General features: G+C 33.5%; 50 protein-coding genes (2 of these 50 cut by a window edge). 19 read left to right on the top strand and 31 right to left on the bottom strand.

What is annotated here, in order from left to right; translation table 11 throughout:
* The 14 genes from G5V56_RS06585 to G5V56_RS06520 all read right to left on the bottom strand — a co-directional run.
* Positions 1-383, bottom strand: partial view of an N-acetylornithine carbamoyltransferase gene (locus tag G5V56_RS06585; RefSeq protein ID WP_166963081.1) — the 5' portion only. Its footprint begins 559 nt before the window's first position; only the first 383 of its 942 coding nucleotides appear in the window; it begins with the start codon at positions 381-383; the stop codon falls past the left edge of the window.
* Positions 384-389: 6 nt separating this feature from the next.
* Positions 390-1,154 carry a glutamate 5-kinase gene (proB, locus tag G5V56_RS06580; protein WP_166963079.1) on the bottom strand — a complete coding sequence of 255 codons (765 nt, stop codon included), beginning with the start codon at positions 1,152-1,154 and terminating at the stop codon, positions 390-392.
* A gap of 1 nt (position 1,155) precedes the next feature.
* Positions 1,156-2,352 (bottom strand): glutamate-5-semialdehyde dehydrogenase, encoded by a 1,197-nt coding sequence (locus tag G5V56_RS06575; protein WP_166963077.1) that lies wholly within the window; start codon positions 2,350-2,352, stop codon positions 1,156-1,158.
* Between the two features lie 11 nt (positions 2,353-2,363).
* Positions 2,364-3,488, bottom strand: a complete 1,125-nt coding sequence (locus G5V56_RS06570; RefSeq protein ID WP_166963075.1) for an aspartate aminotransferase family protein — start codon at positions 3,486-3,488, stop codon at positions 2,364-2,366.
* A 1-nt stretch (position 3,489) separates the two neighbouring features.
* A complete protein-coding gene (gene proC / locus G5V56_RS06565) occupies positions 3,490-4,284 on the bottom strand; it encodes a pyrroline-5-carboxylate reductase (protein WP_166963072.1) in 795 nt (264 codons plus the stop codon).
* Between the two features lie 10 nt (positions 4,285-4,294).
* The gene (argC, locus tag G5V56_RS06560; RefSeq protein ID WP_166963070.1) at positions 4,295-5,272 is read right to left on the bottom strand and encodes an N-acetyl-gamma-glutamyl-phosphate reductase; all 978 of its coding nucleotides are present in this window, start codon (positions 5,270-5,272) and stop codon (positions 4,295-4,297) included.
* Positions 5,273-5,274: 2 nt separating this feature from the next.
* Entirely contained in the window at positions 5,275-6,462 is a 1,188-nt protein-coding gene (locus tag G5V56_RS06555; protein ID WP_166963068.1) for an argininosuccinate synthase, read from the bottom strand.
* Positions 6,459-7,076 carry a GNAT family N-acetyltransferase gene (locus G5V56_RS06550; protein WP_166963066.1) on the bottom strand — a complete coding sequence of 206 codons (618 nt, stop codon included), beginning with the start codon at positions 7,074-7,076 and terminating at the stop codon, positions 6,459-6,461. The genes G5V56_RS06555 and G5V56_RS06550 overlap by 4 nt, the downstream gene beginning before the upstream one ends.
* Before the next feature lie 493 nt (positions 7,077-7,569).
* Complete coding sequence (locus G5V56_RS06545; RefSeq protein ID WP_166963063.1) at positions 7,570-8,301, bottom strand: 3-keto-disaccharide hydrolase; 732 nt, start codon at positions 8,299-8,301, stop codon at positions 7,570-7,572.
* A gap of 13 nt (positions 8,302-8,314) precedes the next feature.
* Positions 8,315-9,370 carry a sugar phosphate isomerase/epimerase family protein gene (locus tag G5V56_RS06540; protein ID WP_166963061.1) on the bottom strand — a complete coding sequence of 352 codons (1,056 nt, stop codon included), beginning with the start codon at positions 9,368-9,370 and terminating at the stop codon, positions 8,315-8,317.
* Positions 9,370-10,515 (bottom strand): Gfo/Idh/MocA family protein, encoded by a 1,146-nt coding sequence (locus G5V56_RS06535; protein WP_166963058.1) that lies wholly within the window; start codon positions 10,513-10,515, stop codon positions 9,370-9,372. Before G5V56_RS06535 ends, G5V56_RS06540 begins: the two co-directional genes overlap by 1 nt.
* A gap of 10 nt (positions 10,516-10,525) precedes the next feature.
* Positions 10,526-11,752: a nucleoside permease gene (locus G5V56_RS06530; protein WP_166963056.1), complete on the bottom strand. Its 1,227-nt coding sequence runs from the start codon at positions 11,750-11,752 to the stop codon at positions 10,526-10,528.
* A 26-nt stretch (positions 11,753-11,778) separates the two neighbouring features.
* The gene (locus tag G5V56_RS06525) at positions 11,779-12,765 is read right to left on the bottom strand and encodes a sugar phosphate isomerase/epimerase family protein (protein WP_166963327.1); all 987 of its coding nucleotides are present in this window, start codon (positions 12,763-12,765) and stop codon (positions 11,779-11,781) included.
* Between the two features lie 102 nt (positions 12,766-12,867).
* Positions 12,868-13,890, bottom strand: a complete 1,023-nt coding sequence (locus G5V56_RS06520) for a helix-turn-helix domain-containing protein (RefSeq protein WP_166963054.1) — start codon at positions 13,888-13,890, stop codon at positions 12,868-12,870.
* Positions 13,891-13,994: 104 nt separating this feature from the next.
* Between G5V56_RS06520 and G5V56_RS06515 the strand changes: the two genes are divergently transcribed.
* From G5V56_RS06515 to G5V56_RS06500, 4 genes are read left to right on the top strand one after another with little or no spacing between them, the layout of a single operon-like run.
* Positions 13,995-15,719 carry a GMC oxidoreductase gene (locus G5V56_RS06515; protein ID WP_166963052.1) on the top strand — a complete coding sequence of 575 codons (1,725 nt, stop codon included), beginning with the start codon at positions 13,995-13,997 and terminating at the stop codon, positions 15,717-15,719.
* Positions 15,720-15,723: 4 nt separating this feature from the next.
* Positions 15,724-16,326, top strand: coding sequence for a gluconate 2-dehydrogenase subunit 3 family protein (locus tag G5V56_RS06510; protein WP_166963049.1), 603 nt, complete (start codon positions 15,724-15,726; stop codon positions 16,324-16,326).
* A gap of 20 nt (positions 16,327-16,346) precedes the next feature.
* Positions 16,347-17,135, top strand: a complete 789-nt coding sequence (locus G5V56_RS06505) for a 3-keto-disaccharide hydrolase (protein WP_240911236.1) — start codon at positions 16,347-16,349, stop codon at positions 17,133-17,135.
* 21 nt (positions 17,136-17,156) lie between these two features.
* Positions 17,157-18,608, top strand: a complete 1,452-nt coding sequence (locus G5V56_RS06500) for a Gfo/Idh/MocA family protein (RefSeq protein ID WP_166963047.1) — start codon at positions 17,157-17,159, stop codon at positions 18,606-18,608.
* 15 nt (positions 18,609-18,623) lie between these two features.
* Here G5V56_RS06500 and azu read toward each other — a convergent pair whose 3' ends face one another.
* The 7 genes from azu to ilvD all read right to left on the bottom strand — a co-directional run bounded on the left by azu (position 18,624) and on the right by ilvD (position 27,946).
* Complete coding sequence (gene azu, locus G5V56_RS06495; RefSeq protein ID WP_166963045.1) at positions 18,624-19,145, bottom strand: azurin; 522 nt, start codon at positions 19,143-19,145, stop codon at positions 18,624-18,626.
* 74 nt (positions 19,146-19,219) lie between these two features.
* The gene (locus G5V56_RS06490) at positions 19,220-20,812 is read right to left on the bottom strand and encodes an NADP-dependent glyceraldehyde-3-phosphate dehydrogenase (RefSeq protein WP_166963043.1); all 1,593 of its coding nucleotides are present in this window, start codon (positions 20,810-20,812) and stop codon (positions 19,220-19,222) included.
* A gap of 186 nt (positions 20,813-20,998) precedes the next feature.
* Positions 20,999-22,264: a threonine ammonia-lyase gene (gene ilvA / locus G5V56_RS06485; RefSeq protein WP_166963041.1), complete on the bottom strand. Its 1,266-nt coding sequence runs from the start codon at positions 22,262-22,264 to the stop codon at positions 20,999-21,001.
* A gap of 118 nt (positions 22,265-22,382) precedes the next feature.
* Complete coding sequence (gene ilvC / locus G5V56_RS06480) at positions 22,383-23,858, bottom strand: ketol-acid reductoisomerase (protein ID WP_166963039.1); 1,476 nt, start codon at positions 23,856-23,858, stop codon at positions 22,383-22,385.
* 9 nt (positions 23,859-23,867) lie between these two features.
* Complete coding sequence (gene ilvN, locus G5V56_RS06475) at positions 23,868-24,401, bottom strand: acetolactate synthase small subunit (protein ID WP_166963037.1); 534 nt, start codon at positions 24,399-24,401, stop codon at positions 23,868-23,870.
* A 116-nt stretch (positions 24,402-24,517) separates the two neighbouring features.
* The gene (gene ilvB / locus G5V56_RS06470; RefSeq protein ID WP_166963035.1) at positions 24,518-26,251 is read right to left on the bottom strand and encodes a biosynthetic-type acetolactate synthase large subunit; all 1,734 of its coding nucleotides are present in this window, start codon (positions 26,249-26,251) and stop codon (positions 24,518-24,520) included.
* A 9-nt stretch (positions 26,252-26,260) separates the two neighbouring features.
* The gene (gene ilvD, locus G5V56_RS06465) at positions 26,261-27,946 is read right to left on the bottom strand and encodes a dihydroxy-acid dehydratase (protein WP_166963033.1); all 1,686 of its coding nucleotides are present in this window, start codon (positions 27,944-27,946) and stop codon (positions 26,261-26,263) included.
* A 556-nt stretch (positions 27,947-28,502) separates the two neighbouring features.
* On the opposite strand from ilvD, the gene metK reads away from it, so the two are divergent.
* Positions 28,503-29,759, top strand: a complete 1,257-nt coding sequence (gene metK / locus G5V56_RS06460) for a methionine adenosyltransferase (protein WP_166963031.1) — start codon at positions 28,503-28,505, stop codon at positions 29,757-29,759.
* Positions 29,760-29,769: 10 nt separating this feature from the next.
* Here the strand turns inward: metK and G5V56_RS06455 are convergent, their stop codons facing one another.
* Positions 29,770-30,798, bottom strand: coding sequence for a glycosyltransferase family protein (locus G5V56_RS06455; RefSeq protein WP_166963029.1), 1,029 nt, complete (start codon positions 30,796-30,798; stop codon positions 29,770-29,772).
* Positions 30,799-30,808: 10 nt separating this feature from the next.
* Complete coding sequence (locus tag G5V56_RS06450) at positions 30,809-31,672, bottom strand: UDP-2,3-diacylglucosamine diphosphatase (RefSeq protein WP_166963027.1); 864 nt, start codon at positions 31,670-31,672, stop codon at positions 30,809-30,811.
* Between the two features lie 280 nt (positions 31,673-31,952).
* On the opposite strand from G5V56_RS06450, the gene G5V56_RS06445 reads away from it, so the two are divergent.
* Complete coding sequence (locus tag G5V56_RS06445) at positions 31,953-33,197, top strand: serine hydrolase domain-containing protein (RefSeq protein WP_166963025.1); 1,245 nt, start codon at positions 31,953-31,955, stop codon at positions 33,195-33,197.
* 26 nt (positions 33,198-33,223) lie between these two features.
* Positions 33,224-33,661, top strand: coding sequence for a VOC family protein (locus G5V56_RS06440; RefSeq protein WP_166963023.1), 438 nt, complete (start codon positions 33,224-33,226; stop codon positions 33,659-33,661).
* Between the two features lie 63 nt (positions 33,662-33,724).
* Here the strand turns inward: G5V56_RS06440 and G5V56_RS06435 are convergent, their stop codons facing one another.
* The 3 genes from G5V56_RS06435 to G5V56_RS06425 all read right to left on the bottom strand — a co-directional run bounded on the left by G5V56_RS06435 (position 33,725) and on the right by G5V56_RS06425 (position 38,274).
* Positions 33,725-36,436: a TonB-dependent receptor gene (locus tag G5V56_RS06435; RefSeq protein WP_166963021.1), complete on the bottom strand. Its 2,712-nt coding sequence runs from the start codon at positions 36,434-36,436 to the stop codon at positions 33,725-33,727.
* 31 nt (positions 36,437-36,467) lie between these two features.
* A complete protein-coding gene (locus G5V56_RS06430) occupies positions 36,468-37,328 on the bottom strand; it encodes a GLPGLI family protein (protein ID WP_166963019.1) in 861 nt (286 codons plus the stop codon).
* An 88-nt stretch (positions 37,329-37,416) separates the two neighbouring features.
* Positions 37,417-38,274, bottom strand: a complete 858-nt coding sequence (locus G5V56_RS06425) for a GLPGLI family protein (RefSeq protein WP_166963017.1) — start codon at positions 38,272-38,274, stop codon at positions 37,417-37,419.
* 124 nt (positions 38,275-38,398) lie between these two features.
* Between G5V56_RS06425 and G5V56_RS06420 the strand changes: the two genes are divergently transcribed.
* The 4 genes from G5V56_RS06420 to G5V56_RS06405 are packed head-to-tail and all read left to right on the top strand — an operon-like array spanning position 38,399 to position 41,982.
* Positions 38,399-39,874 (top strand): sensor histidine kinase, encoded by a 1,476-nt coding sequence (locus tag G5V56_RS06420; protein WP_166963015.1) that lies wholly within the window; start codon positions 38,399-38,401, stop codon positions 39,872-39,874.
* Positions 39,867-40,550 carry a response regulator transcription factor gene (locus G5V56_RS06415; RefSeq protein ID WP_166963013.1) on the top strand — a complete coding sequence of 228 codons (684 nt, stop codon included), beginning with the start codon at positions 39,867-39,869 and terminating at the stop codon, positions 40,548-40,550. Before G5V56_RS06420 ends, G5V56_RS06415 begins: the two co-directional genes overlap by 8 nt.
* Positions 40,551-40,583: 33 nt before the next feature.
* Positions 40,584-41,363 (top strand): hypothetical protein, encoded by a 780-nt coding sequence (locus tag G5V56_RS06410; protein WP_166963011.1) that lies wholly within the window; start codon positions 40,584-40,586, stop codon positions 41,361-41,363.
* Between the two features lie 4 nt (positions 41,364-41,367).
* The gene (locus G5V56_RS06405; protein ID WP_166963009.1) at positions 41,368-41,982 is read left to right on the top strand and encodes a deoxynucleoside kinase; all 615 of its coding nucleotides are present in this window, start codon (positions 41,368-41,370) and stop codon (positions 41,980-41,982) included.
* Between the two features lie 79 nt (positions 41,983-42,061).
* On the opposite strand, the gene G5V56_RS06400 is transcribed toward G5V56_RS06405, so the two are convergent.
* Complete coding sequence (locus tag G5V56_RS06400; RefSeq protein ID WP_166963007.1) at positions 42,062-44,449, bottom strand: sodium-translocating pyrophosphatase; 2,388 nt, start codon at positions 44,447-44,449, stop codon at positions 42,062-42,064.
* 131 nt (positions 44,450-44,580) lie between these two features.
* Entirely contained in the window at positions 44,581-45,108 is a 528-nt protein-coding gene (locus G5V56_RS06395) for an inorganic diphosphatase (RefSeq protein WP_166963005.1), read from the bottom strand.
* A 246-nt stretch (positions 45,109-45,354) separates the two neighbouring features.
* Between G5V56_RS06395 and G5V56_RS06390 the strand changes: the two genes are divergently transcribed.
* Positions 45,355-47,004 (top strand): SulP family inorganic anion transporter, encoded by a 1,650-nt coding sequence (locus G5V56_RS06390; protein WP_166963003.1) that lies wholly within the window; start codon positions 45,355-45,357, stop codon positions 47,002-47,004.
* A gap of 35 nt (positions 47,005-47,039) precedes the next feature.
* On the opposite strand, the gene G5V56_RS06385 is transcribed toward G5V56_RS06390, so the two are convergent.
* Together G5V56_RS06385 and G5V56_RS06380 are read right to left on the bottom strand one after the other, a co-directional pair.
* Positions 47,040-49,544: a DUF5686 and carboxypeptidase-like regulatory domain-containing protein gene (locus tag G5V56_RS06385; protein ID WP_166963001.1), complete on the bottom strand. Its 2,505-nt coding sequence runs from the start codon at positions 49,542-49,544 to the stop codon at positions 47,040-47,042.
* 145 nt (positions 49,545-49,689) lie between these two features.
* Entirely contained in the window at positions 49,690-50,667 is a 978-nt protein-coding gene (locus G5V56_RS06380) for a pyruvate dehydrogenase complex E1 component subunit beta (protein ID WP_166962999.1), read from the bottom strand.
* Between the two features lie 215 nt (positions 50,668-50,882).
* Here G5V56_RS06380 and G5V56_RS06375 point away from each other — a divergent pair, with 215 nt between their 5' ends.
* The 5 genes from G5V56_RS06375 (at position 50,883) to G5V56_RS06355 (ending at position 55,588) form a co-directional block, all read left to right on the top strand.
* Positions 50,883-51,629, top strand: coding sequence for an electron transfer flavoprotein subunit beta/FixA family protein (locus tag G5V56_RS06375; protein ID WP_166962997.1), 747 nt, complete (start codon positions 50,883-50,885; stop codon positions 51,627-51,629).
* Positions 51,630-51,656: 27 nt separating this feature from the next.
* Entirely contained in the window at positions 51,657-52,616 is a 960-nt protein-coding gene (locus G5V56_RS06370; protein ID WP_166962995.1) for an electron transfer flavoprotein subunit alpha/FixB family protein, read from the top strand.
* A 117-nt stretch (positions 52,617-52,733) separates the two neighbouring features.
* A complete protein-coding gene (locus G5V56_RS06365) occupies positions 52,734-53,348 on the top strand; it encodes a bifunctional nuclease family protein (protein WP_166962993.1) in 615 nt (204 codons plus the stop codon).
* A gap of 24 nt (positions 53,349-53,372) precedes the next feature.
* Positions 53,373-54,629, top strand: a complete 1,257-nt coding sequence (locus tag G5V56_RS06360; protein WP_166962991.1) for a nucleoside permease — start codon at positions 53,373-53,375, stop codon at positions 54,627-54,629.
* Positions 54,630-54,763: 134 nt separating this feature from the next.
* The gene (locus G5V56_RS06355; protein WP_166962989.1) at positions 54,764-55,588 is read left to right on the top strand and encodes a thymidylate synthase; all 825 of its coding nucleotides are present in this window, start codon (positions 54,764-54,766) and stop codon (positions 55,586-55,588) included.
* 49 nt (positions 55,589-55,637) lie between these two features.
* On the opposite strand, the gene G5V56_RS06350 is transcribed toward G5V56_RS06355, so the two are convergent.
* Entirely contained in the window at positions 55,638-55,934 is a 297-nt protein-coding gene (locus G5V56_RS06350; protein ID WP_166962987.1) for an isoamylase early set domain-containing protein, read from the bottom strand.
* A gap of 302 nt (positions 55,935-56,236) precedes the next feature.
* Here G5V56_RS06350 and G5V56_RS06345 point away from each other — a divergent pair, with 302 nt between their 5' ends.
* A complete protein-coding gene (locus G5V56_RS06345; protein ID WP_166962985.1) occupies positions 56,237-57,145 on the top strand; it encodes a dihydrofolate reductase in 909 nt (302 codons plus the stop codon).
* 144 nt (positions 57,146-57,289) lie between these two features.
* Positions 57,290-57,671, top strand: partial view of an SDR family oxidoreductase gene (locus G5V56_RS06340; RefSeq protein ID WP_166962983.1) — the 5' portion only. The gene runs 380 nt beyond the window's last position; the window shows 382 of its 762 coding nt (coding positions 1-382); the start codon lies at positions 57,290-57,292; its stop codon lies off the right edge, out of view.

Genomic DNA, 57,671 nt, shown 5'->3' with positions numbered 1-57,671 from the left:
TTCATAACGTGTTCGCTTTCGTCTTTTGCCTTATCGGTTAATGTTGGAAACGCTCTTACCGCGATAATATCGCAATACTGTGATACTACTGCTGCAGCTTCTTTAATGTGTTCGGCAGTATTTCCATTCATAATGGTTCCATCTCCAAACTCAATCCCCCAAGCATCACCAGACACATTCATCACAATAGGATTCATTCCTAAATTTAAAGCAGCTTTTTGAGTGCTTAATCGAGTTCGTAAACTGGAATTAAAAAACAGTAACCCTAACGTTTTGTTTTTACCCAATTCAATATGCTTTAATGGGTTTAGCTTTAACTCTTTCGCTTCCTCAATCCATGAATGGAGATTATCTATATCGTGTATAGAGGTGTAATGTTTCATGTACTCTTATTTTATTTTAGTAAACGGCACTTTGTTTTCAAAAGCATTCGTTATAAAATTATCTTCTATTCCGTTTACAATCCATGTTTCTATATTAGATTCCCTTGCAAGTGAGGCCGCCTCAATTTTTGATTGCATTCCTCCACTGCCGTGAGTTGACTTTGAATTGACAACTTGTTTTAACAACTCATCAAAATCTTCGACCAATTCTATGGTTCTTGGAGCTTCATTTTCAATAGATTCTTTCGTATAAACTCCATTGGTATTAGTTGCTATTATAAATAAATCCGCCTTTAAAAGAGACGCTGTTAAAGCGCCTAGTTTATCGTTATCACCAAACTTAATCTCATCGGTTGCCACCGTATCGTTTTCATTGATAATAGGAATGTAATTATTATTCACCAATACATTAATTGTGTTAACAATATTGGTTCTGCTTTGTTCCTTTTCAAAATCAGAATAAGACAATAAACATTGCGATGTTAATAACCCATATTCTCTAAAAATTTCTTGATAAATTCTGATAAGATGTGGCTGACCAATAGAAGCCAAAGCTTGTTTTACAAACACACCTTTTTGTTTACTCTCCAGTTTAACAAATTGTTTTGCCACGGCAATAGCCCCAGAACTCACAATAATAAACTCACACGTGTCTTGAAGTTTCGCTATTTGATTTGCAATATCTTCAATTTTACCTCTTGAAATATTATCGGTTTCTTTAGTAAGCGTGTTCGAGCCAACTTTTAGCAATATGCGTTTCTTTTTTTGCATGTTATCTTATTTGCCCACTACCGTGAATATACCATTTATTAGTTACCAAATGTTGCAACCCTATTGGTCCACGTTGGTGTAATTTATCAGTACTAATAGCTAATTCACCACCCAAACCTAACTGACTTCCATCTGTGAATCGTGTAGATGCATTATGATAAACGGCCGCATTATCTACATTTTTCATAAATATTTCAGCTACAGCATCGTTTTTAGTTATGATTGATGATGAATGGCCTCCAGAATATTTGTTAATCATAGCGATCGTGTCTTCATTAGAACCAATTTCGGCTATAACAATTTTAAAATCCAAAAACTCTTGATACCAAATATCATCTGATTCAATTGGTGCAACGCCTTCATATTTTGAAAGTGCTTCATCTCCTAAAATCTCAACATCAAATTCTTTTAGTTTTGAAATTAATGTTTTGATGAATGCGTCTTTATTCGGAAGATTTTTATCAATTAACACCTTATCCAAAGCATTACACGCTGAAATTTTAGCTGTTTTAGCATTGATGATAACATCTAACGCAATTTGAGTGTCGGCTTCCTTTTCAACAAACACAAAATTATTACCGCGTCCACTAATAATTACGGGACACGTTGCATGTTCTTTCACAAAAGCAATCAAACGTTCTCCTCCTCTAGGTACAATTAAATCAACTTTTTGTGTTGGATTTTCCAAAAACGCTTGGGTTTCCGTTCTGTTGAATTGTAAATATTCTACCCAGTCTGTTGATACACCATTATTTTTTAATGCTTGATGCCACAACTCAACAATTTTTAAATTTGATGTTGTTGATTCTTTTCCGCCTTTAAGCAATATTTTATTTCCTGATTTAAAAGCAATACCAGCAGCTTCAACTGTTACATCTGGTCGCGATTCATAAATAATCAATACCGTTCCAAACGATGCTGTTTTGTTATAGACTTGCATTCCGTTGTCATGTTTAAAACTAAACCGTTCCACACCAACTGGGTCATCTTGCGAAGCCAAATGGGTTACAGATTTTATCATTTCGTCTACTTTAGAATCGTCCACTTTTAAACGGTCGTACATCGAAATGTCTTCACCTTTGTAATTCTCTAAATCTTTTTTATTGATACTTATTATCGCATCCCTTTCTTGTTCTAACAGTGTTGCCATATTAAGCAATACTTTATTCCTCTTTTCAATCGATAGTAATGTATTCATTTTTTAAATTTTTATAATGCCTGTCTTAGCGCTTCAAAAAACTGGTCAACATGTGTTTTTTGAATACTAAGTGGTGGCAATATTCGTATTAATTTTTTGTTTGATGCACCACCCGTGAATATGTGATGCTCATAAATTAGTTTTTTTCTGAGTTCTGCTATTTCAAAATCAAATTCCAAACCAAGCATTAAGCCTTTACCCTTAATGTTTTTTATTTCTGGAATTGTTGACGCTTTTGAAATGAAATAGTCTGAAATCTCATTCACGTTTTTCATTAAATGCTCTTCTTCTAAGGTATTTAGAACTGCCAAGCCAGCAGCACACGCCAAATGATTGCCACCAAAGGTGGTTCCCAACATACCATATTTAGCTTCTATGCTTGGATGAATTAAAATTCCTCCAATTGGAAACCCGTTACCCATACCTTTTGCAATAGAAATCACATCGGGTGTTACATTGTAATATTGAAAGGCAAAGAACTTTCCTGAACGCCCATAACCTGCTTGTACCTCATCAGCGATGAAATACGTATTATTTGCTTTACACAATGCATCGACTTCCTCAAAAAACTTAGCAGTTCCTTGATCTAAACCTCCAACACCTTGAATAAACTCAACGATAACGGCACAGACATCCCCTTTTTCTAATTCTCTTTTAACACCTTCAATATCATTTAAAGCTAAAAAAGCAACCTGTTGTTGTGCATTTATTGGCGCAACAATCCCTGGATTATCAGTGGCTGCAACAGCCGCCGATGTACGACCATGAAATCCATTATTAAAAGCAATAACGCGCGATTTCCCTGTTTTAAACGAGGCTAATTTTAAAGCATTTTCATTAGCTTCTGCCCCTGAATTACACAAAAACAGTTGATAGCCTTTACAACCAGACAAAGTTTCAATTTTATTGGCAAGTTCAACTTGCAGCGGATTTTGAATTGCATTGGAGTAAAATCCCAGTGTTGCAACCTGATTAGTAATGGCCTTAACATAATTAGGATGTGAATGCCCAATGGAAATCACCGCATGACCTCCGTAAAGGTCTAAATATTCAACTCCCTTGTCGTCATATACAAACATATCCTTGCCTGAAACAGGCGTTACATTGTATAGTGGATAAACATCAAATAATGGCATTTTAATTCGTTTTAATTTGATTAATTTTTTCAAAGGACGCTACAATACCTTGTATTAAGGCTGAACTTAGTCCCTGATGTTCCATGGCATTTAAACCTTCAATAGTACAGCCACTTGGCGTGGTTACACGGTCTATTTCTTGTTCCGGATGTCTCCCAGATTCAATTAACAGACTCGCAGCACCAAAACATGTTTGCGTTGCTAATTCATGGGCTTGTTCAGCTTCAAAACCTAATTGAATAGCACCTTGCGTCGTGGCACGAACTAGTCGCATCCAAAAGGCAATACCACTAGCACAAATTACGGTTGCTGCTTGAACTAAATCTTCAGGAATTACCATCGTAGTTCCTAATTGGTTAAAAATAGTTTGAGCCATATTCACCTTATCCTGAGCTTTTACATTCGCTGCAATACAAGTCATTGATTTTCCTATGGAAATAGCCGTATTTGGCATCACTCTAATAATGTTTTTATCGCTTCCGATAATGCCTTCAATTCGAGCAATGTCAACACCTGCAGCTACAGAAATAACTACATGTTCCTGAGTTATTTTAGAGGCAACACTTTCTAAAACCCCATTAATATGTTTGGGTTGCAAAGCAAAAATAACCATGTCTGATTTCTCAACGGCTACAAGATTATCATTGGTAACCGTAACATTAGAATGTTCCTCAAAACTCTTAACAGCCGTTGTGTTTTTATCACTTAAAAACAACGATGTAAACGTATTATTTTTAATCAGTCCTTTTGCAATTGAACTTCCTAAATTTCCTGTTCCTATAATGGCTATTTTCATAGTTTTATTTTTAAAAATAGGTTGCTTTTAATTGTAATCCTTCTGTCTCTTCAAATCCAACAATCAAATTCATATTCTGAACTGCTTGACCTGACGCTCCTTTTAATAAATTATCTATAATACTTGTTACCAATAATTTATTTTCATGTTTATGCAAATGAATCAAACATTTATTAGTGTTTACCACTTGCTTTAAATGTAAAACTTCATCTGAAACAAACGTAAATTCTGCATCTTGATAAAACGATTTATACATATTTTTTGCTTCATCAAGAGTTCCTTCAAAATCTGTATATGCTGTTGCAAAAATTCCTCTAGAAAAATCGCCTCTATTAGGCATAAAAAGAATTTCTGAAGAAAAACTGTTTTGCAATTGCTTAACCGATTGATTGATTTCACCTAAGTGCTGATGTGTAAAAGGCTTATAATACGAAAAATTATTGTCTCTCCAAGTAAAATGCGTAGTTTCTGATAAAGACGTGCCCGCTCCTGTTGCTCCTGTAACCGCATTTACGTGTACATCATTGCCTACTAAATGATGTTTCGCTAGTGGCAATAAAGCTAATTGAATAGCAGTTGCGAAGCATCCTGGATTTGCAATATAACTAGCATCTTTAATAGCGTCCCTTTGCAATTCTGGCAGACCATAAACAAAGGTTTTACCTTCAAAAACCTTATCTTTTTCTAATCTAAAATCATTGCCTAAATCAATAATATTGGTGTACTTTGAAAACCTGTTGTTTGATAAAAACTTAACAGAATTACCATGACCTAAACACAAAAATAATACGTCAACATCGGGATTAATAGTATCTGTAAATTTCAAACTTAAACTACCTTCTAAATCTTGATGCACTTTACTAATATCGTTACCAGCATTTGATGTACTGTAAACAAAATTAATGTCTGCTTCAGAATGAAACATTAACAGTCTAATTAATTCTCCAGCTGTATAACCTGCGCCTCCTATAATGCCAACTTGTATCATGTTTAAGAATTATTTACTTGTTGATAGATTTTATTTTGATTACCTAAAATCTTGATAAACCCTTTAGCGTCATCAGGTGTCCAACCTTTACTTTCTTCACCATAACTTGCAAACTTAGAACTCATTAAATCATGTTTAGACACAATACCATCTAACGAGAAATGATACGGTTTTAAACTTACCGTAACATCGCCGCTCACTTTGTCTTGACTACTCTGTAAGAAGGCTTCCATATCTCGCATTACCGGATCTAAATACTGACCCTCGTGTAAATGCATGCCGTAGAAACTTGCTATATAGTCTTTATGTTGCAACTGCCATTTAGTAAGCGTATGCTTTTCTAATAAATGATGCGCTTTTATAATAATTAAAGCTGCTGCAGCTTCAAAACCTACACGTCCTTTGATACCAACAATCGTATCGCCTACATGAATATCTCTGCCAATTGCATACGCTGATGCTAAATTATTTAACACCTCAATATTCATTTCAGGATCATTTTTAACACCGTTTACGGCCACCAACTCACCTTTTTCAAAAGTTAGTTTAACTTTCTCTTCTTCTGTATGCTTTAATTGAGATGGATACGCTTCACTAGGTAATGGTTTTTCAGACGTTAATGTTTCTTGTCCGCCAACACTCGTTCCCCAAAGTCCTTTATTGATAGAATATTTAGCTTTCTCCCAAGACATATCAATTCCATTAGCCTTTAAATAATCTATTTCCTGTTGTCTGGTTAACTTTTCATCTCGAATAGGTGTGATGATTTGAATTTCTGGAGCAAGCGTTTGGAAAATCATATCAAAACGTACTTGATCATTTCCTGCGCCTGTACTTCCGTGAGCTATGTAATCGGCTCCGATACTTTTAGCATATTCCACAATTTCAATAGCCTGAATAATACGTTCTGCACTTACAGATAATGGATAGGTGTTGTTTTTTAATACATTACCAAACACCAAAAACTTAATAACTTTTTGATAAAATGAAGGTACTGCATTAATATTTTTGTAGGTTGAAACACCCATTTTATATGCATTGGCCTCAATATTATCTATCTCTGTTTGAGTAAATCCTCCTGTGTTGACACTTACGGCGTGAACATCATAGTCTTTAGATAAACTTACAGCACAGTAAGATGTATCTAAACCGCCACTATAGGCTATTACTAATTTTTTTGTTGAACTCATTTTTTATCTTTTTTTAAAAACATGGTTTCTTTGATATGCTTTAATCGTTGAAACACTTTTGTTTGTATTGGTTTGTTTTTACTATTCTTTTTCGCTTTTGGATCATAAAGCATCCCTGTACACAAACACATTTTTCTATTGGTTCGTGTTAACACATCGTAATTTTTACAAGTTTGACAACCATCCCAAAACGTTGGGTCATCGGTTAATTCTGAAAATGGTACTGGCCGATATCCTAAATCGGTATTCATTTTCATAACCGCAAATCCCGTAGTAATACTAAATACTTTGGCATCAGGAAATTTATTTCTGGAATGCTGAAACACCTTGTGTTTTATTTTCTTTGCTAAGCCAGCATTTCTGTAATCTGGATGCACAATTAAACCTGAATTAGCCACAAATTTGCCATGTCCCCATTTTTCTATATAACAAAAACCAGCAAACTTATCACCGTCTAAAGCAATTACGGCATTACCATTTTCCATTTTAGTGGTAATATATTCTGGTGTGCGCCTTGCGATACCCGTCCCTCGTACAGCAGCAGACTCCGCAATAGTCTCACAAATAATTTCAGCATATTTGCTATGTGATTTATCAGCAATTACAATGTTCATGTATTGTATTGATTTTTTATTAAAAATTAATGTTTTTCGTTTAAAATGCAGAACCGGACTCACCTAGTTCTAAAAAAATAGAAGTCACCCTTACGGGCGGCGTGGAAAAATATGACACATAAAGTAGTGGTTTATTGACCGACTAATTATATTTTGAAATGCTATGAATGAGTATTTGTACACTATATGAAAATTAAAATTACGTTTTGGTTTTACTTCTAAATCAAATTAGAAACGGCGGCGATTGCGCGTGGGCAAACCTTGTGTAGAACAACGTATTTTATTTTTTAATGTTTTCATAATGTAAAACTATAATTTTATTTAATAGGTCCTGTAAAAACACCTAACTTTTTTTTAAAAATTATCAATACGTATTCAAAAGTAAAAATTTGTTATGAATAATGTATTTATATGGAAAACAAGCGAATAATATATAAAAAAAAGGAATTCAAATTGAATTCCTTTTCGCTATTAATCATCTCTAAAAAGCTGCTTAAAGTTTCCTAATCTTAATATTTTTAAAACTTACTTTATTGCCATGGTCTTGCAATCCGATGTGCCCTGTTCGATGCTTACCAAAACCTTCCCATCCTTTAAATTTTGAGTTTTCTACCAAACTATCCCATTCTTCGCCATGAACAGGAAATTTAACAATCTCTGTTCCGTTTAAAGTAACGCTTCCTTGATTGGTTTCATGATTCACTTTTAAAACACATACATTCCATTCGTTAGCAGGTTTGCAAACGTCATACATAGGTTGCACCATATCATACAAAGCGCCTGCTTGATGATATTTAGGATTGGCCAAAGCATCTGGGTGACGCTCGTTATCTAACACTTGAATTTCTGGACCAGTCTGATAAGCTTCACTATATTTTGGATCTTCAAAAACACCCCAAAAAATACCGCTATTACCTCCTTCTGATATTTTCCATTCCAGTGATAATTCAAAATTTGTAAAGGTGTCTTTAGTAATTATATTTTTACCACCTTTTTCACCAGGTGTAAAAACCATAACACCATCTTCAATGGTCCATTCTGGATACATAGACTCACTTAAATACCCTCTCCATTTATCAAATGATGTGCCGTCAAAAAGCGAAACCCATTCTGATTCCTTCTTTACTTCACTTTGGTCTGGTTCTACATCAGTTGATTCTTTTTTAACTTGTTTACATGATGTAATAGTAATTACAAGCATTGTAAGAAATAATATTTTTTTCATTGTTGCTTATTTATTATTGTATACCTAGTATTTTTCTTAATTGTTCTTTATTTGTTTCACCGCCGGCAAAATCATCAAAAGATTTTGTTGTTGCTTCAATTATATGATTTGATATAAACGCAACACCTTCTTTAGCACCTTGCTCTGGACTTTTAACAACACATTCCCATTCTAAAACAGCCCAAACATCGCAACCATATTCTGTTAATTTTGAAAATACCTTTTTAAAATCTACTTGTCCATCACCGGGTGAGCGATAGCGCCCTGCACGATCTTTCCAATCGTTATAACCACCAAAAGTTCCCTTTTTACCCGTTGGATTAAACTCTGAATCTTTTACATGAAACGCTTTAATGAATTGATGATAATGATCTATATATGAAATATAATCTAACTGCTGCAACACGAAATGTGACGGGTCATACAAAATATTAACGCGTTTATGATTTCCTGTAGCTGCTAAAAATCGTTCAAAAGTATCGCCATCATGAATGTCTTCAACGGGATGCACTTCGTAGCATACATCAACACCATTTTCATCAAATGTATTTAAAATTGGCAACCATCTATCGGCAAGTTCTTTAAATCCCATTTGAATCAAACCTTTAGGCTGCTGAGGCCACGGATGCATCATTGGCCATAATAAAGACCCTGAAAACGTTGCATGTGCTTTTAATTTTAATCGTTTACTCGCTACCGCTGCGTTTTTCATTTCTTGAACTGCCCAAGCCGTTCTTTCCTTTGGTTTTCCTTTTAATTGATTAGGAACAAATACATCAAACATAATATCATGTGCTGGATGAACAGCCACTAACTGCCCCTGAATATGTGTAGAAAGCTCTGTTAATTCTAAACCATAAGAATTAATTTTTCCAAGTAACTCATCACAATAAGTTTGACTTTCGGCCGCCTTTTTTAAATCTATTAAACGAGGATCTAAAGTTGGCATTTGTATGCCTTTATAACCTAAATCACTTGCCCATTTACATAAACCATCTAACGAATTAAATGGCGCTTTTTCATCCATAAATTGCGCTAAAAATACGGCAGGTCCTTTAATAGTTTTCATTAGCTTCCATTTTCAATAGTTACCCAAATATTTCCTTTTTGGTGAGATTCTACTGCTTTTTCAATAAAACTCATCCCTCGAAGACCATCGATCATGGTTGGAAATTCTCCGTGATTATAAGACTCTTTATTAATGGCCTTTGCTACACCTTTATAAATATTTCCCATAGAATCAAAAATACCTTCTGGATGCCCAGGTGGTAATTTTGTGCCATCGAGAGACAATTCAGAATTATAAGAATGTCCTGGTTTTAAAACACGTAGTGGTTTACCATCTTTCATGAGATATAAATAATTTGGGTTTTCTTGTTCCCATTTTAATCCTGCTTTATCACCGTATACTTTTACGATAAAATTATTCTCTTCTCCTGTAGCAATCTGACTGGTACAGATAACTCCTTTTACATTGTTACTGCATCGCAACAGTACAGTTCCATCTATATCCATTTTATTATCTTCATATAAATAATTTAAATCTGCCAAAATAGATTCAACTTTTAAACCAGAAACATACTCGAGCATGTCGAAAGCATGTGTACCAATATCGCCAATACAACAACTAATCCCTGATTTTTCAGGATTTAAGCGCCATGTTGATGAACGCTTCTCTTTATCGTGAATAATGGGATTAATCCAACCTTGATAATATTGGGCATCCACTTTTTGAATAGCTCCTAATTCACCGTTCAAAATCATTTCTCGCATTTGCCTTATCATTGGATAGCCCGTATAGGTATAGGTTACCGCAAAAACTGTTTTAGCCTTTTTAAGAGTTTCATTTAGAACTTTAGCTTCTTCATAAGTTGTTGTCATTGGTTTTTCACAAATAACATTGAAACCGTTTTCTAATAACTTCTTAGCCATTGGAAAATGAAGAAAATTAGGCGTTAAAATAGATACAACCTGCATTCTTTCCTCTTTTGGAAGCTTTAATTCCTCATGTACCAGTGTATCAAAATCTTGATAAATTCGGTTTGTTGGCAATCCTATTCTTTCAGCAAACCCAATATTTTCGTCCCAATCAGGATTAAAAACACCACCAACAATTTGATATTTATCATACATCGCGGAAGCAATTCTATGAAGCACCCCTATAAGAGAATCTCCACCACCACCTAAAATCCCTAATCTTATTTTTGAACTCATTGAATATTATTTAAGCTTTATATTCTACTTTTTCGTTTTTAAATAAAATCGCAAAAAATACAAAAACACCAATTGCAAAAAGTGCTGGAAATAGCCATACGTCTTGCCAACTATGAGCGCCGTCTACAATAACATTTTTATCTACAATTTTACCAGCAACCCAAAACCCAACTAACATACCAACGCCGTAAGTCGCCAAGGTTATTAAGCCTTGAGCAGCACTTTTAACCTTATCACCAGCCTTAGAATCTGTATATATTTGACCAGATACAAAGAAAAAATCATAACAAATTCCATGCAGAGCTATACCCATAACAAGCATAAAAAACAAATCTCCCGCATCGCCAAAAGCAAAAAGTAGATATCGTATAGCCCAAGCTAACATCCCAAAAAGAATTGTTTTTTTAAACCCGTACTTTTTAAAGAAAAAAGGTAAAAGTAACATAAATCCAACTTCAGACATTTGTCCAATAGAAGCCCACGCCGTTGAATTTTCTACTTGATATTCAGTTAAAAATGGACTAATATTTTGATAATAAAAGGCTAAAGGAATGCAGATTAAAACAGAGGACAAAAAGAATACTAAAAAGTTTCTGTCCTTTAATAATTTGAGTGCATCTAACCCTAAGATATCTGAAATACTGGTTTTTTCTCCTTTGCCTTGTGGCGGTGTTTTAGGTAATAAAAAACTAAAAATGCCCAACATAGCTGAGGCAATTGCCACCATAATAAATGTATTCGATAACATCCCGTTACCAATATTTTCAATGGAATCCCATTTAAAAACAAAGCTTATAATTAAACCCGCTAAAATCCAACCTATGGTTCCAAAAACTCTAACGACCGGAAATTGTTTTGCTGGATCATTCATTTGATTAAACGACACTGAATTTACTAAAGCTAATGTGGGCATATAAGCAATCATATAACCTAACACATATGGATAGAACAACGCAAATTCAGATGCTTGCGACATTTGGTACATTAAAACAGCTCCTATAAGATGTAAAATTCCCAAAATTCTTTCTGCATTAAAAAACTTATCTGCAATCAATCCAATAACAAAAGGCGCAATAATCGCTCCCCATGATTGGGTTGAAAATGCCATAGCTGTTTCTGCACCGGTAGCATTTAAATTATTTCCTAAAAAAGACCCAAGTGTTACAAACCATCCGCCCCAAATAAAAAATTCGAGAAACATCATAAATGACAACTGAAATTGAACTGATTTTTTCATTTATAAAAAGTTAAGTTTTTATAGAGTTATTTTAACGTAGCTACTGAATTTAACAAAAGCTCTTTGGTTGCTAAAAGCCCTTCTTTTTCTGATAATCTGGCTCCTTCATATTCCACACCTATAAAATTTTTATATCCAGAGTCTTTTACTAATTGTAATATTCTTGGATAATCCAAAGTTGTTTCATTCCCGTTTTCATCAAAATCATATGATTTTGCACTCACTGCTTTTGCTGCATCCAAAAGCATTTCTATACCCTGATACTTGTCTGGATACTCTTCCTCACATTCTCCCCATTGTGCTCCATCTTTTCTTTTAACACACCAATTTCCAAAATCAGGTAAGGTTCCACAATTAGGCATATTAACAGCATGTATAGCCTCCATTAATTTTGGCGCGTCTGATGATAACCATCCATGATTTTCACATAATACATCGATGTTTTTTGTTGCAGCATAAGTAGCTAATTTTCTTAATCCATCAACAACGGTTTCTTTCCAAAGCTCAGGATCATTGGTTCCAAATGTATTTACACGAATAGAATGACAGCCTAATTTTTGAGCAGCATCTACCCACTTTTTATGGTTTTCCACAGCTTCATTTCGTTTTGTTTCATCTGGATCAGCAAGATTTCCTTCACCATCAACCATAATAAGTACATTTTGCATTTTGTTTAATTCACTTAATGTTTTTAAAGAATCAATTACCACGTCAAATCCAAACTCCTGAACTTGTGAATTGTAAAGCTGACTTACATATTCTAAACCTTCAAAACCCAAGTCTTTAGACATTTTAGCAAATTCGAAAGGACTCACGCCATCATCATTAAACGTTCTATGCAACGACCATTGTGCTAAAGATAATTTAAAGAAAGGTTTAGATTCGGTTTTTGCATTCTCCACAGTTGTTTCTGCATTATCCTTTTTTTTAGTGTTTATACAACTAAAAAAAACAACTATCAAAACATAAAATACAACTTGATAAATTTTTCCTGAAGGAATAAAGGTTTTCATGATGTCCTTATTAATTAGTTTAGTTTTTGAAAAATATAAAAACCATTCTCGATTCTTGTTTACATTCATTCAGTGAAAGAATTTAAACAAAACCATAGTGCTTTACAAAACGACTTTTATTTTTTTATATCTGTACTCTAATGGTGTACACTTTTCTTGCTTTTTAAAAACGGTTGAAAAGTATTGACTTGTTGAAAAGCCGCAGACAAAAGCGACTTCTGAAACGGTAAGAAATTCATTTTCTGCTAAAATTTCTTTTGAAAGTTCAATACGCTTCATCATTAAATAACGCATGGGCGTAAGATTTGTTAACTGCTTACAATGATGCGTAAATCTTGTTAAACCTACGCCGGCAGATTTAGCCATTTTTTCAATGGTCCATGCTTCTGATAGGTTATTCTCCAGCTCGCTCAAAAACAATCTTACACTTCTAGAACTATCCGTAAGATGTTCATTGAGTTCAACATCATCCTTCTCAATTAATTCAAGCATCAACAATAATAAATAGTTAATTAGTAATCTGATTTTTGAAGAATTATTACCATCTATATCAGAATCAACAGCTTTGCCAATTCGCTGAAAACAATCGCGCACACGCTTATCCGCTTTCCAAAGAACCTTTTCATTTTGCCTTAAAATAGTCGTGAGTTTTTCCAAATCATTTGGAGCTAACATCACCCAATCTGGCCATATCCAGTTTTGATGTGGTCGTCTTACTTGTAAATCTAAAATCACCCAATAAAATTTTCCCATACCTATGGTAGGATTACCTACTTTATGAGCTTCCCAAGGCCGTGTTATAGTAAGATAGTTTGGCAACAATTCCATCTCTTTATTTTGTTGGGCATAAGGCATCGTTCCAGATTCTAAAAAATGTATTTCAATACCTTCATTACGATGCCAATCTAAACCCCAATCTTGTGGCTCGTTCGCATCCCAATACCCAATACTATTAAGTCCTAACGTATCGTCAGTTAAACGTTCGCCTGGATAAGTATATCTAGCCAGGGCTCTAAATTTTAACTTTTTCCTTTTTACAGCGTCTATCAATGGCAAACAGGTATCGGCTTGGTAAACAATACCATCAGCTTCAAAAGGTGTTATTTTTTGTACATTAATCTTCACTGAAAAAATTTAAACAAATTACAAATGCAAAATACTTAATTTGTCGAGATATCTATAATTTTCCATACATTTAATTATCAATTTGATAAAAAATTCACATTTTAATGAGTAATACTAAAATTAAGATTTCAGAGGAACGTTTTGACGCTATTGTTGTAGGAACAGGTATTTCTGGAGGATGGGCTGCCAAAGAACTTTGTGAAAACGGTTTAAAAACTTTAGTTCTTGAACGTGGCAGAATGGTAAAGCATATTGAAGATTATCCTACTGCACATCTAGATCCTTGGGATTTACCTAATGGCGATCAACCTACCCAAGAAACCATTGCACGCATGCCAAAGCAGCACAGAACAGGTTTTGTTACAAAAGAATCACGTAAACACTTTTTTGTAGATGACCTAAAGCATCCTTACAATGAAGACAGACGCTTTGACTGGATAAGAGGATATCATGTAGGGGGACGATCTTTAACATGGGGAAGACAAAGTTACAGATTAAGTGATATTGATTTTGAAGCCAATAAAAAAGACGGTATTGCAGTAGATTGGCCAGTAAGATATAAAGACATTGAACCCTGGTATGATAAGGTAGAAGAGTTTATTGGTGTTAGCGGAGAAAATTTAGGTTTAAAACAACTACCAGATCAAAAACTGTTAAAACCAATGAATCTTAATTGTGTTGAAGAACATTTAAAAAACAAAATATCGGAATCATTTGATGATGACCGACTTTTAACTATTGGAAGAACCGCACATATTACTGAAGGAACTAAACCAGGACTTGGACGCAGTACTTGCCAGTACAGAAATAGATGCATGAGAGGATGCCCATTTGGTGCTTATTTTAGTAGCAATTCGTCTACGCTTCCAACAGCTGAAGCAACTGGCAATATGACTTTAAGACCAAATTCCGTTGTTCATGAAGTTATATATGACGATGCTACAAAAAAAGCGACTGGTGTTAAAGTTATTGATGCAGAGACCAAAGAAATTATAGTTTATCAAGCCAAAATTATTTTCTTATGTGCTTCGGCAATTGCCTCAGCTGCCATTTTACTACAATCAAAATCTGAACGCTTTCCAAATGGATTAGGAAATGATAGTGGAGAATTAGGTCATAATATCATGGACCATCATTTTAAAGTTGGAGCAAGTGCAAGAGCTGAAGGTTTTGAAGATAAATATGTGAAAGGAAGACGAGCAAATGGCGTTTACATTCCGCGGTTTAGAAATTTAGGAGGCAAAACAAATACGAAAGATTTTATTAGAGGCTACGGTTATCAAGGCGGAGCAACTAGATCAGGTATTTCAGAATTAGTTGCCGAATTAAAATATGGTCCAGAACTAAAAGAAGCCATTTTAAAACCTGGTGAATGGCGTATTGGCCTTACTGCTTTTGGAGAAACACTTCCTGACCATAGTAACCGTATGTACTTAGATTACGACAAGTTAGATGAATGGGGTTTACCGACGGTAACTTTTGATGCTGACTTTGGGGAGAACGAACTTGCTATGCGCAAAGACATGCGTGAGCAAGCTGTGAAAATGTTAGAAGCTGCTGGTTTCAAAGATGTTGAAGGTTATGATGATATAGAAGGCAGAGCTATGGGATTAGGTATTCATGAAATGGGAACTGCGAGAATGGGAAGAGACCCAAAAACATCTGTTTTAAATGAATTCAACCAAATTCATTCTTGTACAAATGTTTATGTCACTGATGGCTCATTTATGACATCAGCAGGCTGCCAAAATCCATCATTAACATACATGGCTTTTACAGCAAGAGCCGCAAACCATGCTGCTGAACAATTGAAAAATAATAACCTATAACACTATGAAAAGAAGAGAAGCCTTAAAAAATATTGGTTTTGCTACAAGTTTTTTCGTTGCAACGCCAACAGTATTGAGTTTGTTGCAAAGTTGCACTAGTGATGCTAAAACTTGGGTTCCAGAGTTTTTTAACCAAGAACAAGGTGTTGTTTTAACCAAGTTTGTAGATATTATTTTACCTAAAACGGAATTGCCATCGGCTACCGAATTAAATGTGCCACAGTTTATTGATAAATATGTAAATGAAGTTTTAGAAACAAAACAACAGGAACAGATTAAAAGTAGTTTTAATGTCATTATTGGAGAATTAAAAACTAATCCTGATGACACTATTGAAAAGTTATCAGAAAACAATTATAAATCTGTGCTTGATACATACATGTTGGTTAAAGGTGACATTGACGAGGAGAGAAAATCAAATCCCGAATCTGAAAGCATGACAAAATCAGAATTTTTAAATGGATTGAAAAGTATGTGTATCATGGCTTATCTTAATACGGAAGAAATTGGCGAACAGGTTTTAAAATACGACCCGATTCCTTCTCAATACTATTGTGGAAATCTACAGGAAATGACAGGAGGTTTATCGTACTCACCAAGCAGCTAATCAAATAATCCTATTAAATTTTGAAAAAACAAACCTCTAAACTATTATTAGTCGTTTTAATTTTTACACTTTCAATAGGTTGTAAAAATGAGCAAAAGGAGACTGAACATTGGATTAAACTTTTTAACGGTGAAAATTTAGATGGTTGGTTAGTAAAAATTAATGGATACGAATTAAACGATAATTATAATAACACGTTTAGAGTTGAAAATGGTACTATAAAAGTATCATATGACGAATACGAAAATTTCACAGATCAATTCGGACATTTGTTCTACAAAACACCATTTACCAATTACCGACTAAGATTAGAATATAGATTTATTGGAAAACAAGCACCCGGCGGACAATCTTGGGCGACAAAAAATAGTGGCATAATGATACATTCTCAATCGCCAGAAAGCATGTTAATTAAACAAAGTTTTCCGCTTTCTCTAGAGTTTCAACTTCTTGGTGGTGTCAATAAAAATGAGCAACGCCCATCAGGAAATTTATGTACACCCGCAACCAATGTGGTTATGGATGGAAAATTAATTACCGAACATTGTATTACAGCAAATTGTAAAACTTACTATGGTGAAGAATGGATAAAAGCCGAGGTTGTAGTTAATAACGATTCTTTTACCCATTATATTGACGGCAAACCCGTCATTTCATATTCAAATCCAACCATTGGCGGAGAGTTTTTAGATGCTACAGCAGAAGAAATACAAGCTAAAAACGGGCAATCATTAACCAGTGGTTATATTTCATTGCAAAGTGAAAGTCACCCCATTGAATTTAAAAATATAGAATTACTAAAATTATAGTTGCTAATATCGCTTAAACTCATGAAAAAAAAACATCCAACTAGTAGGCGCACATTTTTAAAAAAATCAGCATTATCTGCTGTAGGAATTTCAATTATTCCGAGGCATGTTTTAGGTAAAGGCTATATTCCTCCTAGCGATAAATTGAATATTGCTATTGTTGGTGGTGGTGGAAAAGGGTTCAGTGATGCTATTAATGTGTATAATAATGGCGCATCAAATATTGCTGCTATTTGCGATGTAGACTGGAACAGTGCTGCAAAAGCTTTTGAAAAATTCCCAACCGCACAAAAATTTAAAGACTATAGAAAACTTTTAGATAGTGTAAAAGATATAGATGCTATCACTGTTTCAACTCCTGACCACACGCATGCTGTTATTACATTAGCAGCCATGCAGTTAAACAAACATGTTTATGTGCAAAAACCTTTAACTCATAATATTTATGAAGCACGTGTACTAACCGAAGCAGCAAACAAATACCAAATAGTTTCACAAATGGGTAATCAAGGAGCTTCTGGAAATGGTGTGAAAACAATGGCAGAATGGTTTGATTCTGGAATGATTGGAACCGTAAACCAAGTACATGTTTGGACCAATCGTCCCGTTTGGCCGCAAGGTATTAAATCGCCTACCGATAAGCCGGCTCTTTTAGATGGTCTAGATTGGGACACGTGGATTGGTCCAGCAGAATATGTGGACTATCATCCACTATATCATCCTTTCAAGTGGCGTGGTTGGTGGAATTTTGGTACGGGAGCCTTAGGAGATATGGGTTGTCATTTAATGGATCCGCCTTATCGTGTTTTAGGACTTGGTTATCCATTAGAGGTTGAGAGTAGTGTAGGATCTATTTTCACTCAAGATTGGACACCTGATTATTATCCTGAATCCTGTCCACCTTCATCAAGGACACAATTAAAATTTGCTGAAAGTGAGAAAAATCCATCTGAAATAAAGTTAAATTGGACAGATGGTGGTTTACGTCCTTTTCATCCAGAATTAATTCCGGCAGACCATCCAATTGGTGACGAAAACAGTGCTAATGGTGTTATGATGATTGGTGAAAAAGGTATTATGACCTGTGGAACCTATGGTAGAAATGTAAAAGTTTATTTAAATACTGGTGAACTTATTACGCCTCAAAATAAAGATGAAGATGAAAGTGCTGTTTTATTACCTGAAAACGGTCATCATTCGCAATGGGTTGAAGCCTGCAAGGCAGGTTACGGAAGTAAAAAACATAAAGCTTTAACCTCTTCGTTTGATTTTGCAGGACCTTTAACAGAATCTATTTTAATGGGTAACTTGGCTATTAGAAGTTATAACTACCGAGAAAAAGTTGGAAATGATTTTGAATATCCTGGAAGAAAAAAATTACTTTGGGATGGGACTAATATGAAAATAACCAATTTCGAGCCTGCCAATCAATTCGTAAAACGAACTTACAGAGCAGGCTGGAAATTGGAATAATTTTCGAATAGTTATTTATTCTACAATAAATTTACCTCGCATCATCGCATAATGAGCTGGAAAGCTACATAAAAAGTCATAAGTACCTACTTCAGGAGCATCAAACTCAATTGCAGCTGTTTGTCCGCCACCAATCATATCTGTATGAGCAATAATATCTTGTGTATCTTCAGGAATGTATTTATTGTCTTTTTGAGTAGATGCTGCATTGGCAAACGCCACTAAATCTGTACCCTTTTTCAATAATACAAAATTATGCCCCATAACATTGACATCCATCTTTCCAACATGTCTTAAAGTTAATCGAACTTTTTGCCCAGCTTTCACTTTAATTTCGTTAGTGTTATACTTCATCATGTCGTTTGCAGTTAACACAACATTAGCAACATTGCTATCTGCCTTTTTTGTGTCTACTTTTTCTGTTGTAACAGATTTTTCATAACTAAACCCTTCCTTCTTTTTTTCTTCTTTACCACCACAATTGAGTAATAGTAGAGCTGAAAAAACGACTAATAATTGAATTTTAATAATTTTCATAACATGTAATTTTTTATTTACTTCAAAAATAAGAAATTGACGAGGGTTCTAATAATACCACTACTATAAAATTGTCACAAAATATAGTCCGTACTAATAAAATTAGACGTCTTTTTATCTAATAACTCCTCTAAAATAGCATTATTATATTCATTATCCTTTGAAGCGACAAACGTTCTTATAGAAAAAGATCTTAAAGCATCATGAACACTTAAGGTGCTAAATGCAGAATCTTTTCTTCCTGTAAATGGATACACATCTGGACCACGTTGACAAGAACTATTTAAATTAACACGACAAACTAAGTTAACCAATGTATCAATTAACGGCGCTAATGTATTTACATTTTTACCAAAAATACTTACTTGCTGACCGTAGTTAGATTCTGCCATATCATCTAAAGGTTCTTCAATATGTGTGAAAGGCAATACCGGAATTACAGGTCCAAATTGCTCTTCTTTAAACACGCGCATCTCTTTAGTTACAGGATATAAAACAGCAGGATAAATATAATTTTCAGTAATTACACCGCCTTTTTCATTTATAATTTTCGCACCCAATTCTTTGGCGTCATCAATTAATTCTTTAATGTAAGCTGGTTTTCCTTTTTCAGGAAGTGGTGTTAATTTTACTCCTGGCTCCCATGGGTTGCCAAACTTAAGCGCATCTACGCGTTGTGCAAATCGCTTGTTAAATTCATCGACAATATCTTTATGAACATACAGTACTTTTAAAGCGGTACAACGCTGACCATTAAATGATAAGGTTCCTGCAATGCATTCGTCAATCGCCAAATCTAAATCGGCATCCGGCAATACAATAGCTGGATTTTTAGCTTCCAAACCTAAAACTAAACGCAATCTGTTTTTCTTAGGATGAATGGTTTGCAATGCATTTGCAGACGTGCTATTTCCTATTAAAGCCAACACATCTACTTTACCTGTTTCCATAATTGGTGATGCTACTGCGCGTCCTCTTCCGAATATGATATTCACGACTCCCTTTGGAAAACTTTTTTGAAAAGCTTCCATTAACGGCGCAATAAGTAATACACCATGTTTGGCTGGTTTAAATATGGCTGTGTTCCCCATAATTAAAGCCGGAATAAGTAAACAAAACGTTTCGTTAAGCGGATAGTTGTAAGGCCCTAAACATAAAACAACGCCAAGTGGTCCCCGTCTTATATGTGCATAAATACCATCACTTTTGTTAAACTTGGCACTATCACGATCCATTTGTTTATAATCTTCAATCGTATCGTAGATATAATCAACCGTTCTATCAAATTCCTTTTGTGAATCTGGTAAATTTTTACCAATTTCCCACATTAACAATTTAACAACCTCCTCCCGCTTAGTTTTCATCATTTCAACAAAGGTTTCCATACACTTAATTCGGTCTGAAACTTTCATAGTTGGCCATAAACCTTGACCTCTATCATAGGCTGCCATAGCGGAATCCAAAACTTCCAAAGCTTCTTGTTTCCCTTGGTTTGGAATGCTCCCTAATAGGGTTGGTTTATAATCTTTTGTTGAAGAAATTGTTGAGTAAATATTTGAAGTTTCTCCCTGCCATTTTTTTAATTCGCCAGACACTAAATACGTATTTTGGTGTAAAAGAGAATCAATTTTATAGGCTTCTGGGATTTCTGTAAATGATGTATTCATAAATTAAATTATATATTTTAAAGTAAATGCTAATATACTCATATTTCTTTTCAGATATTTGCTATAGGAAGTTTAATATTGAAAAAATAACGTATTTTCAACGTATTAATTACTTGAAAACAAATTACTTACAACGAAAACGTTTTCGACTAATAATTTAAAAGAGTAAAAATAGAAATTAGATAATTATACCAAAAACTGAAATAAATCTGGTTTGTTATTTAGGTAATCACCATAAAAATTATGGTGTTTCATTCGCCTTATTAAAGGCTCTAAATCATCAGAAGATTTTAATACGATTCCAACAACGGCCGAACCATTTTCTCTATTTGTTTTTTTGGCATATTGAAAATAGGTAATATCGTCATTTTTGCCTAAAATTTCCACTACAAATTCTTTTAGTGCACCTGCTCTTTGCGGGAACTTGACAATGAAATAATGTTTTAAATTGGCATATAAAAGGGCTCGTTCTTTAATTTCAGGTGTTCTAATAATATCATTATTACTGCCACTAACCACACAAACGACATGCTTATTTTTAATTTCTTCTGCATATAAATCTAATGCAGATATACTTAAAGCCCCAGCTGGTTCAACTACAATAGCATCTTTGTTATAAAGCTCTAAAATGGTTTCACACACTTTTCCTTCTGGAACCGTAATCATAGCATGCAAATGCTTTTTACAAATATTAAATGTTAAATCACCAACACGTTTGACGGCTGCACCATCCACAAATTTTTCAATATGGTCTAGTTCAGTATTTTTATTGTTTTTTATGGAAACCGTCATAGAAGGTGCCCCTTCTGGCTCGACGCCAATAATTTTAGTTTTTGGGGATAATTGACTAAAAACAGCCGATAATCCTGCAGCTAGTCCTCCACCGCCAACAGGAATAAAAATATAATCAATGGGTGTATTAGATTGTTCTAATAATTCTAACCCAATGGTTGCCTGCCCTTCAATAACCTTTTCATCATTAAACGGATGAATAAACGTTTTCTTTAATTGCTCACATTCTTTCATAGCGGCGTGATAAGCATCATCAAACGTATCTCCATGAAGAACAATATCAATATAATCTTCGCCAAACATTTTTACCTGTTCCAATTTTTGATTGGGCGTAGGTGCAGGCATAAAAATAGAGCCCTTAATTTTTAATAATTTACAGGATAGCGCAACCCCTTGGGCATGATTTCCAGCGCTTGCACAAACAACACCATTGGCAGATTCCTCTTTTGTTAAGGAACTTATCTTATTATAAGCACCTCTAATTTTATAAGAACGAACTTGCTGAAGGTCTTCTCGTTTAAAATTAATATTGGAATTAAATAGCTTAGAAAGCCTAACATTAGGCATTAAAGGCGTGACTGCCGATACTTTTTTAATGGTATTTGCAGCTGCATTAATATTCTCTATACTTGGAAAATAAACTTCCTGCTCTTTACTCATTTAATTAAAATTTAAACATTTAACTGAAACATAATTGAATAAAATAAAACCTGTCTAGCAAAACGGCAAGACAGGTTTGTGCACAAATGTGCTATCTAGTTTAGTTAGTGGCTCTCTTTTAAACTATGGGCTTCATAGCCTTCATTGATGCTCTTAAAAATGATCCTATTTTTTCAACAGGATGCTCTCTTAATGCCTTATTTACTTGAATTAATTTAGCATTATCTACACCTTTACCGTTGTCTTTCGCGTATGCTTTACCAATAACATCAGTATCGATTTTCTTCATGAAATCTGCCAATAATGGCTTACATGCGTGATCGAATAAATAACAACCGTATTCTGCTGTATCAGAAATAACGCTATTCATTTCATACAACTTACGTCTTGCAATAGTATTTGCAATAAGTGGTGTTTCGTGTAATGATTCGTAATACGCCGATTCGTCGATAATTCCAGAATCTGTCATGGCTTCAAAAGCTAATTCAACACCAGCTCTTACCATGGCTACCATTAACACACCATTGTCATAATACTCTTGCTCTGAAATTTCCACATCGCCAGCAGGCGTTTTTTCAAAGGCTGTTTCAGCTGTAGCTGCTCTCCATGTTAAAAGTTTTTTATCATCATCAGCCCAATCTGCCATCATTCCGCTTGAAAAGTTTCCTTCCATAATATCATCCATATGCTTTTGAAATAAAGGACGCATGATGTCTTTTAATTCTTCAGATAATTCAAACGCTTTAATTTTTGCAGGATTAGAAAGTCTGTCCATCATATTGGTGATTCCACCATATTTTAAACCCTCAGTCACAGTTTCCCATCCATATTGAATTAATTTTGAAGCATATCCTGGCTCAATACCCTTTTCAATCATCTTATCAAAACAAAGAATAGAACCTGTTTGTAACAATCCACAAAGAATGGTTTGTTCTCCCATTAAATCAGATTTCACCTCGGCAACAAAAGACGATGCTAATACACCAGCTCTATCACCACCAGTAGCAGCTGCATAGGCTTTTGCTTGTGCCCAACCTTTTCCTTCTGGATCATTTTCTTCGTGAACCGCAATTAATGTAGGAACACCAAAACCTCTTTTATATTCTTCTCTTACTTCTGTACCAGGACATTTTGGCGCCACCATAATTACGGTAAGGTCTTTACGGATTTGAGTACCTTCTTCAACAATATTGAATCCATGAGAATACGATAAGGTTGCTCCTTGTTTCATTAAAGGCATTATCGCTTTAATTACACTTGTATGTTGTTTGTCTGGAGTTAAGTTTAATACTAAATCTGCCGTTGGAATTAACTCTTCATACGTTCCTACTTTAAAACCATTTTCTGTTGCATTTATAAAAGATTTACGCTTTTCTGCAATGGCTTCAGCACGTAAAGTATAAGAAATATCCAAACCGGAATCTCTCATATTTAACCCTTGGTTTAACCCTTGTGCACCACACCCTACAATAACAATCTTTTTTCCTTTTAAAGCTTTAACGCCATCTTCAAATTCTGAAGATTCCATAAATCTACACTTCGATAATTGACTTAATTTATCTCTTAATGATAGTGTATTAAAGTAATTTCCCATTTTTTGTTTTTATTGATTATTGAATGCTATAAGCATTTCTGTTATTTTCATTTCGTCTTTAGTGACCGCGATTCTTCCTGAACGCACAAACTGCATAATACCAAATACATTTAAATCTCTTCTAAGTGCTTCAATTTCGTGTCGCCTACCTGATTTCTCCAACACAAAAAACTCTTTGTTTACGGTTACTATACGCGTATCGCTCTCTTTTATAATGTTTTGAATTTGAGGCTCTTCAAATAATAAAGCGGACTTAATTTTGAACATACAAGACTCCGTATAAATAGTTTCATCATCTGTATGATAATAAGCTCGAATTGTTTCGACTTGTTTTTCTATTTGTTTCACGATTTTTATGGCTTGCACTTCTGTCATATTAACTACAATAACAAACCTGTTTACGCCTTCAATTTCAGACTGAGAGGTTGTTAAACTCTCAATATTCATATGCCTACGTTGAAAAATTGCTGAAATTCGATTTAATAAACCAATGTTATTTTCGGTATAAATCGATATGGTAAATGTTTTTATTTCTTCGTTCATTTTTATAAAAGATAAAAGAGAAAAGATGATAGAGAAAAGAAAGCACTGAATTTGCTAAACCCTATTTTTTAAATATCATCATCTTTATTCTCTGTTCTATTTTCTTTATTCTATTTTTAACTTAATCTGATATCTGAAACAGATGCTCCTGACGGAATCATTGGAAACACATTGTCTTCTTTTTCTACACAAACCTCCAAGAAGTACGCCTCTTTTGATGCAATCATTTCTTTTACAGCATTGGCTAAATCTTCACGTTTTTCAACACGTTTGGCAGCTATATGGTATCCTTTAGCAATGGCTACAAAATTTGGGTTCATCATCTCTGTTGATGCGTAGCGTTTATCAAAAAACAATTGTTGCCATTGACGCACCATTCCTAAAAACTCATTGTTTAAAACAACTATTTTAACAGGCACTTTTGTCTGGAAAATAGTTCCTAATTCTTGAATGGTCATTTGGTAACCGCCATCACCCGAAATAGAAATAACTTCTCTATCTGGTGCTGCCATTTTTGCTCCAATAGCAGCTGGAAGACCAAATCCCATGGTTCCTAAACCTCCTGATGTAATATTACTTTTGGTGATGTTAAAATCGGCATATCTACAAGCTATCATTTGGTGTTGACCAACATCTGAAACAATAGCCGCATTTCCTTTAGTTTGAATATTGATTTCTTTCAAAACCTCACCCATGGTTAAGCCTTCCTTTGTAGGGTGTAAATCATACTTTATAACTTTTTCAAATTCAATTGCATATAAATCTTTAAACTCTTGAAGCCACTCAGGATGTGATTTTGCATTTAACAAAGGTAAAAGACTTGCGAGACTAACTTTAGAATCTCCTAAAACGGCTACATCTGTTTTAACGTTTTTATCAACTTCAGATGGGTCAATTTCAAAATGAATAATCTTTGCTTGTTTTGCATAAGTCTTTAAATCGCCAGTAACACGATCATCAAAACGCATTCCTATGGCAATAAGTACGTCACATTCATTAGTTAATTTATTTGGCGCATAATTACCATGCATACCAACCATACCAATATTTAAAGGGTGTGAGGTTGGTAGAGCTGAAGCACCTAAAATAGTCCAAGCCGCAGGAATACCAGCTTTTTCAACAATTGCTTTTAATTCTGCTTCTGCTTTTCCTAGAATAACACCTTGACCCCAAACAATCATTGGTTTTTTTGCTTGATTGATTAGAGCAGCTGCTGCTTCTAACGATTCTTGACTTGTTTTTGGGACTGGATTATAACTACGTATTCCGATGCACTTTTTATATGAAAAATCAAATTCCTCAAATTGAGCATCTTTTGTAATATCAATTAAAACTGGACCTGGTCGGCCACTTTTAGCAATATAAAATGCCTTAGCAATCACTTCAGGAATCTCAGACGCTTTAGTTACTTGATGATTCCATTTAGTAACCGGTGTTGAAATGCCAACAATATCTGTTTCTTGAAACGCATCGCTACCCAATAAATGTGATGATACCTGACCAGTGATACAAACGATAGGTGTAGAGTCTATCTGAGCATCTGCAATACCGGTAATTAAATTAGTAGCACCAGGTCCTGATGTGGCCATAGCAACCCCTACTTTACCCGAAATTCTAGCATAACCTTGAGCTGCATGAGTGGCGCCTTGTTCATGTCTTGTTAAAACATGATGGATTTTATCCTTGTATTTATATAACTCATCATAAACAGGCATAATAGCACCTCCAGGATAGCCATAAAGAATTTCAACACCTTCTTCTAATAAGCATCTTATAATAGCTTCACTACCTGAGATACGTTCGGCTTTTGTAGCCATTTTTTCTGATTTTATCTTTGTATCTGTATTCATACATTTCACTTAAAATTCATCTGTAACGCATCCTTTTGATGCTGACGAAACGGTTTTTGCATATTTATATAAAACTCCCTTTTTATGTTTCAATTCTGGAGCAACCCACTCTGCTTTTCTTTCGGCGAGCTCCTCTTCAGAAATTAATACGTTTATAGAATTATCTTCTGCGCTAATTTTAATTTTATCACCCGTTTTTAATAACCCAATGGTTCCACCCGATTGTGCTTCTGGGGTAATATGTCCAACAACAAACCCATGTGTTCCTCCAGAGAAACGACCATCAGTTATTAAAGCGACAGATTTTCCTAAGCCAGCGCCCATAATTAACGATGTTGGCTTTAACATTTCTGGCATTCCAGGGCCTCCTTTTGGTCCCACATAACGAATAACAACTACATCGCCTTTTTCTACTTCACCATTTGAAATACCCGTATTTGCAGCCTGCTCTCCATCATAAACCACTGCTTTTCCTTCGAACAACAAACCTTCATTTCCTGATATTTTTGCAACAGCACCTTCTGTTGCCAAATTTCCGTATAGAATTTGTAGATTTCCTGAGGATTTTAAAGCCTTATCTTTTGGATAAATAACATCTTGATCATTTTCAAAAACTAGTGGCTCTACATCGGCTAAATTTTCTGCTAAGGTTTTTCCTGTTACGGTCATACAATCGCCGTGTAAATAGCCATTATCTAATAAATATTTCATCACAGCAGGTGTTCCCCCAATACCATGAACATCTTCCATTAAGTATTTTCCGCTAGGTTTTAAATCTGCTATTAAGGGTGTTCTATCGCTAACACGTTGAAAATCTTCTAATGTAAATTCAATATCTGCTGCATGCGCAATAGCCAAGAAATGCAACACAGCATTAGTAGAACCGCCTAAAGCATTTACAAGTGCAATTGCATTTTCAATTGATTTTTTAGAAATAATATCTAAAGGCTTTAAATCTAATTCCAGAAGATTTTTTATCGCTCTCGCTGTTCTTTCGCTTTCTGATAATTTATTCGGATTTTCTGCCGGAATTGAAGAATTATATGGCAATGCAAAGCCCATACACTCGATAGCCGAAGCCATTGTATTTGCCGTGTACATTCCGCCGCAGGCACCTGCACCTGGAATGGCACTTTTTATAATTTCTCTATATTCTTCTTCACCAATCTCACCTGCAACTTTTTGTCCTAACGCTTCAAAAGCCGAGACAATATTTAATTTTCTTCCTTTGTATTTACCCGATGCGATGGTTCCACCATACATCATAATCGACGGACGATTTAAACGCAACATAGCAATAACGGCTCCCGGCATATTTTTATCGCAACCTACAACCGAAACAAGAGCGTCATAACTTTGAGCATTCATAACCGTTTCAATAGAATCTGCTATAATATCTCTGGAAACTAATGAATAATTCATCCCTGAAGTTCCCATAGAAATGCCATCTGAAACTCCAATTGTATTGAAACCTAACCCAACTAAACCAGCAATATTACACTCTATTTTTACTTGATCTTTCAATCCATTTAAGTGCATATTACAAGGATTTCCGTCATAACCAGTGCTGGCGATACCCACTTGAGCCTTTTTCATATCCTCATCCGTTAATCCTACCGCATATAACATCGCTTGAGAAGCTGGCTGAGATTCGTCCTGCGTTAACCTTTTACTGTGTTTATTAAGTTCTTTCATTTACTTATTAGTCTTGTTTTTAAAATAAAGTTCGAAATTAAATTATTAGGTTTTTATTTATATCAACCATTGGTTTTCAAGGTTAAACTCACCACACATTAAAACGAGTTAAAAAATTGATTTACAGTGTATTAATCTGCTATTTTTATGATGTTCAAAATGAAAAAAAATTACATAAAAAAGCTTCTGTTTTGCAAAGAATCCTTAAAACTTATTAATTTTTAAAAATTAGATACATTGTTCATACAATATAATCACAATGACAGCAACCGAAATGGTATCAAAAAAGTGTTTTTTCATACTTCGAAGCAAATGTTTCTATTTAAAAATGAACATCCTAATTATTTGTGAAAAAAGTCAAAATTAACTTTGTATTCTTTTTATTTTTTTACTTTTGCATGTACAAACAATAGAGGAAAGATTTGACTGATTGCAACCTCTTCTAATTAATTTTTTGAATCGAAAGATTCTGAAATAAATTCAGAATAAAAAATGCTAAAGGCAGTGTAAACTTCCTTCGACGTTATCGTCAAATCTTCTATATAAATTTTATATTATGTCATATTTATTTACTTCAGAAAGTGTATCTGAAGGACACCCAGATAAAGTAGCCGATCAAATTAGTGATGCTTTAATTGATAATTTTTTAGCCTTTGACGTTAATTCAAAAGTAGCCTGTGAAACGCTTGTAACTACAGGACAAGTAGTACTTGCTGGTGAAGTAAAATCTACGACGTATTTAGATGTTCAAAAGATTGCTAGAGACACGATTAATAAAATTGGTTATACCAAGAGTGCCTACATGTTTGATGGTAGTTCTTGTGGTATTTTTTCAGCTATTCACGAGCAATCCGATGATATAAACCGTGGAGTTGACAGAGCTAGTAAAGAAGAGCAAGGAGCAGGAGATCAAGGTATGATGTTTGGATACGCCACCAACGAAACCGAAAACTATATGCCTTTGGCGTTAGATTTATCTCACCGTATTTTAATTGAATTAGCAGAGTTACGCAGAGAAAATAAAGAGATTACCTATTTAAGACCCGATTCTAAAAGTCAGGTAACCATTGAATATGGCGATGATAACAGTCCACAACGCATTGATGCTATCGTCGTATCAACACAACATGATGAGTTTGATGAGGATGACGTTATGTTAGCCAAAATCAGACAGGATATTATTCACATTTTAATACCAAGAGTTGTTGCTAAACTTCCTGAACATATTCAAGTTTTATTTAATGATGATATTACCTACCATATAAACCCAACCGGAAAATTTGTTATTGGAGGTCCTCATGGTGATACTGGGTTAACAGGTCGTAAAATTATTGTAGACACCTATGGCGGAAAAGGTGCCCATGGAGGTGGTGCTTTTTCAGGAAAAGACCCAAGTAAAGTTGACCGAAGTGCTGCGTATGCTGCACGCCATATTGCTAAAAATTTAGTAGCTGCTGGTGTTGCCGATGAAATTTTAGTTCAGGTATCTTATGCTATTGGCGTGGTTGAACCAACATCGATTTTTGTTGATACTTATGGAACATGTCCTTTTAATATGACCGATGGTGAAATTGCCAAAGAAGTTAGAAAATTATTTGACATGCGCCCATCGGCTATCGAAGACCGTTTAAAATTACGAGCACCTATTTACAGTGAAACAGCTGCTTATGGACATATGGGGCGTAAAAACGAAACTGTTACCAAGACCTTTGAGCAACCTAATGGTGAGACTGTAACACTTGATGTGGAACTATTTACTTGGGAAAAATTAGATTATGTAGATAAGGTTAAAAAAGCCTTTGGATTACAATAATCCGTCAGATTTAAATATTCTGCAATAATCGCTCTGATAATTCTGTAGCTACTATATGATTGGTGATAATCTCATCAACAATAAACTGTGTTCTATCTGGAAAGTCAACATTAATAATAGTATCTTTTTTAATCCATTTTAAAATTGATGCTACCATTTTTTTATTAAAAGAAGGTAGAACTAAGACACCCATTTGTTTTAAACTTTCAGCATTACATGCTTGTTCGTATTGACCTTTCATGGGAACGACCAATAGCTTCTTTTTTAAATACATAGCCTCTGCAGGTGTTTCGAAACCTGCACCACATATTACGCCTTTACTCCATGCCATCGCTCGTTCAAAATCGCTATCAAAAATAGGTTTTACACTTACATTTTTAATTTTATAAGCCTCTTTTGAATGTTTTGAAAACACTTTCCATTTGGCTCCTTTAATCTTTGTTAATACTTTAATTATTTTTTCATCACTATAAAATGGCAAATACACCACAAAGTAATTTTTCTCTTTGATGCTTTGGCGTCTTATATCATTTCTAATAATAGGCGTAAATATATTTTTGTCATAGCTTTTAAAATGAAAACTATAGGTTGTAGCACTAGGCGCAAAGTATTTTAAAACCAGCTTTCCTATCCAGCTTTTCCATTTGGGCTTCGGTACTTTTTTAGACAAAAAGGCTCCTTGATGACTTAACGAAATGCAATTTAAATCACCTCTTAAATAACTTGCCCAAGCTGATATAGGTTCAAAATCATTAATAATCAAATCGTAATCACTTAAATTACATGATCTAATTTCCTTAATTATTCTGAAAATATTGTTTGCCTTTAGCGTTTTTAAATAATCTATTCCGCCTTTTTTTCCAAAAACAAAAACAATTCCTTTAAGTTGATATTTTACCGGAAACGGGCAATTAATTTCAAACTGCGATCCACTAACCAATACATCAACCTCAACTCGGTTGTTTAATACCGCGTAAAGTTCTTTGGCTCTACTTAAATGTCCATTTCCAGTTCCCTGAACTGCATACAATATCTTCATTTGGGGATTCTTATTTTTGTCTGATTAAATTAAAATCAGCTAATAATTCATTAAATATTTCTTTGTTAGATTTTTCTAGAGTTGCCTCATCATCAGTTTTCAACGAATGTTTAAAATCATTTTCATCATATTTATAAATAGTCCATTTTGATTTATGATACTCTAAAGCTGTTAAGTTTTCAACCCAATCACCAGAATTTAAATACGTAACTTTATTATCTATTGATTGAAATGTTTCTATTTTAGGATGGTGAATATGCCCACAAACCACATAATCAAAATTATTTTCAGCAGCTATATCTACCGCCGTTTTTTCAAAATTATTAATATGCTTTACGGCACCTTTTACACTATTCTTTATTTTTTTTGATAAGGATATTTTTCCCTTTCCAAAAAGATGACTTATCCTATTTACCCAGCTGTTGATTAAAATAAGAAAATCATATCCCTTGGCTCCTAATTTTGCTAACCATTTAGAGTGTTGCATGGTCACATCAAACACATCTCCATGAAAAAACCAAGCTGTTTTAGTATCTAATTTAAGAACTACTTTATTAACTATTTTAAACTTATTAATGCTGAAGTTTACAAACTTCCTAAGCATTTCGTCGTGATTCCCAGTAATATAATACACCTCCACATCATCAGTTATCCATTTAAAAATATGCTTAACAACCTGCATATGCTCTTTGGGCCAATAGCTTTTTTTAAACTGCCAAATATCAATAATATCACCATTAAGAATTACTTTTTTTGGCTTAATACTCCGCATATAATTTAGCAATTCCGTGGCTTGACAACCATATGTTCCAAGGTGAACATCTGAAATAACAACAAGGTCTATTTTTCGTTTTTTCGAACCAGATTTACTCATACAAGTAGGTAAAAATTACACGTACATTTGGTATATAAAAATAGGGTATCTTATTAAAGATTAGTTGTTTTAATAATTAAGAATAGGTTAAATAAAACCAGTTTTAATGTTATTAAAATTATGGGAATGTGTATTTTATGTAACTTAAATATTATGAAACCCCTTGCTTTTTACAAATCGTAGTTATCATATATTGAAAAGAAAATTATAACTTCGTTGTTATCCTTTATCAGACACCTTTTATTATTTCTTAAAAATTATTCATTTTAAAAACACATTCATGCAAAAGCAGTTAATTCTCTTTCTAGTTATACTTTCGTTCAACCTCCACACATCTATTGCTCAAAAGAAAAGTAAACTTATAGCTGAGATTAATTCTATTTTACAAAACGAAATGGAAGAATCTCATATTCCAGGTGCCGTTATTTTAATAAAAAAAGGTGATCAAAACATTTACAAGCATGCTTTTGGATATGCTGATTTAAAAGATTACAACAACCAAACGCTCGCAAATCCTGATAAAACAACTGTTAACTATATGTATGATTTAGCATCGCTTACTAAAGTGATTGGCACGACAACTTCTATCATGTTATTGGTTGACAAAGGACTTATCAAAGTAGATGATCCCGTTTCAAAATATATTAAATCCTTTGATACACCAGAAAAAAGTAGCATAACTATTAGGCACCTGCTAACCCATACGGCAGGACTATATGAGTGGTATCCACTATTTTATTTTAGTAATAATAGGCAAGAAACATATAAACTTATTGGTCAACTTCCTTTAAAATATTCTGTTGGCAGTGGCAGACATTATAGTGATTTAGGATTTATGCTATTGGGAGATATTATTGAAACCGTTTCAAAACTTCCATTGGATGAATTTATGGAACAAAACATATTTAAGCCACTCAACATGACACACACCATGTATAATCCGCTTATACATACTTCGACTAAAAAAATAGCAGCAACATCGCATGGAAATCCTTTTGAAAAAAGAATGGTTACCGACGCTTCGCTTGGTTTTAAATTAGACAGCATAAACCCTAATCAATGGAACGGCTGGCGTCATTATACTTTAAAAGGTGAAGTGAATGATGGTAATGCGTGGTATGCCAATAATGGTGTATCTGGCCATGCAGGATTATTTTCTACGGTTGACGATTTACAAAAGCTTGTTGATGTATTAAAACATCATGGAAAAACGGAGCATGGGCCTTTTATTTCTGGAAAAACCATCAACTTATTTTTAACGCAAGATGAGTTTAAAAATGGCCTAGGTTGGGTTATGAATAATAGTAGTGCTTATATAAAAGATGCACCCAAAGGTAGTTTTGGACATACAGGATTTACAGGAACTAGTATTGCAGTTGTTCCAGAATATGATATATCTGTAATCCTATTGATTAATCGCCAGAATATGGGATTACAAAAAACGCAGACTTACTATAATTTAAACCCTCTTAGAGAGCAAATTTTTACTGCAGTTATGGACTATTGTAATCAAAAAAAACAATAAAATACAATGAAAAAATACTAAAAATTATGGCACTTATTAATCCTCACATTAACTTCAACGGAAATGCCGAAGAAGCTTTCAATTTTTACAAATCAGTGTTTGGTGGAGAGTTCGCAATGATTATGCGTTTTAAAGATATTCCCAACCCTGGATTTCCAATAGCAAAAAAAGACGCAAATAAAATAATGCACATTGCTTTACCTATTGGCAAAAATGTTTTAATGGCCAATGACGTTCCAGAAAGTATGGGTCGGGTAAATGAAAATGAAAACAGATCTAAAATATCTGTTAGCGCAGAAAGTCACGAAGAAGCTGACAGAATATTTAACGGACTTTCAGCAGGTGGAAATATTGAAGTACCTTTTGCAGAAAGTTCTTGGGGTTCATATTTTGGGATGTTTCGAGACAAATTCGGTATTGAATGGATGGTGGATTTCGACCCAAAATATAACGGTAAAGTATAAGCAAAAAAAAGCGAATTCTTATACTTTACCGTTAAACTAAACTCCAAAAATTATGTATACTACTTACAACTCATATCGCAACCTAAAGGTTAAAAAACGTGGTTGAATATAATATTCGGTGGCGCTTACAGACACACTTCCTGTATTACTGCTGTTTTGCGATTTGGTATCTAGCAAGTTAGTTGCTTTAAGTTCATATTCCCATTTACTATCTTTATCCTTTTTATAGGATAGTGACGCATCCCAAAACTCATAATCATTAATAGTTCCAGCTTCATTGCTAAAATTATTATAGCTATAGTTTGTTTTAAAAGTAAATGATTTAAGAAACAACGCATCAAATTCAATTGATGGTGCTTTGGTATAAAACTTAGTTCTTCTAGAACCTTGATCGTTATCTTGAATGCTATAACGATAAGCTAATTCAAAATTTGGAGCTTCTCTAAAATTAGTTCCTAATCGTGTATTATAGGTTTGTGAGTAATTTTCATTCACAGACGCTCTACCATTGATAAACTGATTGAATTTGTTATAACTAAAATTACCACTTAAAGTACCACGAAATTTTCCAATGGTTTTTTGTGCACGCCCAGAAGCACTAGCACTTTCATCTGCTAAACCAGAATTGAACGGCGAACTTATATTAACCACACTTCCTGGATCAAATTGTGAGGTTGTTCTAATTCTATCAACAGTTTTAGTATAACTTAATCGTGCATTTACATTGGTATAATTAAACATATTAAAACTAAAATACGATAGACTTACATTATGAGCCAATGCACTTTGAAGCTCTTGATTCCCAGAAAAAATAGACTTATAATTATTTAATACTAATCCTTTTGCTAATTGATTTATATCTGTAAAACTGGTTTGCATAGCGTAATTAAATACAATTTGCTCACTCTTTTTTAATTGCATAAGGATATTAAAATCTGGTAACAATCTAAAAAAGTTGTCTTTATAATTTACATTAAACTGATTGTTTTTAGCACTATACGCATGCGCCGAAACACCCGGAGTAAAAGTGAAAATTCCAGATTTTAATCGGTAATGTAGTCCTAAATACATATCACTAAACGTATAAGCAATATCATTATAATCAACACCATCGTTTAGAGTTGGCGTAGGTTGAAAGGTTGAATTATCATCTAAAAACTGAAAGATATTAGAATTAAATTTTTGCTTGCTGTAAATAGTTCCTAAGGTGAAATTAATATCACTTTTTAGATTTAAAATATTCCAATAATCTAATTTTGCATCTACTTGATTTGACTTAACACGCTTGTCTTGAGCAACATCATAACTTGATTGAGAACCGTCTAATCCTAAGGCATCAGCTGTATTTAAGTAACTAGCTTTATCCTCCAAAAACGCATTATAAAATGGGTCTTCGTCTTGTAGTAAATGTTGTATTTCTAATGCAAAGATATTCTTGTCATCAAGCGTGTAATAGTAATTTAAATTTTGATTAATACTAAAAGGTGATGATTTTTCTAATTGTAAAATATCTCCGTTAACCGATGAATAAAATAGCTGGTCTTGAGATTCTTTTGAAGTTCTTGCCAACACATCGTAATTTAATTGATTGTTAACATTGGGCTTATATTTTGTACTAAACTTAAGCATTCCCAAGTCACTACGTTGCGTGGTATTACTTTCTGTGTTTTCGTCAGGAATCCCTAAAGTTGGGTCCGTATACGAAATAGAATTGTTTTCTTGCAACTGTGTCCTGCTACTTGAGAAAATTGCAAATCCACTAACATCGAGAGTCTTTTTAGGAGAATAACTAAAATTAGCAGCTCCAAATTTAGTATTAATATCTTTGGCTCGATTATTTTGCATGGTAAGGAAGCCTAAATTATTGCTTCCTAAATTGATGTTGGTTCCGCTGCTTCTGCTTGGAGGTCTAAAGCCTCCTGTGAAATTAAAATAGTCTCTTCGGGTAAAAGCTATTTCGCCAATATTATTTAAGTCTCCAATAAAATTAATACTATACTCCGGACTATAATAAAACAATTTGGGTTGTGCCAAATACAAGGTATTGTTTTTGGAATCGCCTAATCCTGCTGTTAAATTACCAAACCAAAAGTTCTTTTTACCTTGTTTTAGCTTAATATTTATAGCCACATTATCTTGATTATTGGTTACGCCACTTAGCTGACCAACTTCTGCATAATTTTTAAGAACTTCAACTTTATCAATCGCATTTGCTGGTATATTTTGGGTTGCTAGTTTTGAATCGCCATCAAAAAAATCTTTACCCTCAACCATGACTTTGCCTACTGTTTTTCCTTCAACTTCAATTTGTCCGTCGTCATTAACTTCAACACCCGGTAATTTATTAAGTACATCTCCTAGCTTTCTTTCTGTACCCGATGTAAAAGAATCTGCATTGTAAACAATAGTATCACCTTTAACAACCACAGGCATTTCATATACAAGTTCAATTTCATCTAATGTATTATCATTTTCTAAACTGATATCTTTTGTAATATCAATATCGGTTGTTGTGAGATCAATTTGAGCCGTTTTCATACCGATATAGCTCACTTGTAATTTATAAGTTGTATTTTTTTCTACCGATAGTTTAAAATATCCATCGTTATTTGTAATACCATAGGAATCTAATTTTTGAGTTTGCTGATTAATGGCTATCACATTAGCCAACTCTAACGGATTGCCTATACTATCTCTCACAGTACCTTCTATTTTAACTTGAGCAAAGGTGTTGCTTACCGCCATAAGCAGTAGTAATAAAACTAATTTTTTCATTCAATGTCTTTTTGATTGCTTATGAATTATTTTAATGGTTACCACCACGTCCGCCTCTACCCCTAAACATCTCGCGCATTTCTTCCATCTTTTCTTTTACAATGGTATCATACTCTTTTTTTCCAACTTTTTTCCCTTTTGAAGGCGCTTTTATCTCCTCCTTTTCAGAAGGGTTTAAAACAATTTTAGAACAGAGAATCGTTGTTCTATCAGCATTCACTTCTAATATTAAACCCGGTAAACCCCAGTATTCTCCTGGCCCTTGATTTACTGGTATTTGAGGCGTATACCAGGCTGTTACAATAATTTGTTTAGGTAGTTCTTCAATATCTTCAGTTTTTGTAGCTGTTGAATCTTTAGGTTTTTCATTATTGTCTCTTCGTCTAAAACTAGAAAAATCAAAACCATCAGCCTCTTTAATTGCAGTTGCCTTGAAGCACATGTACTGTCCGATCATTTTATTTTCTGAACCTAATTCCCAATCTAATTTTGGCAAACTATCGCTAATCAAAAATTGTTTTCCAAAGAATTCATTTTCCTGCAGTAATTGTTGATCTTTTATATTTTTATATTCATCACCACCGCTGGAACTCATCATTCCGAAACGCATTCCACCTCCTTGATTAGGTGCGTCTAACTTTTGTTCTTCTTTGTAAATAGATTCAGTTTGGTTAAATGTTAAGATATATGACTTTTCGAGAGCACTCTTCATTCTGTCTGCAATCTGTTTTTTTCGCTCCTCACTTAATTGTCCGCCACCAAAATTGCTCATATCAACTGTGGTTTTAGATTCATAATAAGCTTTTCCTTGAAAATCCTTTTGTGCAAACGAGACAAAAAAATAAAAAGAAAATAATAGAGTAATACTGAGTTTTAGCTGGCTTAAATTCATTGATGTAGTTATTTAGATGAATAATCTTAGGTAAGACTCTATTTTTCTCAATTAGTTTAAACCATAAGCGATAAATAATTCTTAAAAATTAAGGGCCTATCATAATTTCTATTCTGCGTTCACCGTCATCATCTTTACGGTTATTGTTCATTCTTTCATTTTCCTCTTGCATTCTTTTTTCTACAATAGATTCAAAATCTTCTTGGTTAACCACCTTGCCCTTTCTTGGTTCAACGATATCTACCTTATCTTCAGGGTTTAATACAAGTTTGCTACAAACAATAGTTTCTGTCCCATTATTAACTTCAAGTATTAACCCTGGTAAACCATAATATTTTGCAGGACCATTGTTTATAGGAATTTGTGGCGTGTACCAAGCTGTAATAGTTATTTCCTCCATTTGTGGCTCTTCATTTTCATTCGCATTTAAATCTTTATCGTCATTAATACTAATCCCTCCTGTTACCACTGGAACCATATGTTTCATTGTCGCTTTAAAACAGGTATATTCTCCAATATTTTTAGTTTCCTGTTCAAGCGTCCAATCTAACTTAGGCAGTGAATCTTTTATTAAAAAGATTTTTCCAAAAACCTCGTTTTTTGAGGTGTATCTTTTTTCTTTTAGGTTTCTGTACAAAATGTCAGATGCATCTGTACTTACAAAAACCATTTGAACATTGCCTGTTTGAGGCGCCCCTAATTTTTCTTCTTCTTTATAGAGAGACTCTTCCTTATTAAAACTTAAAATAAATGTTTTTTCAAACTGTTTTTTTAACATTTCCAACATCTTTTGATGCATTTCGGAGTTTACTTGAGTACTGTCTAACTGGATATCTACGTTTCTCTTTGTTTTATAAGTAGCTTCGCCTTTAAAATTTTGAGCACTAACATTAGTTGAAAATAATGTTAGTGCAGAAATAATAATTACTTTAATGATGAAATTCATAACTGTTCGTTTTTTGATTATTGACACTGCAAATATCAAATCTTTAAGAATACTAAACAGTTAATGAGTGTTAACGAGTGTTAACCGATTGGTTTTGTAAGGTTTTAAGATTTACTTTTGATTTATGAAAGGTTCTAAATACAAGTGGATTTTACTCATTATACTATGTGTGATAGCAGGCACTATTGCGGTTCAGGTGTATTGGAATTACAAAAATTATATTGCTAACAGACAACAATTAATTAATGAGGTGCAATTAAGTTTAGACACGGCTGTTGAAAATTACTTCGCTAATCTAGCAAAAAAAAACACTTTAAAATTTGCTTTTACCTCAGACAACGACACCCTTTCAAATGATATAAAATTAGATAGTCTCATTAAAAACATTCAAGTTTTCACAAACAAAAAAAATAATTTAAATGCTCTAAAAAACATACAAGCAGATACGATAATGGAACATCTGTATCAAGACGAATCAAATAACGAATGGTATTCTAATAAAGTTATTTTAAAAAAAACCACTGACGATTCTATCCATTCCTTAACTATAGATAGTTTTAAAACACTTACTTCAAAAGTGTTAATTTCAATGACACGAGATTCATTAAAATTAGATAGGATTGATAGCTTACTGCACAATGATTTAAAAAGGAAACAATTAAATATAACCTATGGTTTGACATTTAAAAAAGATTCAACCACAACAAAAAAAACAGGTGAATTTAACACTGATAAAACCTCTCTATCTATAACCTCAAAATCTACTTTTCTACCCAATGGAAGTTCTCTTGAAATCAATTTTACTAATGAAACTAAAATTATTTTAAAACGTATTTTAGGAGGCATTCTACTTTCTGCTTTCCTTATTTTAGTCGTAATAAGTTCTCTTTATTATATGCTAAAAACCATCAAACACCAAAAACAACTAGCAGAGGTTAAAAACGATTTAATAAGTAATATAACGCATGAATTTAAAACACCTATTGCAACCATTAGTGCTGCTATAGAAAGTATTAAAAACTTTAATGTTATTGATGATAAAGAAAAAACCGGGACCTATTTAAATATATCTAGCAATCAACTTTCTAAACTAAATGTGATGGTTGAAAAACTCTTGGAAACCGCTACATTAGATGGTGATAGCTTGCAATTAAATAAAGAAGAAACTAATATCACTGAACTGATAAATACATTGGTAAGCAAACATAAAATGCAAACTGATGATAAAACAATTACGTTAAAATCTGAACAAGATGTAATCATTGCTAAGGTTGACATATTTCATTTTGAAAATGCTATCAATAATATTTTGGATAATGCCATTAAATATGGCGGCAACACTATTTCTATTTATTTATCTCAGACACCAATTGCTTTTACAGTTATTATTTCAGACAATGGAAATACATTAACAAAAACCCATAAAGAAAAAATATTTGAGAAATTTTATCGCGTTTCAAAAGGAAACACCCATGATGTTAAAGGTTTTGGAATAGGCCTCTACTATTCTAAAAAAATAGCAGAAAAACATGGTGGCATTATTCATTTAGATTTGAACAAGAACGAAACAACGTTTAAAATATCGCTGCCCAATGAATAAACCAACAACCATTCTTTTAGCAGAAGATGAGCCCGCATTGGGCCAAATCATCAAAGAAAGTTTAGAAACCCGAAATTTTGATGTCCTTTTGTGTAAAGACGGAGAGCAAGCTTTTGAAATATACCAAAGTAAAAATCCCGAATTATTGGTACTTGACGTGATGATGCCAAAAAAAGATGGTTTCACTCTAGCTAAAGAAATCAGGGGTATTGACGACCAAATTCCTATTATTTTTTTAACAGCTAAATCTCAAACTCAAGATGTGGTTGAAGGTTTTTCTATTGGTGGTAATGATTATCTTAAAAAACCATTTAGTATTGAAGAACTCATTGTTCGTATTAATAATTTACTTCATAGAACCAGTATTCAGAAAACGTCAGAAATGTTTAATATTGGTCAATATACTTTTGACTTTCCGAAACAAGTTCTCAAATATAAAGAAGAACAACCCTTACAATTAACGCATCGAGAGGCTCATTTACTATTTCATCTCATAAAAAACAAAAATGCCGTTTTAGATAGGTCTTTAATACTAAACAAGCTTTGGGGTAATGATGATTTTTTTAATGCAAGAAGTATGGATGTATTTATTACCAAGCTTCGCAAAAAGTTAAACAAAGATGATAGTATTCAAATTTTAAATGTCCGAGGTTTTGGATATAAGTTAATTTGCTAAAATTGATTAGGTTTTTGTATTTTTCATGTCTGTATGAAAACTTATTTTCTATCATTTCTGTTTATATCATTTTCAATAGTTGCTCAAAACCCTATTGAAGCAACTTTTGTTAGCGAAACCATTTTTAAAGCAGAAACACTCGTTGCGGTTGATAATTTCAAATCGATATATTATACTAATAATGATGTTTTTTATAAAAAAAATGATACAAAAACCATTAGTTACAATAATTTACAATTAGGAACTATAACCACAGCCAATGCTTTTAATAGCTTAAAAATAAATCTGTTTTATAAAGATTTTAATACCGCTATTATTTTAGATAATCGGCTGGCAGTCATCTTTAAAATAGATTTTAATAATATACAACCTTATAAAAATGTATCCTATATTTCAACAGGGAATGATAATACCTTATGGCTCTTTAACCAAGACACCCAGCAACTAGAAGTTTATGATTATAAAAACAATATAACACAGGCTAAGTCTTTGCCTGTGAAAAGTAATGTGCTCGACATGAAAAGCAATTATAATTATTGTTGGTTACTTACAGATAGGTATTTATTAACTTATAATTATTTTGGAACAATGATTTCAAAAATAGAAAACCAAGGATTTACATCGTTGGATGAAAGTGATGAAAATATTATTTTAAGAAAGGAAAATACGTTATTCTATATAAAGAAAAACACCGAAACTATTATTCCCATTGACTTACCAAATTTGTTAATAAATCAGTTTTCACTTACCAATGAAACCTTGTATATTTACAACAGTGAAACCCTTAAACAATTCCAATTAAAAACCAACTGATATTATGCATATAGCTGTTGCAGGAAACATAGGTGCCGGAAAAACAACGCTTACAAAATTACTAGCAAAACATTATAAATGGGAAGCGCAACTTGAAGATGTTGTAGATAACCCTTATTTAGATGATTTTTATAATCAGATGGAACGTTGGAGTTTTAATCTACAGGTTTATTTCTTAAACAGCAGGTTTCGTCAGGTTTTACAAATACGAAAAAGCGGAAAAGATATCATTCAAGACAGAACCATTTATGAAGATGCACATATTTTTGCACCTAATCTCCATGCGATGGGTTTAATGACTAATAGAGATTTTGAAAATTATAAATCCCTTTTTGATTTAATGGAATCGTTAGTTCAAGGTCCAGATGTATTAATTTATCTACGAAGTTCTATACCAAATTTAGTCTCTCAAATTCATAAACGAGGTAGAGACTATGAAAACACTATAAGTATTGATTATTTAAGTCGATTAAATGAACGTTATGAAGCTTGGATACATGGTTATGACAAAGGAAAACTTCTTATTATCGATGTAGATAATTTAGACTTTGTTGAAAAACCTGAGGATTTAGGAAGCATTATTAATACAATTGATGCAGAAATTAACGGGTTGTTTTAAGACTACAATTCTGTTTAAAATAAAAAACCACACATAAATGCGTGGTTTTTTTGTTTAGTTTAGTTAGTCTAGTTTTTGCTTATTGAACTTTTTCTTCTATCACTTTTTCAACAAGCACTTTAGTTGATTTATTTTTATCATTTAAAGCATCAACACTAGCTTTTACCTCTTCTTCAGTTCCTTCAAAAACTTGTTTATCAGTTGTTTGCTCGCCATTATTATTAGTTACTGTAGTCACAGTAGCTGTATAGGCACCTTCATTATTGTTTTCCAATAGTACGTTTACTTCTTTACTTGACATTGTTCCTGTTTCTGCATACGCAGTTGCAGCATCAGAATCCAAAGCAATACTTGGTGCAATTACTAACGCTACAACAGACATTAATTTCAATAAAATATTTAAAGAAGGCCCTGAAGTATCTTTAAACGGATCACCAACAGTATCACCTACAACTGCGGCTTTATGTGCATCAGATCCTTTACGCCCATCTGCTTCAATCATCTTCTTAGCATTATCCCAAGCACCACCTGCATTTGATTGAAAGATTGCCATAAGCACACCACAAGTTGTAACACCTGCTAAGAGTCCTCCTAACATTTCTGCTCCACCAATAAAACCAATAGCTACAGGAACTACTAAAGCCAACAAACCTGGCAATACCATTTCTTTAATCGATGCTTTTGTAGATATTTCAACACATTTTTCATATTCCGCATATCCATGAGCATCATCAAATATTTTTCTTTGTTCATCTGTCGCTTTAGTCATATCTGAATCTACATCTCTCATGACTTGTAACGCTGCTTTTAATTGTGGGATATCTTTAAATTGACGACGAACTTCTTCAATCATAGCCATTGCAGCGCGACCTACGGCATTCATAGATAACGCAGAAAATACAAATGGTAACATTCCTCCTATTAATAATCCAGCCATAATTTTAGGGTGCGATACATCAATAGCACTTACATTTGCTGTTTTCATAAAAGCAGAAAATAAAGCTAAAGCTGTTAAGGCTGCAGAAGCAATTGCAAATCCTTTTCCAATAGCTGCGGTAGTATTACCAACAGCATCTAATTGATCTGTACGTTCACGAACTTCTTTTGGCAATTCGGCCATTTCTGCAATACCACCAGCATTATCAGAAATTGGTCCATAAGCATCAACTGCTAACTGAATTCCAGTATTAGCTAACATACCTACGGCAGCTATAGCAATACCATATAAGCCTGCATAATAATGAGAAATTATAATAGCAGCAGCAATTAATAATATAGGAATTGCTGTAGACATCATACCGACTCCTAAACCAGCAATAATATTGGTTGCCGAACCCGTTTCAGATTGTTTCACAATAGATATCACTGGTTTTGTTCCTGTTCCTGTATAATATTCAGTTACTTTTCCAACAAAAAATCCAGAAATTAAACCGGCAAGTGTAGCAAAGAAAACACCATTAGCTGTATAATTAACTCCATTGTAAACCCATTCACTTGGAATCATCTGAATAATAATAAAGTAAGACGCTATAATCATTAATGTTCCAGAACCAAACTCGCCTAAATTTAATGCTTTATGTGGCGAACCTCCTTCTTTAACCTTTACAAATAAGGTACCTATAATAGACATTACAATACCTACAGCGGCTAACACAAGGGGTAAGTAAACTGCCCCTAAACCTCCAAATTTAGGCGTTATAATAAAAGCTCCTAATACCATGGTTCCTATAATAGAACCAACATAAGATTCGAATAAATCGGCTCCCATACCAGCAACATCTCCTACGTTATCACCTACATTATCAGCAATAGTTGCAGGATTCAGGGGATGATCTTCAGGAATTCCTGCCTCAACCTTTCCTACTAAATCTGCTCCAACGTCAGCGGCCTTAGTATAAATACCCCCTCCAACACGAGCAAACAAAGCTATAGATGATGCTCCTAATGAAAACCCGGAAAGCACATTTAATACCATTGGTATATTTTCTGAACCTGGCCATATGTCTTGGTAAATCATAAACAAACTACTCAACCCTAAAACTCCTAATCCAACAACACCTAATCCCATAACAGAACCGCCTGCAAAGGCTACTTCAAGTGCTTTACCTAAAGATGTTCTAGCCGCCTGAGTTGTCCTTACGTTTGCTTTGGTTGCGACTCGCATACCAATGAAACCCGCCAAAGCAGAACAAATAGCACCCACCACAAAAGATAAGGCTACCATTCCATTAGAACCTTCTTCAGAATTCCCTTTTAAAAACAATAATATTGCTACTGCAACAACAAAAATTGACAAAACTTTATATTCGGCTTTTAAAAATGACATAGCGCCATCTGCAATATGTTTTGCTATATCAATCATTTTTTGTGAGCCCGTATCTTGCTTAGTAACCCAAACATTTTTTAAGTAAACAAATAGAAGAGCCAAAACTCCGAAAGCAGGTAGAAATTTTACTAATAATTCCATATTTATAGATTAGTTGTTAGTTAATTATTTTTAACGGCTAAAAATAATAAAATATAATTGATAAAAAAAAGCTACCTTAATTTAAGATAGCTTTATTTTTTTAGTGTTATTTTATTAATCTAATAATTTAGTTAGATGGTGAATGTTCTTCTTTTCTTGTGATCACTCTCTTCATACCTTTTCACACACTCTTCGTAAATTTTTATAGCTTCTTCTGCATTTCCCCATCCACCTACATCAACTTTTTTATCTTCTAAATCTTTATACACTTGAAAGAAGTGTTCTATTTCTTTTAATCTATGAGGATTTAAATCACTAATATCTTTATTATTACTCCAAATTGGATCAGACACAGGAACACAAATAATTTTTTCATCTGGTCCTTTTTCATCTGTCATATGGAACACACCAATTGGTCTTACTTCCATAACTACCATAGGATATGTTGGTTGATGCCCTAATACTAATACATCTAGCGGATCTTGATCTAAGGCTAATGTTTCAGGAACAAAACCATAGTCACCAGGATACATCATGGATGAAAACAACATCCGGTCGAAGCGAATTTTATGCAATGTAAAATCGTATTCGTATTTATTTCTACTTCCTTTTGGTATTTCTATTAACACATCAAATGTTACTGCTTTTTTCTTAGTCATAACTAAATAAATCTATAAATTTTATTTTAATGTTTCTTTTTTGAAGGCTGTAAAGATACTCATACGATACTGATTAAGCAACAAAACATCTTTTGTTTTGAAAGTTTAAAGAAAATTGACTGAAATTTTAGTTTTGACACTTTTTAATTCAAATATTTTTATTGTCAAAAATGGCCCATTAATTTAGTATTAGTCATATCTTTAATAATATAAAAACTGAATTACAGAATTTTATTCTACTTGAAAATGACTCCAGAATTTACCCCAAAATTGTTTTCCATTTTAAGACAAGGCATATCAAAAGAAACGTTTACAAAAGATGTTCTTTCGGGACTCATTGTTGGAATCGTAGCGTTACCATTAGCCATAGCCTTTGCTATTGCATCCGGGGTATCTCCAGAAAAAGGAATTATAACAGCTATTATAGCAGGTATCATTATTTCTTCATTTGGAGGCAGCAGAGTGCAAATTGGAGGGCCAACAGGAGCTTTTATTGTTATTGTTTATGGCATTGTACAACAATATGGAATGGATGGTTTAACCATCGCCACATTCATGGCAGGCTTTATCATTATTGGCTTAGGCGTTCTTCGTCTTGGAAATTTATTAAAATTTATACCTTATTCGCTTATTGTTGGATTTACAAGTGGTATCGCTTTAATTATTTTTTCATCTCAAATTAATGATTTTTTTGGGCTGCATATTTCTAAGGTACCCGCTAATTTTATTGATAAGTGGACAGTATACTTTAAAAATTTTGACCATATTAATTGGTACGCCATCATAATTGCAACTGCTACAGTGATTATTACGCTTTATTTTCAAAAAATAATAAAAAAAATACCAGGCTCAATTGTTGCTATTTTACTGTCTACTATTATAGTGAAAGTATTTAATCTTCCTGTTGATACTATTGAAAGTAATTTTGGAGTTATTCCTAATAACTTGAGCATGCCTTCTTTTCCTAAAATTGATTTTAACACGGTACAAGCTCTTATTCAACCTGCTTTTGCTATTGCATTATTAGGAAGTATAGAGTCATTACTTTCTGCAGTTGTTTCAGATTCAATGATTGGTGGAAAACATCGATCGAATATGGAATTAATAGCACAAGGGTTTGCCAATATCGTGTCATCATTGTTTGGAGGTATTCCAGCTACTGGGGCTATAGCCAGAACTGCAACCAATGTTAAAAATGGAGGTAGAACACCAATTGCTGGTATTGTTCATGCATTAGTTTTACTAGCTATTATGCTCATCTTAGGGCCGTATGCTAAATTAATCCCGATGCCTTGTTTGGCTGGCATTTTAATTGTTGTTGCCTATCATATGAGTGAATGGCGACAGTTCAAATCCATTTTGAAAGGAAACAGAATGGATATCATCATTTTGCTTACCACTTTTTTTCTTACGGTAATCTTTGATCTTATCATAGCTATAGAAATAGGTATTGTACTTTCTAGTTTTATGTTTATGAAACGAATGAGTGATGCCGTTCAAATTCAAAATATTTCTTCAGAAAACAAATCGGGCGAACATCTCTTTGATGAAGAATTAGTGGATTTACCCAAAGAAGTTCTTCTCTATGAAATTAATGGTCCTTTGTTTTTTGGAGCTGCTCGTCAATTTCAAGAAACCATTACTAACACACATTTACAACCCAAAGTTATTATAATAAGAATGCGCTATGTTCCTATGATTGATGCTACAGGATACCAAAGCCTCAAAGAAATTATTCATAGTTATAAAGCCAGAAATATCCATGTTATTATTTCAGGCATCAAAGATGACCTTAAAAAAGATTTCGAAAAAAATGGTGTATTCTTAGTTTTAGAAAAAGAATTTGTAGTAAAAAATATAGCTACGGCAATAGAACAATCCAAAGAATATATTTAAGAATCATTATAACTTAAATAATACATTATGATAATTTAAAAATAGAATCCGAAAGTTCCTGTAACACCAAACTTTCGAGCATCAGGGTTTTTAACTTTATCTAAATAATTACCTCTAAAGTTAAAATCTATTCTAAATACTTTAAAGATGTTCCCAACACCAAAACCATATTCATAATACATCTTATCATTTGGAGCAACTAATGGAATACTGTTAGGATTATTCGTTGTATTTAAGGCTATATTCTCGTTTGAAATATCTCCCCAAACACCTCTTAAACTAACAATTTCACGAAGATTAAATTTTCTTAAAAACGGAATTCTCGAAAAGAAGCGTCCGTTAAAATTATGCTCTATATGAAATGATGCATACGTATCTGATACGAACTCGTAAAAATCTAATTGAGAGAAAGTATTATAAATCGAGAAGTACGATTGATTACCAGGAATCACACTTAAAAGCCCTAGCGGTACTTCTCCAAAAGTTTTACCAACTTCAATGGTGGTATCTAACCTTCCAAGTCCTCCTAATTGCCAAGGTTGTAAGTATGAAAACTGAACTTTAGTATAGTCGAAATCACTATTAAACATGCTTTTATCACCACGACTTACTTGTGCAAAAAGGCGCGTATAATTGTCATTAGCCTCAAGTCTTTCAACACCAAAACCTGTCATTTTTCGTTTTGGAAAATAGGACACTGAAAATGTTGATTCGAATTGTTTTATTTCTGATTCGACACCTGTTGGCGTGTTATAATCCAGACTAAATGTTGGTGAAGCCGACCGCAATGTGCGATAATTTCCGCTCAGCCTAAAAATCAAATTTCGCCAAGGTTCAAGTTCAATACCTAGACTTGTAAGGTTTATGCTGGTTAATTTATCATTGGTTCCTGTACCAACAACAGATGATGAAGCTAAGCTTCTACCTAAAACATCTGTAGAGGTTGTTAAACTGGCGCCTATTTGTTCAACATCTCTCCTATTTCCTCCTGAAATGATAAATCGATTTTTCTTATCTAACAACCATTTTCCTGAAAATCCGTATTTAAATTTATCATCTTTAAAACCATAGGCTAAAAATCCTTCTAAACGCCAAAGGTCATTTCTTCCAAAATAAGTTCTTCCACCAGTACGCAATCGCATCCCTTCAACTTCATTATAACCAAAGGTTGAAAAAATGGGTCCGTAGTCTAAAGGCAGACTATTAAACTCAACATATCCTGACGCCAGAATACTTCCTAAATTATATAGCCGTTTAAATTTTTTAACGGTTTTAAGGGTGTCTAACATTTTATAAACGCCTTTCTCATCATTGTTTAAAGCTTCTAACCTGTTTTCTTTCCAAAACTCATCATCTCTATCATAAACATCTTTATCGTAGTTATAAACTTCTTTATCATAAAACTTTTTATCTAACTCCTTATCAAACTGATAATTATTGTATAGCGTGGTTCTCTTTCCGTAAATACCTCGTGATTGGTCCTTTTTATTAAAAGCAAAATCAGACATCATATAATCGCGTTTTACCAGAAATAATGAATCATTTAAAACTTCAAACTCTTGCTCGATATAAATATCTTTAACCCAGTTAATATTAGCGCTTTTTGAAGCTTGTAGATTAATTTCTTTAATGGCAAACGTAGTATCGGCTACCCAAAAATCGCCTTTAAAAGTCAGTTCGTTTTTACGTCTGGGATAATAAATAATATTGTAACACCATTTGTTATCAATATAAGAACTATCAGACAATACATAATTATACGTATTGATTCCTGTTCTTGACAATGGACTTACAAAACTCTTATCAAAAAACTTTAAGTAATTGTCGTACACATTAAAATCTGAGTATAAATTGTGGACAAAATCTATAATAATTTGATTATCGCTAAAGCCTGAGTTTTTATTTCCTTCTAAAACATCTTTTTCCTTATTAATAACATTATCTCCATATACTTTTGAAGAGGCTTCATTGATGAAGATGGGTAAATAGGTTTTTCCCGTAACTTTTGAAGTATCTACTTGAGTAAACACAAACTCCATGCCTTTAAATAGCTTACTTTTTATTAGAGCACTATCAATGGTGTTAATATCAAACTCAACCTTTTCGTATTTGTCATATTGATATTGTTTAAACTGTTTTAACCCATTTTTCCGCTTATGTTCCCATATCTTCCTCAAAAGATCAATAGCTGGATTATTTTTTTTAGGTTGTTTACCTGTGACGATATATACTTGATCTAATTGAGATGTTTCTTCTTTTAGAATAAATTTCAAATTGTAATTCACTTTTTGATTTAAAGGAATATCCAGTGTTTCGTATCCAATAAAAGAGACTATTAATTCATTCCAGGTATCGTCTGACTCTAAATAAAATTTTCCGTTTTCGTCTGTAATAGTTCCTTGAGTAGAACCTTTGAAAATAACATTAGCAAAGGCTACCGGCTCATCATTTTCATCAAACACGTAACCACTTACTTTAGTTTGTGCCAACATGGATATCATTCCGAAGAAAAAAACGGTAATAGTAAGTCTTAAATTCATATAAAAAAGTTCAATCTTTTTTGAGGACAAAGTGATTCGTTTTCGCAATCTATATTTGAAACATATAATTATGTTTACTTCATAAAGCAAAAAAACTTCATCAACAATCATGCTAATGAAGTTTAATAACGTATAAGTTTAAAATTTATTTGTATAAAACTTTTTTCACAGCTTTAATCACATCGTCACTATTAGGTAACCATTCTGCTAATAAAACAGGTGAATAAGGAGCTGGTGTATCAGCGGTATTAATTTTTACGATAGGTGCATCTAAAAAATCAAATGCTTCAGACTGGACTATATAGGTGATTTCTGTTGATACATTTCCAAAAGGCCAAGCTTCTTCTAAGACAACCAATCTATTCGTTTTTTTAACAGACTTTAAAATAGCTTCCTTATCTAACGGACGAACGGTACGCAAATCAATAATTTCACATGAAATACCCTCTTTAGCCAATTCATCTGCAGCCGTGTAAGCTTCTTTGATTATTTTACCAAAAGATACAATAGTTACATCGGTTCCGGCACGCTTAACTTCTGCCACACCTATTGGAATGGTATATTCTCCTTCTGGCACTTCACCTTTGTCTCCGTACATTTGCTCGCTTTCCATGAAAATAACTGGATCATCATCACGAATAGCCGATTTTAACAAGCCTTTTGCATCATAAGGATTTGAAGGCACAACTACCTTTAAGCCTGGTGTATTGGCAAACCAACTCTCAAAAGCTTGTGAGTGTGTAGCTCCTAATTGTCCTGCTGATGCTGTTGGGCCTCTAAAGACGATTGGACATTTAAATTGTCCACCAGACATTTGTCTAATTTTAGCAGCGTTGTTTATAATTTGATCAATTCCAACTAATGAAAAGTTAAAGGTCATATACTCCACAATTGGTCTGTTACCCGTCATAGTTGAACCAACGGCAATACCAGCAAAACCAAGCTCTGCAATGGGTGTATCAATAACACGCTTAGGACCAAATTCATCCAACATACCTTTAGATGCTTTGTAGGCTCCATTATATTCTGCTACTTCTTCTCCCATTAAATAAACGCTTTCGTCTCTGCGCATTTCCTCACTCATTGCTTCGCAAACAGCTTCTCTAAATTGAATTGTCTTCATTAAATTATTTTTAATTCGAGTTGCAAAAATAACAATAAATGAAATACTATCCTCAAAAGAATTATCTAAAATTTATTATGCGTGCATAGTAAATATTCAGAATAAAATAACTAACTTCGTGTCATCTAATTTTTTGGTTTCAGTTTTCATTATAATTTACTTAAGGTTTACTGACATCATATTGAAATAAATTAAGAACATATAAACTATTCAAAATGAAAATATTAGTATGTATAAGTCATGTTCCAGACACTACATCAAAAATTAACTTTACCGCAGACAACACTAAATTTGATACCAATGGTGTTCAATATGTTATTAATCCGAATGACGAATTTGGTTTAACTCGTTCTATGTGGTTTAAAGAAAAACAAGGCGCACACGTTACAGTCGTTAACGTTGGAGGTCCTGAAACAGAACCCACGCTGCGTAAAGCTTTAGCTATTGGTGCCGATGCTGCTATTAGAGTAAACACGCCTGCAACCGACGGTTTTTCTGTTGCTAAACAACTCGCTAAAGTTGTGCAAGATGGTGGTTTTGATTTAGTTATCGCAGGTCGGGAATCTATCGATTATAATGGAGGTATGGTTCCAGGCATGGTAGCTGGTCTAACCAATTCAAATTTTGTAAATAATTGTATCAGTCTTGAAGTGGATGGAACTTCGGCTACAGTAATTAGAGAAATTGATGGTGGTAAAGAAACAGTTTCTACGTCGCTCCCTTTAATTATAGGAGGACAAAAAGGAATTGTTGAAGAAAGTGATCTTCGTATCCCTAATATGAGAGGCATCATGATGGCCCGCCAAAAACCACTAACGGTTGTAGATCCAATAAGCATTGAGCCTGAAACGGCTTCGGTTTCATTTGACAAACCAGCCCCGAAAGGTGCGGTTAAATTAGTGTCTCCAGATAATCTGGACGAATTAATTAATTTACTTCATAACGAAGCCAAAGTAATATAAATCCCTATTTCAAATTTTAGAATAATTATGTCAGTTTTAGTATATACAGAATCAGAAAAAGGAAGTTTAAAAAAAATAGCATTTGAAGTAGCCTCTTATGGTAAAGCCGTTGCCGATCAATTAGGAACAACGCTTACAGCTATTGCAATAAACGCAGATGACACTTCAGAATTGGGCAACTATGGTGTTGATAAGGTTTTAAAAGTAACTCAATCAGACTTAGAAACTTTTAACGCAAAAGCTTATGCTGCTGCCATTCAACAAGCCACTGAAAAAGAAGGTACTAAGGTGGTTGTTTTGAGCTCTAGTGTAAATAGTAAATATTTAGCACCTCTTTTAGCGATTAACTTAAATGCAGGCTATGCTTCTAATGTTTTAGAAGCTCCTTCAAGCACGTCGCCTTTTGTTGTAAAACGTACGGCATTTACTAATAAAGCTTACGAAATGTTTCAAATAAACACCGAAGTAAAGCTTTTAGGTGTTTCAAAAAACACATTTGGTTTGCATGAAAATAAAGCCGATGCGACGCCTGAAGACTTTTCTATATCGCTGCCAGAACTTGGTGTTCACGTAGAATCTGTTGATAAAGCAAGTAATAAAGTTAGTATTGCCGATGCTGAAATTGTTGTATCTGCTGGTCGTGGATTAAAAGGTCCTGAAAATTGGGGTATGGTAGAAGAATTAGCCGATGTTTTGGGTGCCGCCACAGCCTGTTCAAAACCAGTTTCCGACTTAGGTTGGAGACCCCATGGTGAGCATGTTGGACAAACAGGAAAACCAGTAGCCTCCAATTTATATATTGCCATTGGTATTTCTGGTGCCATTCAACATTTAGCAGGAATAAACGCGTCAAAAGTAAAGGTGGTTATTAATACAGATCCAGAAGCACCTTTCTTTAAAGCTGCAGATTATGGTGTTGTTGGTGATGCTTTTGTTGTAGTTCCACAGCTCATTGAAAAATTAAAAGCATTTAAGGCGCAACAATAAATTATTTTTTCTAAATTGTCTTATCAAATAAACTGTTTAAATTTGTATTTTAACTTAAACTGCTTTTGGTAGTTGGTAAAGTCCAAATTTAAACGGTTCTTTGCGTTTTATAAATATATGAGTTTAGTAAGACTTAACATCAAAGGAATATCTTATAGCCAAACCCAAAATGGTGCCTATGCACTTATACTAAATGAAGTTGACGGTGACAGAAAACTACCCATTGTTATTGGTGCTTTTGAAGCCCAATCTATTGCCATAGCTTTAGAAAAAGAGATACGTCCTCCAAGACCATTAACACACGATTTATTTAAGAATTTTGCTGACAGATTTGATATTGTCGTCAAACAAGTAATTATTCATAAATTAGTTGATGGTGTCTTTTATTCCAGTTTAATTTGCGAACGTGATAAAATTGAAGAAATTATAGATGCCAGAACCAGTGATGCTATTGCGTTGGCGCTTAGGTTTCAAGCACCCATATTTACTTATAAAAATATTTTAGACAAGGCTGGTATTTACTTAAAAGTCAATCCTAAAAAAGAGGAGGAGGAAGAGCAAGACAGTGTTTTAATGGATGATTTGCTAGCCGATGAGCTTGAAATAAATAAACCTCGAGAAAACTTTAAAACAAAAACTCTAGAAGAGCTACATACGATGTTGGACGAAGCAGTTGCCAACGAAGATTATGAAAAAGCAGCTCATATTAGAGATGAAATATCCAAACGATAATAGTAACCCAACAACGTCTTCCCTATGAATATAAAGTTTAGATTAATAGTCATGAATTTTTTTCAATTTTTCGTGTGGGGAGCTTGGTTAATTACGGTCGCTAATTATTGGTTTGGAACAAAAGGTTGGGATGGCGCCCAATTTGGAGCCATTTTTTCAACTATGGGAATCGCTTCTATTTTTATGCCAACCATATGTGGGATTATTGCAGACAGATGGGTTAATGCCGAAAAATTATACGGCATTTTACACATTCTTGGTGGTTTAACTTTGTTAAGTGTTCCATTAGTTGATAACCCTGTGACGTTTTTCTGGGTAATATTGCTAGCCATGGTTTTTTATATGCCAACTATTGCGCTTTCAAATTCTGTAGCCTACAATGCTTTAAAGAAAAGTGAATTAGATGTTGTCAAAGATTTTCCTCCTATTCGAGTTTGGGGAACTATCGGTTTTATTGTAGCTATGTGGATTACCAATTTAACTGGCAATAAAGCTTCAGAAAATCAATTTTATATTGCAGCTGTTGCTGCTATTTTTTTGGGAATTTACTCCTTTACATTGCCTAAATGTATCCCACAACAAGAAACATCTGAAAACAAATCATTTGTAGAATTATTAGGATTAAGTTCCTTTAAATTATTTGCCAATTACAAACTAGCGCTGTTTTTTATTTTTAGCATGTTTTTGGGTGCTGCGTTACAATTAACAAATGCGTATGGTGACGTGTTTTTAGACGATTTCAAATTGAATCCACTGTACACAGATTCTTTTGTGGTTAAATACTCGACGATTATCATGTCTATTTCTCAAATCTCTGAAACCGTATTTATTTTAGCGATTCCTTTTTTCTTAAAACGTTTTGGAATTAAAATGGTAATGCTTTTTAGCATGGTTGCTTGGGTATTACGATTCGGCCTATTTGCTTATGGTGATCCTGGAGATGGCTTGTGGATGATTATTTTATCTTGTATTGTTTACGGAATGGCGTTCGATTTTTTCAATATTTCAGGATCATTATTTGTTGAAACATCAACTGATTCTAAAATTCGGTCTTCAGCACAAGGTTTATTTATGATGATGACCAATGGCTTTGGGGCCATTTTTGGCAGTGTGGTAAGTGGTTATTTAATTGATCGCTTTTTTACAACGGCAGCAGGAAAAGATTGGCATAGCATTTGGCTCACTTTTGCTATTTACTCGTTAGTAATTGCTATTGCTTTTGCTATATTGTTTAAGCACAAACATAACCCCGAAGAAATAAAAGAAACAATTGCGCATTAAGAGCATTTAGTTAATAACTTTCTAACATATAATAAAGCATCACGAATTTATTTTTGATGCTTTTTTTTATTTTTATCACCTAGAAAAAACGTTTAATTTAAAGAATTTCTTCCCTTTGGGAGGATTAAAAAGGAATGAAGCAATACCACGACCTTGTAAAACATATTTTAAATACCGGAAATGACAAAGGTGACCGTACCGGAACAGGAACAAAAAGTGTATTTGGCTATCAAATGCGGTTTGATTTAAGTGAAGGGTTTCCTATGGTGACAACTAAAAAATTGCATTTAAAATCTATTGTTTACGAACTACTTTGGTTTTTAAAAGGCGATACTAACATCAACTATTTAACTGAGAATGGTGTGCGTATTTGGAATGACTGGGCTGATGAGAATGGTGATTTAGGACCCGTTTATGGACATCAATGGCGCAATTGGAATAGTGACGACATAGACCAGATAAAAGATATTGTAGACACTTTAAAGAACAACCCGAACAGTAGACGCATGTTAGTCTCGGCCTGGAATCCATCTGTATTACCAGATACATCGAAATCATTTAGTGAGAACGTAGCCAATGGAAAAGCAGCCTTACCGCCATGTCATGCGTTTTTTCAGTTTTATGTAGCCAACGGAAAACTATCTTGTCAACTTTATCAACGCAGTGCCGACGTTTTTTTAGGGGTTCCTTTTAATATAGCATCCTATGCTTTATTTACGATGATGATGGCACAAGTTTGTGGCTATGAGGCTGGAGAATTTATTCATACCTTTGGTGACGCTCATATTTACAGTAATCATTTTGAGCAATTAGAATTGCAATTGTCAAGAGAACTGAGACCTTTACCAAAAATGATTTTAAACCCCGATGTTAAAGATATTTTTGATTTTAAATTTGAAGATTTCACTCTAGTAGATTATAATCCACATCCACATATTAAAGGTGCTGTAGCCGTATAAAAAAAGCGCTTTCATTTCTGAAAGCGCTTTTTTTAAATCTTCTATTTTTTTAAATATGTAATACGCCGTTTTCTGCTGCTGCAAAATCGTTCCACATATATCCGTCAGCGTCTGCATCATTCACATATACCCCATCAATGATATATTTGAATTCATAAGAGCTTCCCTTTTCTAAATCTACAGTTCCTTTAAAGGTTCCGTTTTTCAATTTTTTTAACCCTTCGGTTTTAGTATCCCAATCGTTAAATGTACCCACAACTTTTACTTCTTTCGCCTCTTTAGCAAGTACAGAAAATGTTACTTTGCAAATTGGTTTGCTTTTTAAATATTGTTTTGTAATAGCCATAATTTCGTTTTTTAGAATTAATTAACACTGCAAATTTAATAAACAATTTCACAAGATAGATTATTTAAAGTTCTTTACTTCAAAGAATTATCAATTTGCTAACAATGCGTTAAAAAAAACTAAAGACTAAAAAAATACACGCTTTTAATTATAAGATTCATAGTTAACTTTTTTATGCTTTTGTATGATTTACAAGTTATTGCGTACGCAAACGTTTGCAGTATTATAATCCGTTTTACACCTTTTAAAAGTTTATATATGTCGCCGAAAATAGTTAACTTTACGTCTATGATATTACAGATATGTTCGGAACAAAAAAAAACAATCCCCAAATAGATAAAGGCCAATTAGAGCTTATTAAAGATGCTCAAAAACGCATCAAACAAAAAAAGCGTTTGTATACTCATTTTGTGGTTTTTCTAATAGGATCTGTATTTTTAATATTACTAAATCTGGTTCTAGGCTTTGGAAAAGACTTTAAACCCTTTGATATCAACTGGTTTGTCTATGCAATATTAGCCTGGTTATTCCTGTTGTTGTATCACACATTTAGTGTATTTGTTACACATCATTTTATGGGAAAAGATTGGGAACAAGCACAATTAGAAAAGTTAGTAACAAAACAAAAACAGCGTATTGAAGAACTGAAGAAAACGCACATAGATTCAAACCAATCCACAACATCCTCTGAAATAGACACTAAAAAAAAAACTGACTTAACATCTGGTCTCACCATTATTGTTGCAGCAGCAGAAAACAATGCTATTGGAAAAGACAACCAACTTATTTGGCATTTAAGTGACGATTTAAAACGTTTTAAGACACTTACCAACGGCCACCACATTATTATGGGACGTAAAACATTTGAAAGTTTTCCAAAACCCTTACCTAATAGAACACACATTGTTATAACACGGCAACCTAACTACCAAGTGCCTGATGGTGTAGTGGTTGTAAATACATTAGAAGACGCCATAAACGTATCAAAAAATGATCCTCAACCGTTTATTATTGGTGGTGGTGAAATTTACAAACAGGCCATGAATATAGCCAATAAAATTGAAATAACCCGTGTTCATGGACGCTTTGAAGCAGACACATTTTTCCCTGAAGTTGATAGTTCTAATTGGAAGAAAACCCATAGTGAATTTCATAAAAAAGACGATAAAAATGAGTATGATTATACTTTTATGACCTTTGAAAGAAAATAATCCTATTGGTTATTATATCTAAGAAAAATTTAACGTCGTTTAAACAGTCAATAATACAAAACTGTATTAATTTTGATTATAAAAACATTGAAATACAATACATCTTGGTTTTGTAGAATTTCATAAATATAAAAACTTATTAAAATGTCAACACATAAAATTGCCTTAGTAACTGGCGGAAGTCGAGGTTTAGGTCGCAATATGGCTATTAATCTTGCAAAAAAAGGAATTGATATTATTATAACATATCACTCCAATAAATCGGCGGCTGATGACGTTGTTTCGGAGATTAAGAAAACTGGAAGAAGTGCTCATGCATTGCAATTAGACACGAGTAACATGAAGTCATTTGACTCTTTTTTCAAGGAGCTTTCCTCGTATTTAAAATCAGAAACAGGACAAGATAAATTTGATTTTTTAATTAATAATGCTGGAACTGGAATTTATACGCCCTTTATTGAAACTAGCGAAGAACAATTTGATGAAATGGTAAATATTCATTTTAAAGGGGTTTATTTTCTAACAC

It is taken from the genome of Yeosuana marina (assembly GCF_011762485.1).
GTDB classification, from domain to species: Bacteria; Bacteroidota; Bacteroidia; order Flavobacteriales; family Flavobacteriaceae; genus Yeosuana; species Yeosuana marina.
Note: the sequence above shows the minus strand (reverse complement) of the source record. Positions and strands in the feature narration are given on the sequence as shown.

Bases quoted from the DNA above. Each gene is read 5' to 3' on its own strand.
- G5V56_RS06575 (WP_166963077.1), bottom strand. From the start codon at position 2,352: ATGAATACATTACTATCGATTGAAAAGAGGAATAAAGTATTGCTTAAT.
- G5V56_RS06550 (WP_166963066.1), bottom strand. From the start codon at position 7,076: ATGAACATTGTAATTGCTGATAAATCACATAGCAAATATGCTGAAATT.
- proC (WP_166963072.1), bottom strand. From the start codon at position 4,284: ATGAAAATAGCCATTATAGGAACAGGAAATTTAGGAAGTTCAATTGCA.
- G5V56_RS06555 (WP_166963068.1), bottom strand. From the start codon at position 6,462: ATGAGTTCAACAAAAAAATTAGTAATAGCCTATAGTGGCGGTTTAGAT.
- G5V56_RS06420 (WP_166963015.1), top strand. From the start codon at position 38,399: ATGAAAGGTTCTAAATACAAGTGGATTTTACTCATTATACTATGTGTG.
- ilvC (WP_166963039.1), bottom strand. From the start codon at position 23,858: ATGGGAAATTACTTTAATACACTATCATTAAGAGATAAATTAAGTCAA.
- G5V56_RS06440 (WP_166963023.1), top strand. From the start codon at position 33,224: ATGGCACTTATTAATCCTCACATTAACTTCAACGGAAATGCCGAAGAA.
- ilvN (WP_166963037.1), bottom strand. From the start codon at position 24,401: ATGAACGAAGAAATAAAAACATTTACCATATCGATTTATACCGAAAAT.
- G5V56_RS06570 (WP_166963075.1), bottom strand. From the start codon at position 3,488: ATGCCATTATTTGATGTTTATCCACTATACAATGTAACGCCTGTTTCA.
- G5V56_RS06395 (WP_166963005.1), bottom strand. From the start codon at position 45,108: ATGACTAAGAAAAAAGCAGTAACATTTGATGTGTTAATAGAAATACCA.
- G5V56_RS06430 (WP_166963019.1), bottom strand. From the start codon at position 37,328: ATGAATTTAAGCCAGCTAAAACTCAGTATTACTCTATTATTTTCTTTT.
- G5V56_RS06510 (WP_166963049.1), top strand. From the start codon at position 15,724: ATGAAAAGAAGAGAAGCCTTAAAAAATATTGGTTTTGCTACAAGTTTT.
- G5V56_RS06500 (WP_166963047.1), top strand. From the start codon at position 17,157: ATGAAAAAAAAACATCCAACTAGTAGGCGCACATTTTTAAAAAAATCA.
- G5V56_RS06345 (WP_166962985.1), top strand. From the start codon at position 56,237: ATGTTCGGAACAAAAAAAAACAATCCCCAAATAGATAAAGGCCAATTA.
- G5V56_RS06405 (WP_166963009.1), top strand. From the start codon at position 41,368: ATGCATATAGCTGTTGCAGGAAACATAGGTGCCGGAAAAACAACGCTT.
- G5V56_RS06435 (WP_166963021.1), bottom strand. From the start codon at position 36,436: ATGAAAAAATTAGTTTTATTACTACTGCTTATGGCGGTAAGCAACACC.
- G5V56_RS06385 (WP_166963001.1), bottom strand. From the start codon at position 49,544: ATGAATTTAAGACTTACTATTACCGTTTTTTTCTTCGGAATGATATCC.
- G5V56_RS06540 (WP_166963061.1), bottom strand. From the start codon at position 9,370: ATGAAAACTATTAAAGGACCTGCCGTATTTTTAGCGCAATTTATGGAT.
- G5V56_RS06545 (WP_166963063.1), bottom strand. From the start codon at position 8,301: ATGAAAAAAATATTATTTCTTACAATGCTTGTAATTACTATTACATCA.
- G5V56_RS06400 (WP_166963007.1), bottom strand. From the start codon at position 44,449: ATGGAATTATTAGTAAAATTTCTACCTGCTTTCGGAGTTTTGGCTCTT.
- G5V56_RS06375 (WP_166962997.1), top strand. From the start codon at position 50,883: ATGAAAATATTAGTATGTATAAGTCATGTTCCAGACACTACATCAAAA.
- ilvB (WP_166963035.1), bottom strand. From the start codon at position 26,251: ATGAATACAGATACAAAGATAAAATCAGAAAAAATGGCTACAAAAGCC.
- G5V56_RS06390 (WP_166963003.1), top strand. From the start codon at position 45,355: ATGACTCCAGAATTTACCCCAAAATTGTTTTCCATTTTAAGACAAGGC.
- azu (WP_166963045.1), bottom strand. From the start codon at position 19,145: ATGAAAATTATTAAAATTCAATTATTAGTCGTTTTTTCAGCTCTACTA.
- G5V56_RS06360 (WP_166962991.1), top strand. From the start codon at position 53,373: ATGAATATAAAGTTTAGATTAATAGTCATGAATTTTTTTCAATTTTTC.
- argC (WP_166963070.1), bottom strand. From the start codon at position 5,272: ATGATACAAGTTGGCATTATAGGAGGCGCAGGTTATACAGCTGGAGAA.
- G5V56_RS06445 (WP_166963025.1), top strand. From the start codon at position 31,953: ATGCAAAAGCAGTTAATTCTCTTTCTAGTTATACTTTCGTTCAACCTC.
- G5V56_RS06525 (WP_166963327.1), bottom strand. From the start codon at position 12,765: ATGAAAACCTTTATTCCTTCAGGAAAAATTTATCAAGTTGTATTTTAT.
- G5V56_RS06425 (WP_166963017.1), bottom strand. From the start codon at position 38,274: ATGAATTTCATCATTAAAGTAATTATTATTTCTGCACTAACATTATTT.
- G5V56_RS06490 (WP_166963043.1), bottom strand. From the start codon at position 20,812: ATGAATACATCATTTACAGAAATCCCAGAAGCCTATAAAATTGATTCT.
- ilvA (WP_166963041.1), bottom strand. From the start codon at position 22,264: ATGAGTAAAGAGCAGGAAGTTTATTTTCCAAGTATAGAGAATATTAAT.
- metK (WP_166963031.1), top strand. From the start codon at position 28,503: ATGTCATATTTATTTACTTCAGAAAGTGTATCTGAAGGACACCCAGAT.
- G5V56_RS06380 (WP_166962999.1), bottom strand. From the start codon at position 50,667: ATGAAGACAATTCAATTTAGAGAAGCTGTTTGCGAAGCAATGAGTGAG.
- G5V56_RS06355 (WP_166962989.1), top strand. From the start codon at position 54,764: ATGAAGCAATACCACGACCTTGTAAAACATATTTTAAATACCGGAAAT.
- proB (WP_166963079.1), bottom strand. From the start codon at position 1,154: ATGCAAAAAAAGAAACGCATATTGCTAAAAGTTGGCTCGAACACGCTT.
- G5V56_RS06410 (WP_166963011.1), top strand. From the start codon at position 40,584: ATGAAAACTTATTTTCTATCATTTCTGTTTATATCATTTTCAATAGTT.
- G5V56_RS06450 (WP_166963027.1), bottom strand. From the start codon at position 31,672: ATGAGTAAATCTGGTTCGAAAAAACGAAAAATAGACCTTGTTGTTATT.
- G5V56_RS06535 (WP_166963058.1), bottom strand. From the start codon at position 10,515: ATGAGTTCAAAAATAAGATTAGGGATTTTAGGTGGTGGTGGAGATTCT.
- ilvD (WP_166963033.1), bottom strand. From the start codon at position 27,946: ATGAAAGAACTTAATAAACACAGTAAAAGGTTAACGCAGGACGAATCT.
- G5V56_RS06350 (WP_166962987.1), bottom strand. From the start codon at position 55,934: ATGGCTATTACAAAACAATATTTAAAAAGCAAACCAATTTGCAAAGTA.
- G5V56_RS06370 (WP_166962995.1), top strand. From the start codon at position 51,657: ATGTCAGTTTTAGTATATACAGAATCAGAAAAAGGAAGTTTAAAAAAA.
- G5V56_RS06530 (WP_166963056.1), bottom strand. From the start codon at position 11,752: ATGAAAAAATCAGTTCAATTTCAGTTGTCATTTATGATGTTTCTCGAA.
- G5V56_RS06455 (WP_166963029.1), bottom strand. From the start codon at position 30,798: ATGAAGATATTGTATGCAGTTCAGGGAACTGGAAATGGACATTTAAGT.
- G5V56_RS06515 (WP_166963052.1), top strand. From the start codon at position 13,995: ATGAGTAATACTAAAATTAAGATTTCAGAGGAACGTTTTGACGCTATT.
- G5V56_RS06415 (WP_166963013.1), top strand. From the start codon at position 39,867: ATGAATAAACCAACAACCATTCTTTTAGCAGAAGATGAGCCCGCATTG.
- G5V56_RS06365 (WP_166962993.1), top strand. From the start codon at position 52,734: ATGAGTTTAGTAAGACTTAACATCAAAGGAATATCTTATAGCCAAACC.